This is a genomic window from Streptomyces sp. NPDC088747 (genome assembly GCF_044751025.1).
Classification (GTDB): Bacteria; Actinomycetota; Actinomycetes; order Streptomycetales; family Streptomycetaceae; genus Streptomyces.
In genome coordinates this window covers 56,633-113,605 of record NZ_JBIVKZ010000003.1, presented here as the reverse complement: position 1 = coordinate 113,605, position 56,973 = coordinate 56,633, and the positions used below count along the sequence as shown (strand labels likewise).

Here is a 56,973-nt window from a genome sequence, read left to right as displayed (position 1 = left end):
GCAGTCGCCGGGCGCACCGAGTCCAGTCGCCCCGCCACCAGGTCGACGTACTCGCGCGAACCGCCCGTGACCGTGCGCCAGGCCGGGGAGCCGGTCACGGAGAGCATTCCGTGGTGGTCGAGAAAGCGGAACAGGTAGGCGGCGGGGTAGCGCTGGGCGGTCCCGGCGTCGCAGGACCACACGGCCGAGACGAGCGGGGTCATGAAGTGGGTGCGGAAGTAGGGGGAGAAGCCCTCGCGGAACAGGAACTCGCCCAGCGTGACGGTGCTCGCGCCCTCCCGGGCGAGCAGCCGACGGGCCGCGCGATGGAAGGCGGGCACCTCCGCGAGCATCCGCAGAAAGGCACCGCGCAGCACGTTGCGCGGCTGCGCGAACAGCCCGCCCAGGCCACGCGCCCCGGCGTACTCGAGACCGCACCCCTCGCACCGCACCGACATGCTCATCTCCGACTCCCGCGTGGCGACGCCGAGTTCGTCGAAGAGCCGCAGCAGGTTCGGGTACGTACGCCGGTTGTGCACGATGAAGCCCGAGTCGACGCGGCGGGTCCGGCCGTCCGACGAGGTGAGCTCGTGGGTGTGGGCGTGTCCGCCGAGCCGTTCGTCGGCCTCGTAGAGGGTGACGTGGTGCGCGCGGCCGAGCACGTACGCCGCGGTCAGCCCCGCCACCCCGCTGCCCACGACGGCCGTACGCCGCCCGCGGTGACCGCCGGCGGCCGGCTCCTCCCGCTCCGGTGACGTACTCCCTGGCGCGCGTGACATCGCTGCTCCTCCCACTCGCCCGCGGACACGGGCCTCATGGGTATTCCGGAGCCGGCGGTGGAAGCGGATTGGCCGAGAGGGGATCTTCCTGGCGATGGGGGCGACGGGTTCGTCGCAGGCCGCACGGCCCCTGCCACCGACGCGGGCCTCGTCGGTCCTGGCTCCGGCCGGGCGCTGTCGATTCGGGTAATCCGTTGCGCGGACAGGTGCGGATTGGTCCGAGAAAAAACTTCATCAGACCGGGTGATCGACCAATCCGCCGACCGTTCTGGATCGGATTCCCCACGTGACCGAAGACAAGAAGGAACGGCGAAATCCCCGCAGCTGGACGCGGCCCGCGCTCGGCGCTTTCAGTGGTGTTCTGGCGGGATTCGCCGCGCTGGCTGTCGCGGAACTCGTATCTGCCTGGGTACGTCCGCAAGCAGGCCCTGTCATCGCGGTCGGGGGCGCGGCGATCGACCGCACGCCCGCCGCGATGAAGGACTGGGCGATCCGGAATTTCGGCACCAACGACAAACTCGTACTGCAACTCGGAATTCTCGCCGTATTGACTCTCTTCGCCCTCTCCCTGGGAATTGTCGCACTGCGATACCGGCGTACCGGGGCCGTCGGCGTACTGCTTTTCGGAGTCGTCGGCGCGGCCGCCGCGATCAGCCGGCCGGACTCGACGGGACTCTCAGACGCGCTGCCCTCCGTGGTGGGCGCGTTGGTCGGAGCGGTGACCCTGTTCCTCCTCGTCGGGCCGCTGCGGGGCCGGGCGGACCCGGTGGACGTCGAATCGCCGCAGGGGCCCGTATGGGACCGGCGCGGGTTCGTGATCGCGGCGAGCGCGGCGGCCGTCGCGTCCGCGGGCGCCGGGGTGCTGGGCCGGGCCCTGAACGGATCAAGCGGCCGGGACGCCGTCGCCTCACGCCAGGACCTGGTCCTGCCGACGCCAACCTCCCGCGCGCCGGCCGTGCCCAAGGGCGCGCAGCTGCGGATCCCCGGAGTCAGTTCCTTCACCACCCCGAACAAGGACTTCTACCGCGTGGACACTGCCTTGGTGGTGCCCAAGGTCGACGCGACCGACTGGCGGCTGCGCATCCACGGCAGCGGCGTCACCCGACCGCTCACCCTCTCCTTCGACGACCTCCTGCGGCGTGACCTGGTCGAACGGGACATCACCCTGACCTGTGTGTCGAACGAGGTCGGCGGCCCGTACGTGGGCAACGCCCGCTGGATCGGCGTACGACTGGCCGACGTGCTGGCCGAGTGCGGGGTGAAGCCGCCGTCCCGGGGCGGCCCTGCCGACCAGCTGGTGGCCCGCTCGGTGGACGGCATGACCATCGGCAGCCCGGTCGAGGACGTGATGGACGGCCGCGACGCCCTGCTCGCGGTGGGGATGAACGGCGAGCCGCTGCCCTTCGACCACGGCTTCCCGGTCCGCATGGTGGTGCCCGGCCTCTACGGCTATGTCTCCGCCTGCAAATGGATCAAGGACATCGAGCTCACCACGTTCGACTCCTACGACCCCTACTGGGTGAAGCGCGACTGGGCCCGCCAGGCGCCGATCAAGACCCAGTCCCGTATCGACACCCCCAAGCCGTTTGCCCGCCCCGGCGCCGGCACCGTCATGGTCGCCGGTGTCGCCTGGGCGCAGCACCGCGGCATCGACAAGGTCGAGGTCCGCGTCGACGACGGCCCGTGGCAGGAGGCCCGGCTCGCCGCCGAGGACTCCCGCGACACCTGGCGCCAGTGGTCCTACCCCTGGAAGGCCACCAAGGGCGGCCACACCCTCACCGTCCGCGCCACCGACCGCACCGGCGCGGTGCAGACCGAGAAGCGGGCCCGCACGATCCCCGACGGTGCGAGCGGCCGGCACTCGGTGGTCGTGACCGTGGACTGACCCCACCCCAAAAGCCACCTTTACCACCCCCATATGAGCGCGGCCGCGGCCGCATCAATCCATCAGGAGAAGCACCATGAACACTCGTATCCGTCGTGTCGCCATGACCGTGGCCGCCGCCGCCGTGCTGCCGCTGGCCCTCAGCGCCTGTTCCGACGACAGCAGCGACACCGCGTCGTCGGACTCCTCCAGCGAGGCGTCGGCGTCGGCCCCCGCGTCGGACGACAGCATGTCGGGCAGCGCCTCCGGGGCGGACGCGCCGTTCGGCTCGGCGTGCGCGTCGGTGCCCACGGAGGGCGCGGGCTCCTTCGACGGCATGGCCAAGGACCCGGTGGCCACCGCCGCCTCGAACAACCCGGCCCTCTCCACGCTGGTGACCGCGGTCAAGAAGGCGGGCCTGGTCGACACCCTCAACAACGCCCAGAACATCACCGTGTTCGCGCCCACCAACGACGCCTTCGCCAAGATCCCGAAGGCCACCCTGGACAAGGTCCTCGCCGACAAGGCCCAGCTGACCAAGATCCTCACCTACCACGTCGTCGGCCAGAAGCTTGCCCCGACCGACCTGGACAACGGCTCCTTCGCCACCCTCGAGAAGTCCAAGCTCACCACCTCCGGCTCGGACGAGTCCTACATGGTCAACGACTCCGCCAGCGTGGTCTGCGGCAACGTGAAGACCGCCAACGCGAACGTCTACATCATCGACACGGTCCTCATGCCGACCAGCTGACGGCGGTCGGCTGAGGGCTCGCGCACCGGCCACCCGGGACAGGGATACGGCGGCGTCCGGGGGTGGCCGGCTGCGACGGGGGGAGGGGGTGGCCGGGGATTCTCCCGGGCGCCCCCTCTTTATGTCTTTTGTGATCCGAGGCCGGGGTGTCGGCGACCGGTGATTCGGTGTCCGGCGATGTCGGTGAAGTCGTCGCACACGGCTTAATCGGTCGCGTCTCCGCGGGGTGAGCCGCTAGCTTCGCCGGAGCGTGCGCCCGGTCACGGGCGGCGACCGTGAGGGGGCCACACATGGATTCCGGGGACACGCGGACGGACCGTTTCGGTCTGTTGCTCGACCAGTTCGACCGCGCCAGGGAGATGGCCGAGGTGCGGCTGACGGGGCTGAGTGACGAGGAGTACCTGTGGGAGCCGGTACCCGGTTGCTGGTCGATCCGGCGCCGGGGTGAGGCGACGACCCCGAGGGCGTTCGGGCCGGGGGAGTGGGTTCTCGACCTGGGCGCCGCGGACATCCCGGCGAACGAGTACGCCGAGGTCGCCCGACAGGCCGCCGGTGGCATGAGCGTCGACAAGATCGCCGAGGACTGGAGCGTCGGGGTCGAGCGGGTCGAGCAGATCCTCGCCCACACCGGAGAGCCGGAGCCCGACGAGACGCCGGTGACGACCATCGCGTGGCGCCTTGCCCACCTGCACTTCCACTTCGAGGGCGGCTGGGAGTGGACCTTCGGCGAACGCAGCCGGGAGCCGAAACTGCTGGTCGACTTCAGCCCCTCCGCGTCGGTGGCCCTCGACCGGTTCTGGACCCTGATCGACCGCTGGCGCGCGAGCGTCGCGACCGTCACCGAGGAACAACTCGACACCGTTGGCTTCTCCCAGTACCCGTACGGCTCCGACCCCGACGACCCCTACATCGCCGTCCTGTCCGGGGCCAACCTGGAGTTCATCCACCACATGGCGGAGATCGCTCTGCTACGCGACCTGTGGCGGAGCCGCGTCATCCGTTCGTTCGCGTAACCCGTTCGTGCGCACGAACGGGTTATGCGCGTAACTCGTTCGCCCGCGTTATCCGTACGTCCGCTTATCCGTACGTCCGCGGCCTCGCGGGGCAGATCAAGCAGCGGGCAAGATGGCCTCATGACAAAGGTCTCCGTACGGTCGTTCCGTGGTGCCTCCTCCGGTTCGGCGCTGTCCTTGTGGTCCCAGGACTCCGTGCTGTCGATCGGCTCGGTGGGTTCGGTCCTGTCCGTGGGGTCCGTGGGCTCGGCGCTGTCGATCGGCTCGATCGGAAGTGCCCTGTCGGTGGGCTCGATCGGCTCTTCCCTGTCCCTGATCTCGACCGGCTCGTGGCTCAGCACGGGTTCGCTGTTCTCCGCCCACTCGCGATGGTCGGTACTGTCCTGGCGCTCCTCCGGCGGCTTCCTCGCCGCGGGAGCGGTGGCGGCCGGAGGCGCGGTACTGCTGACCCAACTTCTTCACAGGGCCGGGGCGGGCAGCGACTGATCCGCCGACAGGGCCCTAGGCCCAGGGGACAGGGGACAGGGGTAGGGGGAGAGGACGGCCTACTTCTTACGGCGCCGCCCAGCCCTCTTCTTCAACTCGGCCTGACCGCGCTTCGTCCACGCACCTTGATGAAGATGGCAGCGCGAGGTGCCCTTCATCGTCTTGTTCTGGCAACGACTACCCGTAGCGGTCGGCCACCCGCACTTACCTTGCTTCCACTCGCCCACCGTCCACCTCCGGCAGTCCACGTCTCGTGTCAGCTCCAGCGTGAGGGACGGTGCGGAAGCCGGGGAGGGCGCATGCCGTACGACGTCGGAGCCGCGCCGCGTACGCGGGCGGTGAACTCAGCGCATGCTCCTGGCAGCCGCTCCCGAGCCGCACGCTCGTTTCTGCCTAGGTGAGCGTGCCGAACGGCTCCGCACGGAGGTCCAAGCCGCCGCGGGGGCCGGAAGGACCGCCCGTCTCACAGGCACCTCACGGACCTCACGCGCCCGACGCACCCCGGCACCAGGTTCTGCCCACCACAAACTCTGTGCTCGCGATCTCGCGATCTCGCGATCTCGCGATCTCGCGATCTCGCGATCTCGCGATCTCGCGTGCTCGCAGGCGAGGCTGGCGCATTAAATCGAACACATGCTTGAATTTAGCCATGCCATCGTTCCCGGAGGACCTCGCCCAGGCGCAGCAGGAGTGGAGAGCCACCTACCACCAGCTGGCCCAACGCCCCGGCCGCACCGAACTGCGCCGGCGCCTGTACCGCCTCTCGGCGCACCTGTTCTTCCACCCCCAGTGGCAGCAACGCCGCCCAACTGCCGCCGCGTGGTGGGAACTACGCACCCTGGCCCGCCCCGCCGACGACGTACGCGAACGGCACCCCCAATGACGCACGACAACGCGGACCGGCGACTCCCGGACGACGCTCATGACCCCGAAGACATACCGGATGACCCTCAGGACCCCGAGGACACCGAAGGCATGATGGGCCGGATCCGCGTGACAGTCCTCCCACCGTCCCCCACAGGCGCCCGACGCGTACGAGTGGACGGCGAGATCCTCGGCCTCGCCCACAACCTGGCCGACATAGCCGAATTCCTCCGCCGAGCCGGCCTGGACCTAGACCCAACAGAAGTAGCCCAGTCCCCCCGGATCGACTGGCAAGGCACCCCACCCAACCCCTGGACGTCAGAATCAAACCCCTGACACCCGCACCGTGAAAACAGACGCGCAAGCTGGCGCTCCGCCCCAAACAGGCCGACTCGGCCCTTGCCTTCCGGCCATACGCCCTGCGGCTCGCACAGAAATAACCCGGCACCGACCCAACCGGTCCGGCCACCTATTTCTGTGGAATTTCCAGCGGTTTCTGTGGCGGCCCGCACTGTGCGGCATCGTCGCAGGTCAGCCCGTCAATCCAGGGTTTCTGTGTTTCGTGGTTTCTGTGGCGGCTCTCGGCTGGTCCCACCACCTTCCCTTGCACTCTTGCCCAAGGAGGAGTCGTGGCCAAGCCTCGCGACAAGATGCTCACCATCCCCGAAGTGATCGAAGAGATAGGCGTACCGCGAGCGACGTTCTACCGCTAACGCCTCCGCTGGTACTGCTGCTCCGCGAGCACCTGAAGGAGTTCGGCACGGCGGAGGACGGCCGGCTCTTCGCGAGCGAGCGGGGCAACGTCGTGGCCGCGTCGTCGTACTCGCGCGTGTGGAAGCAGACGCGCGAGTTGGCGCTCGTACCGGGACAGGTTTCCTCCGTGCTGGCCTTCCGTCCGTACGACCTCCGCCATGCGGGCGTCTCGCAGTGGCTCAACTCCGGTGTGCCCGCTCCGGAGGTGGCGGCTCGCGCCGGCCGCTCGGTGGACGTCCTGCTGAAGATCAGGAGCAGGAGATGAACGACCGGATCCTGAAGGGGCTGGGAGAGGAGGGCAACCCCGAAAGCTGAATGCGGCCCACACGCCACTCACACGCACGGAGAAGCCCCGGAGTGATCCGGGGCTTCTGGCCGTGTCGGACGTGCGTAGGAAAGCTACGCCGAAGGCGTGGAGAAACGGTCGGTGAACCCTGAGTTCTCCCGAGCGCTGGAGGCCGCCATGCTGCCTCAGTTCCCGGCATGGCTCCGGCGCCGCAATGTCTACGTGGGTGGCATCGTGGGGTCGCCGGGCTCGGGCGGCCGAGCTCGGCGGTTGAGGTCCACCATGTCGTCTGTGTGTGCCCATGTCCGATATTGGGCGACGGATTCGACGTTGCTATCCCACCCACGCACAAACTGCTCCGGTTCTGCTGCCGAAAAGTCGCGGGGTTCAGCCCGAGCAGCGCCGAAGAGGTCGACAAGCATCCGGCGACTCAAACTGTCGTCAAGATGGTCGGCAGCATTCTCCGACCCCCAGAGGAGCACAGCCTCCGCGGCCCGGGTGAGGCCGTCTGTGCTTGCAGTAGGCATGGCCAGTGCCAGGGAAGCCCTGACGATCTCCAGCGCGTCTTCTCCAGGCATGTCAGCGCCTCCTCTCGCAGACAAGGCACTGACCAGTCAGGGCCGCGAACCGAAGGGCCATCTTCGCTGTGTTCTGGGCTTGTCGCAGACATTCGTGTCTGTCCAGGAGGGCGTACTGCTCCGTTGACATGACGTACTTGACGAAGAGTTCCCAGTGATCTTGCGCCCGGTCCCAGTCGTTGCGATGGGCGATGCGTACCCAGGCGTCAACGAAGCCCTGTTGTGCGTGCGTCCCATGAAAGTACGGCCGGAGATCTTCGATGAGCCTTGGAGGCGACAGTCGCTGGGCCAAGCGCCGTTGTGTGAAGGCGGTGTTGCTGGCCACTGCCTTTGAACGATCGATTCGCTTCGCGATCACATGGCCAGCGATGCCACCAATGATGGCGGGGACGAGGAGCCAGCCAATGACCGATGCGATCCACAGCAGGACATGATTGGGGAGGGCTCAATAGGGCGAAGGCGTGGTAGACCTCGCTAGGGCTTTCAGCGCGTGCGGCAAAAACGTATAGAACCCCCACCAGGGTGCCGATGGGGAGTCCGACATCGAGGACCCATTGGCTTACACCCTTCAGCGCCTTGGTCGAGCGCCAAGTACGTCGTAGTCGTCTGGCTAGTGGCGTGCGCGCGGATGGCAGCTTTAAGTGACCCGGGATCGGGACGGGCCCAACGGGCAAGGCTCCCCCTGTGTGCCAGCGTGCACCCCGTGGTGGCGCGCATTCTCGAAGGTGCAGATTCTGCCGGAGGTGGTGGGCGAGTCGGCAAGCGCAGTCGTCAACTTGGGACGGAACCGTGTACTCGCTCAGCTATCCCTTGGCAGTGCACTCGCAGACTATAGGCATGTGCCGCCCAGGCTTGAGTAGGTTGACCTACCGGAAGGCTCGCCAGCATCATTACGTCACCATTACGTGATCACTGGCAAACAGTTGCTTCCGGCGGCATCCGCCTGCACAAACGCCAAGACCCCGTCCTCAGCTAAAGCGCTGATGGCGGGGTCTTAGGCCACCTTATACAGGGTGCCCCCGGCAGGATTCGAACCTGCGCACACGGCTCCGGAGGCCGTTGCTCTATCCCCTGAGCTACGGGGGCGTATCGGCGCTTTGTGTGCGGCGACGGGTAGAACCCTACCAGCTCTTTTGGGAGGGACCGGCATGGGTTTCGGTGAGGGTGGGGCCGGGTTCTGGTGGGGTGGAGGCTGGGCGTCCGGAGGGGGTGGAAGTGGGGAAAACCCGGACGCGGCGGTGGGTGCGGACCTACTCTCAAGTTGTGCCAGGCGCGTCGGGCCGGGTGCTTGTTGTGGACGACAACAAGGTCATCCGGCAGCTGATCAGGGTCAACCTTGAGCTGGAGGGTCTCGAGGTCGTGACCGCGGCTGATGGTGTCGAGTGTCTGGACGTCGTGCACCAAGTACGGCCCGATGTCGTGACCCTCGACGTGGTCATGCCCCGCCTGGACGGACTGCGCACCGCCGCTCGCCTTCGGGCCGATCCGCGCACCCGCAACCTTCCCCTTGCCATCGTCAGCGCCTGCACTCAGTACGAGGTCGAGAGCGGGCTCGACGTCGGCGTCGACGCCTTCCTCGCCAAGCCCTTCGAACCTGCCGAACTCGTCCGGCTCGTCATGCAGTTGATGGAGCGTCGGGGGAGTGGGGGCACCCCTGGTGGCACCCCCGACGGCGGCAGGGGCGCGAGCCACGGCAGCAGCGGCAGCCACGGCAACGACGGTGGTGGTAGCGGCAGCGCCGGTAGTAGTGACAGCGGCGCGGGGGACGGTGGTGGCACCGTATTGCCGCTCCAGGGCGTCTTCGGCGTCGAGGACGCCGAACTCGCCGCGCGTGCGGCCCTCGCCGAGCGCGCCGAGCGGGCCGGCCGCACCGGGCACTGACCTCGCCTCGCCTGCCACGTCCGCGGGCCGCCGAGCCCATTGGCTCTGCCGACTTCACCGGCCTGTCGGCTCCCATTAGCCCTGCCGGGTCCACGGGCCCTGCCGGGTCCCCCGGCCAAACCGTCAGCGGGCCCCCACCCCCCTCCCCGGCCACTCACCCGCAGGTAACCCCCCGCGCACCCGCCCCCCCACCCCCACCCCGTCCAAATCCCGGACCCACCCCCAATCCGACTCGCCCACCCACCCCCCTCCTCCCCTAGGCTTGTCCCGTGACCCCCGTCGAGCTCTCCCGTACCGTGCTGCGCGCGGTGCGTCGTGCTGTGGAGGCGGGGGAGCTGAGCGTGGTGGTGCCGGAGCGGGTGCAGGTGACGGTGCCGGGGGCCGGGGGATGCGGGGACTACGCCACGAACGTCGCGTTGCGGCTGGCCCGGCCGGCCGGGCGGACGGCCGGGCAGGTCGCCGGGATCATCCGGCCGTACCTCCGGGCCGCGCCCGGCATCGCGGACGTCGCGGTCACCGGACCCGGGTTCCTGAACATCAGCCTCGACCGGGCCGCCGCAACGGGGGCGCTCGTCTCCGAGATCCTGCGGCGCGGCAGCCGGTACGGGCACGGTGACGCACTCGCCGGGCAGGTCATCGAGCTGCGCGTGCCCTACGACACCCGCGCCGAGGTCGTCGCGGACACGCTCGTACGGATCGTCGGCAGCCAGGGCGGCCGTGCCGAGGTGCGGCACGCCGAGCCCGTCAATCTCCGTCCCGTCCCCGCCCCCGAGGACCCCGCCCTCCTCGGGCCGGACGCCGCCCGCTGGGCCCTGCTCCACCCCGCGCCCCACGACCGGCCCCGGATCACCGCGGACCACCTCGTGCAGCGTGCGAGCAACCCGCTGTTCCGCGTCCGGTACGCCCACGCCCGCACCCGGGCCCTCAGCCGCAACGCCGCGGCACTCGGCTACACCGGCGCGCCGGGAGACCTCCCTGAAGCGCGGGACCTGCCGAACGCCACGTCGGCCTCCCCGGCCCCCCTGGCCGATCTGTCCGACCTGGCCGAATACCCCCGCGTCCTCACCGCCGCCGCGACCCACCGCAGCCCCGACCGGCTCGCCCGGCATCTCGTCACCGTCGCCGACGCCTTTCTCGGTTACCAGCACACCGTGCTGCCGCTCGGCGACGAGAAACCCTCGGCCGCCCACCGTGCCCGGCTCGCGCTCGCCGAAGCCGCCGGGGCGGTGCTGGCCGGTGGCCTGTCCCTGCTCGGCATCAGCGCACCCGAATACCTCTGACACAGCAGAAAGCGCACAGACATGAGCCGTTCCGCACACCCCGCCGGGCCCCGTCACGCCGATGTCCTGACCGAGGGGCACTACACCGCCCCGCCCGCGGATCTCAACGCCCTGGACCCGAAGGTCTGGGCGCACACCGTCAGCCGTGACGAGGACGGCGTCGTCACCGTCGGCGGGCGCGATGTGACCGCGCTGGCCGAGGAGTTCGGTACTCCGGCGTACATCGTCGACGAGGCCGACTTCCGGGCGCGGGCGCGGGCCTGGCGTACCGCCTTCGGGCAGGACGCCGACGTCTTCTACGCCGGGAAGGCCTTCCTGTCCCGGGCCGTGGTGCGATGGCTGCACGAGGAGGGGCTCAACCTCGACGTGTGCTCCGGGGGTGAGCTCACCACCGCGCTCTCCGCGGGGATGCCCGCCGAGCGCATCGCCTTCCACGGCAACAACAAGTCCACGGCGGAGATCGAGCAGGCCGTGTCGGAGGGGGTCGGACGCATCGTCCTCGACTCCTTCCAGGAGATCGTCCGGGTCGCGCACGTCGCGCAGTCCCTGGGCAAGCGGCAGCGGGTGCAGATCCGGGTGACGGTGGGCGTCGAGGCGCACACCCACGAATTCATCGCCACCGCGCACGAGGACCAGAAGTTCGGGATCCCGCTGGCCGGCGGTCAGGCGGCGGAGGCCGCGCGCCGTGCCCTCCAGCTCGACGGGCTCGAACTCATCGGCATCCACAGCCACATCGGCTCGCAGATCTTCGACACCTCCGGGTTCGAGGTGGCCGCCCACCGGGTCATCGGGCTGCTCAAGCAGATCCGTGACGAGCACGGGGTCGAGCTGCCCGAGATCGACCTCGGCGGCGGCCTCGGCATCGCGTACACCAGCGAGGACGACCCGCGCGAGCCGCACGAGATCGCCAAGGCGCTGCACGAGATCGTCGCCCAGGGGTGCGAGGCCGCCAAGCTGCGGACGCCCAGGATCTCCGTGGAGCCCGGCCGCGCCATCGTGGGCCCGACCGCCTTCACGCTCTACGAGGTCGGCACCATCAAGCCGCTCGACGGGCTCCGGACGTACGTCTCCGTGGACGGCGGCATGTCCGACAACATCCGCACCGCTCTGTACGACGCCGAATACAGCGTCGCCCTCGTCTCCCGCACGAGTACCGCGGAACCCATGCTGGTCCGTGTCGTCGGCAAGCACTGTGAGAGCGGTGACATCGTCGTGCGGGACGCGTTCCTGCCCGCCGACCTGGCGCCCGGCGACCTCATCGCCGTACCGGCCACCGGCGCCTACTGCCGGTCCATGGCCAGCAACTACAACCACGCGCTCCGCCCGCCGGTCGTCGCCGTACGCGACGGCGAGGCCCGGGTGATCGTCCGCCGCGAGACGGAGGAGGACCTGCTCCGCCTCGACGTCGGCTGAGGGCGCGAATCGAACGCCGGGGGGGGCGATCCTGAAGTGCCGGAAACGCAAGATCTCCTGACTCGCACCCCGGTGAAAATGAAATAGTCGTCTCACAATCCGGACGAAGGGCAGAAACCCCCGTCCGGTGAGTGAGACTGGTCCAATCGTGACGTAGAAGGAAACGAGGTCGGATGATGCGTACGCGTCCGCTGAAGGTGGCGCTGCTGGGCTGTGGGGTAGTCGGCTCAGAGGTGGCGCGCATCATGACGACGCACGCCGACGATCTCGCCGCCAGGATCGGCGCCCCGGTGGAGCTGGCGGGAGTGGCCGTACGCCGCCCCGGCAAGGTCCGTGAGGGCATCGACCCGGCCCTCGTCACCACCGACGCGACCGCGCTGGTGAAGCGGGGCGACATCGACGTCGTCGTCGAGGTCATCGGCGGTATCGAGCCCGCTCGTACGCTCATCACGACCGCGTTCGAGCACGGCGCCTCCGTCGTCTCCGCCAACAAGGCGCTGCTCGCCCAGGACGGTGCCGCGTTGCACGCCGCCGCCCAGGAGCAGGGCAGGGACCTCTACTACGAGGCCGCCGTCGCCGGTGCCATCCCGCTCATCCGGCCGCTGCGCGAGTCCCTCGCCGGCGACAAGATCAATCGCGTGATGGGCATCGTCAACGGCACCACCAACTTCATCCTCGACAAGATGGACTCGACCGGCGCCGGCTACCAGGAGGCACTCGACGAGGCCACCGCGCTCGGGTACGCCGAGGCCGACCCCACCGCCGACGTCGAGGGCTTCGACGCCGCGGCCAAGGCCGCGATCCTCGCCGGGATCGCCTTCCACACGCGGGTGCGCCTCGACGACGTGTACCGCGAGGGCATGACCGAGGTCACCGCCTCCGACTTCGCCACGGCGCAGAAGATGGGCTGCACCATCAAGCTGCTCGCCATCTGCGAGCGGGCCGCGGACGGCGGCTCCGTCACCGCGCGCGTGCACCCGGCCATGATCCCGCTCAGCCATCCCCTCGCCTCCGTGCGCGGCGCGTACAACGCCGTCTTCGTCGAGGCGGACGCCGCCGGGCAGCTGATGTTCTACGGCCCCGGTGCCGGCGGCGCGCCGACCGCGTCCGCCGTGCTCGGCGACCTCGTGGCGGTGTGCCGCAACAAGCTGAACGGCTCGACCGGCCCCGGCGACTCCGCGTACACCCAGCTGCCCGTCTCGCCCATGGGCGAGGTCGTGACGCGCTACCACATCAGCCTCGACGTGGCCGACAAACCTGGTGTCCTCGCCCAGGTGGCCACCGTCTTCGCCGAGCACGGGGTCTCCATCGACACCGTGCGCCAGCAAGGCCGTCAGGACGGAGGCGGCGAGGCGTCCCTCGTCGTCGTCACCCATCGAGCGTCCGACGCGTCCCTCAACGGGACCGTCGAGGCGCTGCGCAGCCTCGACACCGTGCGGGGTGTCGCCAGCATCATGCGGGTTGAAGGAGAGTAACCAGCAATGACCCACCAGTGGCGCGGAATCATCGAGGAGTACCGGGACCGGCTGCCGGTCTCCGACAGCACGCCGGTCGTGTCGCTCCGTGAGGGCGGCACGCCGCTCGTACCCGCGCAGGTGCTCTCCGAGCGCACCGGGTGCGAGGTCCACCTGAAGGTGGAGGGCGCCAACCCGACCGGGTCCTTCAAGGACCGCGGTATGACCATGGCCATCTCCAGGGCCAAGGAGGAGGGCGCGAAGGCGGTCATCTGCGCCTCCACCGGCAACACGTCGGCGTCCGCCGCGGCCTACGCCGTACGGGCCGGGATGGTCTGCGCCGTGCTCGTCCCGCAGGGCAAGATCGCGCTCGGCAAGATGGGCCAGGCCCTCATCCACGGCGCGAAGATCCTCCAGGTCGACGGCAACTTCGACGACTGCCTCACCCTCGCGCGCTCGCTGTCCGACAACTACCCGGTGGCGCTGGTCAATTCGGTCAACCCGGTGCGCATCGAGGGCCAGAAGACCGCCGCGTTCGAGATCGTGGACATGCTCGGCGACGCGCCCGACATCCACGTCCTGCCGGTTGGCAACGCGGGCAACATCACCGCGTACTGGAAGGGCTACAAGGAGTACGCCGCCGACGGCATCGCCGGACGGACCCCGCGCATGTGGGGTTTCCAGGCCTCCGGGTCCGCGCCTATCGTGCGCGGCGAGATCGTCAAGGACCCCTCCACCGTGGCCACCGCGATCCGGATCGGCAACCCGGCGTCCTGGCAGTTCGCGCTGACCGCCAGGGACGAGTCGGGCGGCCTCATCGACGAGGTGACGGACCGTGAGATCCTGCGCGCCTACCGGCTGTTGGCCGCGCAGGAGGGTGTCTTCGTCGAGCCCGCCTCCGCCGCGTCCGTCGCCGGTCTGCTGAAGGCCGCGGAGCAGGGCAAGGTCGACCCCGGGCAGCGGATCGTCTGCACGGTCACCGGGAACGGGCTCAAGGATCCGGACTGGGCCGTCGCCGGCGCACCGCGGCCGGTGACCGTTCCCGTGGATGCGGTCAGGGCCGCTGAGCAGCTCGGACTCGCGTAAAAGGCGGACATCCGCCGGGACGTCCGGCAGGGGGTGCACGGGGCGCTCACGACACGCATCGTGCGCCTCCTGTGCGCCCTATGTCGCCACAGAACCTGTCTTCGATAGGCTGTACTGAACCCGCCCGCCGCATATGCCGCGGTGCCGCCCTCGTTGCGGCCTTCGGGTGTTGGCGTACGCGTCAGGTTCGCAGCGCAGGCTTTCCCACATCCGCATCCCAAGTCGCCCCACCCGCACTCGTACCGCACGTTTTTCGAGAACCTCGTACATCACGCAGCTCAAGGAGAGTCATCGAGCGATGGCCGGTCCCGCCTTCCGCGCCGCCGCCGTCCGGGTGCGCGTCCCCGCCACCAGCGCCAACCTCGGGCCGGGCTTCGACGCCTTCGGCCTGTCCCTGGGGCTGTTCGACGACGTGGTCGTCCGGGTGGCCGACGCCGGGCTGCACATCGACATCGCGGGTGAGGGCAGTGAGACGCTGCCGCGCGACGAGAGTCATCTCCTCGTACGTTCCCTGCGCACCGCCTTCGATCTGCTGGGCGGTCAGCCGCGCGGCCTCGAGATCGTCTGCGCCAACCGCATTCCGCACGGCCGGGGCCTCGGTTCCTCGTCGGCCGCCATCTGCGCCGGCATCGTCGCCGCGCGGGCGGTGACGATAGGCGGGGACGCCAGGCTCGACGACACCGCCCTCCTCGAACTCGCCACCGAGATCGAGGGACACCCCGACAATGTCGCGGCCTGTCTGCTCGGCGGATTCACGCTCTCCTGGATGGAGACCGGCGCGGCGCGGGCGATCAGGATGGACCCGGCCGATTCCATCGTTCCGGTGGTTTTCGTCCCCGGAAAGCCGGTCCTCACGGAGACCGCGCGCGGTCTGCTGCCGCGCACCGTGCCGCATGTCGACGCCGCGACCAACGCGGGCCGCGCCGCACTGCTCGTCGAGGCGCTCACCCGCCGGCCCGAGTTGCTGCTGCCCGCCACCGAGGACCGGCTGCACCAGGACTACCGCGCCCCGGCGATGCCCGAGAGCATCGCGCTGGTGGAGCGGCTGCGGGGGGACGGCATTCCCGCCGTGATCTCCGGCGCTGGACCCACGGTGCTGGCCCTCGCGGACGGGGCTTCGGCCGACAAAATCGCTGATCTCGCAGGTCAGGGCTGGGCAGCGAACCGACTGGACCTCGACGCCACCGGGGCGAGCGTGTTGCCGCTCGCACCGTCCGGTGTCAATTAGAAGCGCGCGGTTGCCGGATTTCGAGAGGGGGAATGTTTGTTGGATCCGGTAGTGTTAATCTCAAGTCTGCACCCGACCTCTCCATGGCGAGGTGCTTCGCGTCCCCGTCCGGGACACCCATTCTTCCGGGAGCCTCCCAAACTGCTTTGTATGCATTGGGTGCTATGTGCTGAGCAGTGTTGAGCACGCTCCGGAACCGGCGTGACCGAGCCGATGACACCGCAATTCAGTGCCGCGGCTCCGGAATCGTCATCACCAGTCATTTCTTCCGCCGCGTTGGCGGACCACCGCCCCGGCACGGTCCAGGCAAAACGGACCAAACCCGGACAGCAAAACCGGTCGCCGTGCCAGACAGGCCGACGTCCGCTCCAGGGAAGGACCCTTCGTGAGCGACACCACCGATCTGATGGGCGCACGTGTCGAGGAGACCGCTGCCGCGCCCGCCACGGACGCCTCTGCCGCGCCTGCCTCCGGTGCAGGCTCCCGGCGGCGCCGCGGTACCGGCCTCGACGGCATGGTGCTGGCCGAGCTTCAGCAGGTCGCGTCCGGCCTCGGGATCAGGGGCACCGCGCGGATGCGCAAGAGCCAGCTGATCGAGGTCATCAAGGAGGCGCAGGCCGGCGGAGGCGGCGCCCCGAAGGCCGAGGCCGCCTCCGAGACCAAGCCGAAGCGCCGGGCCACCTCGAAGGCCCGTACGGGCGACGAGGTCGCCGAGGCCAAGGCCGAGAAGTCCGCCGCCGCCGCCGAGAAGGCCGTGGCGCAGCAGATCGAGATTCCCGGCCAGCCCGCCGGCGGCCCCTCCCGCGCCGGCGAGACCGAGCGTGCCGGGGACGACGCCCCCGCGGGCGAGCGTCGCCGCCGCCGTGCCGTCTCCGAGGCCGGCAGCCCCGAGACGATCACCGCCGAGGCCAAGAGCGAGCCGAAGACGGAGACGCTGGTCGAGGCCAAGGCCGACACCGGTGACGCCGACGGCCGGCAGGGCCGTCGTGACCGTCGCGACCGCGACCGTGGTGGCCGTGACCGCGACCGCCGTGGTGGCAAGGCCGACGAGCAGCAGGGCCAGGGCGGGCAGGGCGGCCAGGGTGGCGGTCAGCAGCGCCAGGACCGTCAGCAGCAGGGCCAGAGCGGTGGTCGTCAGGACCGGCAGGACCGCCAGGACCGTCAGCAGCGCGACAACGGCCCGCAGGACGACGACGAGTTCGGCGATGGCCGGCGCGGCCGTCGTGGCCGTTACCGGGACCGTCGTGGCCGTCGTGGCCGCGAGGACTTCGGTCCGGGCGAGCCGCAGGTCGCCGACGACGACGTCCTGATCCCCGTCGCGGGCATCCTGGACATCCTCGACAACTACGCGTTCATCCGTACGTCCGGCTACCTCCCGGGCCCGAACGACGTGTACGTCTCGCTGGCCCAGGTCCGTAAGAACGGCCTGCGCAAGGGTGACCACGTCACGGGCGCGGTCCGTCAGCCCAAGGACGGCGAGCGCCGCGAGAAGTTCAACGCGCTGGTCCGCCTCGACTCCGCGAACGGCATGGCCGCCGAATCCGGCCGTGGCCGCCCGGAGTTCAACAAGCTGACGCCCCTTTACCCGCAGGACCGGCTCCGTCTGGAGACCGACCCGGGTGTGCTGACGACCCGCATCATCGACCTCGTCGCGCCGATCGGTAAGGGCCAGCGAGGTCTGATCGTGGCCCCGCCGAAGACCGGCAAGACCATGATCCTGCAGGCGGTCGCCAACGCGATCACCGTCAACAACCCCGAGTGCCACCTGATGGTCGTCCTGGTCGACGAGCGTCCGGAAGAGGTCACCGACATGCAGCGGTCGGTGAAGGGCGAGGTCATCTCCTCGACCTTCGACCGTCCGGCCGAGGACCACACCACGGTCGCCGAGCTCGCCATCGAGCGCGCCAAGCGTCTGGTGGAGCTGGGTCACGACGTCGTCGTACTGCTGGACTCGATCACGCGTCTGGGCCGTGCGTACAACCTCGCCGCGCCCGCCTCCGGCCGCATCCTGTCCGGTGGTGTCGACTCGACCGCGCTCTACCCGCCGAAGCGGTTCTTCGGTGCGGCGCGCAACATCGAGGACGGCGGCTCGCTGACCATCCTGGCCACCGCGCTCGTCGACACCGGCTCGCGCATGGACGAGGTGATCTTCGAGGAGTTCAAGGGCACCGGCAACATGGAGCTCAAGCTCGACCGGAAGCTCGCCGACAAGCGCATCTTCCCGGCGGTCGACGTCGACCCGTCGGGTACGCGCAAGGAGGAGATCCTCCTCAACCCGGAGGAGCTCGCCATCGTCTGGAAGCTGCGCCGGGTGCTGCACGCGCTCGACTCGCAGCAGGCCATCGAGCTCCTGCTGGACAAGATGAAGCAGACGAAGTCCAACGCCGAGTTCCTGATGCAGATCGCGAAGACGACGCCGGGCAACGGCAACGGCAACGACTGATCCGGTCTCCGCGGAACGAAAGGGCCGCCCCCGTCACGGCTGTGACGGGGGCGGCCCTTTTCGCGTGGCACGGCCCGGGTGAGCAGCGAGAGCTTCGCCACAGGGGCGGTGACCGGTGCCGGTTTCGAGCGGTACGGCGCCTTCGGCCGAAATCGCAGGTGAGCGGTGTTTCGCCGGGTTCGGAGGTGACGCTCGGTGATCGTCGGTCCACAGGGTGGCCACAGCGCTTTGTGCAACCCTGTCCCGGGTTTCCCCGTCTGACCTTGCGGAGCGACCATGGAGCGGTACCCGTTCACGTCGGACCGGGCCTGAGCCTGGAAGCAGGGGGTAACCGAGCCGTACCGAGAACCGAGGAGCACATGCCTGCCGAGAGCACGCCGGAACCCGCCATACCCGGGGAACCCGGCATACCCGGAGAACCCGGCACCAGCGCCCCGCGCCACCGCGCGAAGGGCCGCCGCCGCAAGACCCGCAGCAAGCGCCGCAAGGGCCTGCTGATCACGGCCTGGGTCGCGGCCGGGATCGTCGTGCTGGGCGGCACCGGCGCCGGGTACCTGTACTTCAAGCTCAACGGCAACATCAAGAGCGTCGACATCAACCAGGCCCTCGGCACCGACCGGCCGACGAAGGTCGACAACGGCAGCGAGAACATCCTGGTCCTGGGCTCCGACACCCGCTCCGGCTCCAACGAGAAGCTGGGCGGCGGCGCCGACGACGGCAGCGCCCGCTCGGACACGGCGATGGTCGTGCACATCTACGAGGGCCACAAGAAGGCCAGCGTGGTCTCCATACCCCGCGACACCCTCGTCGAGCGCCCCTCCTGCACCGACGCCGAGGGCGTCACGCACGACGCGGCCTCCGAGGTCATGTTCAACTCCGCGTACTCCACCGGCGGCGCGGCCTGCGCGGTGAAGACCGTCGAGTCCATGAGCGGGATCCGCATGGACCACTACATCGAGGTCGACTTCAGCGGCTTCCAGAAGCTCATCGACGACCTGGGCGGCGTGAAGATCACCACCACCCAGGACATCGACGACCCCGACAGCCACCTGAAGTTGAAGGCCGGCACCCACACCCTCGACGGCGAGCAGGCGCTCGGCCTCGTCCGTACCCGGCACGGCGTCGGCGACGGCTCCGACCTCGGCCGGATCCAGCTCCAACAGGCCTTCATCAAGGCCCTGATGAACCAGGTCAGGGGCATCGGCCTGCTCAGCAACCCGGCCAAGCTGGTCGAGCTCGCCGACACCGCGACCAACGCCGTCACCACCGACTCCGACCTGGACTCGGTGAAGGACCTCACGTCGTTCGCGAGCGGCCTCAAGGGCATCAGCTCCTCGAAGATGACGATGGTCACGATGCCGGTCCAGTACGACCCCGCGGACGCCAACCGCGTGCTGGTCGACGAGGCCAAGGACAAGCTGGTCTGGAACGCCCTGAAGGACGACAGGGCCATCCCCGTGGCGGCCACCGAGGGCACGGCCACCGGTACCGCGAAGGACGTCGTCAGCGCCGGCTGAGCCCCGCCCCGGCCCCCAGGGAATAGATCACCGCGCCCCCCGGTTTTGGGGGATGCGGCCAGTCCTGGCAGACTGGTACGTCGGCTCCGGTTCACGCACCCGCAATCCGCGGCGGCGACCCGGCGCCCTCCCGAAACTAGGAGACACCTTGAAGCGCGACATCCACCCCGAGTACGTCGAGACGCAGGTCAGCTGCACCTGTGGCGCGTCGTTCACCACCCGTAGCACCATCTCCAGCGGCACCGTCCGCGCGGAGGTCTGCTCCGAGTGCCACCCGTTCTACACGGGCAAGCAGAAGATCCTCGACACCGGTGGCCGTGTGGCCCGCTTCGAGGCCCGCTTCGGCAAGGCCAAGGCTGCCGCTGACAACAAGTAGCGACCTCACAGCGCCGGTCTTCGGTGCCCCCTGCACGGGGGCGCCGGGACCGGCGCTTTGCGGTGCAGCCCCTCCCCGCCTTTCGACTTGACTCGAACCGGGGGGACCCCCATGTCGTACCTACGTCCCCGAGCCCATGACGGAGCTGAGGGGACAGCCCATTGGAGCCGGAGATGTTCGAGGCGGTCGAGGAACTCATCGGCGAGCACGCCGATCTTGAGAAGAAGCTCGCTGACCCGTCGGTCCACGCCGACCAGGCCAACGCGCGCAAGCTCAACAAGCGCTACGCCGAGCTGACCCCGATCATCGCGACGTACCGCTCCTGGAAGCAGACCGGGGAAGACATCGAGACGGCGAAGGAGTTCGTCGCCGACGATCCCGACTTCGCGGCCGAGGTCAAGGAGCTGGAGAAGCAGCGCGAGGAGCTGACGGAGAAACTCCGTCTGCTGCTGGTCCCGCGCGACCCCAGCGACGACAAGGACGTCATCCTGGAGATCAAGGCGGGCGCGGGCGGCGACGAGTCGGCGCTCTTCGCCGGCGACCTGCTGCGCATGTACCTGCGCTACGCCGAGCGCGTCGGCTGGAAGACCGAGATCATCGACGCCACCGAGTCCGAGCTCGGCGGCTACAAGGACGTCCAGGTCGCCGTGAAGACCAAGGGCGGCAACGGCGCCACCGAGCCCGGCCAGGGTGTCTGGGCCCGCCTGAAGTACGAGGGCGGGGTGCACCGCGTCCAGCGGGTGCCCTCCACCGAGTCGCAGGGCCGGATCCACACCTCCGCCGCCGGTGTGCTGGTCACGCCCGAGGCCGAGGAGGTCGACGTCGAGATCGTCGCGAACGACCTGCGCATCGACGTCTACCGTTCCTCCGGACCCGGCGGCCAGTCCGTCAACACCACCGACTCCGCGGTGCGCATCACGCACATTCCCACCGGAGTCGTCGCTTCCTGCCAGAACGAGAAGAGCCAGCTCCAGAACAAGGAGCAGGCGATGCGTATCCTGCGCTCCAGGCTCCTCGCCGCGGCCCAGGAGGAGGCGGAGCGCAACGCGGCCGACGCCCGCCGCAGCCAGGTCCGCACGGTCGACCGCTCCGAGAAGATCCGTACGTACAACTTCCCGGAGAATCGCATCTCGGACCACCGCGTCGGCTTCAAGGCGTACAACTTGGACCAGGTCCTCGACGGTGACCTGGACGCGATGATCCAGGCGTGCGTCGACGCGGACTCGGCCGCGAAGCTCGCCGCCGCGTAAGAGCCCCCACCCGCCCTCACGACAACAGCTCAGCCCGGAGGACCAGCGTGAACCTGCTGCTCGCGGAAGTGGCCCAGGCCACCCAGCGGCTGGCCGACGCCGGCGTGCCCTCGCCGCGCAACGACGCGGAGGAGCTCGCGGCCTTCGTGCACGGCGTGAAGCGGGGCGAGCTGCACACCGTCAAGGACACCGACTTCGACGCCCGTTACTGGGAGGTGACCGCGCGCCGCGAGGCACGCGAGCCGCTCCAGCACATCACCGGACGCGCCTACTTCCGCTACCTGGAACTCCAGGTCGGACCAGGGGTGTTCGTGCCGCGTCCGGAGACGGAGTCCGTCGTCGGCTGGGCCATAGACGCCGTACGCGCCATGGACGTCGTGGAGCCCCTGATCGTCGACCTGTGCACGGGCTCGGGCGCCATCGCGCTCGCCCTCGCGCAGGAGGTCCCGCGCTCCCGTGTGCACGCCGTGGAGCTGTCCGAGGACGCCCTCCAGTGGACCCGCAAGAACGTCCAGGGCTCCAGGGTCGACCTGCGCCAGGGAGACGCCCTGGAGGCCTTCCCGGACCTCGACGGCCATGTCGACCTGGTCATCTCCAACCCGCCGTACATCCCGCTCACGGAATGGGAGTACGTCCAGCCGGAGGCCCGGGACTACGATCCCGAACTCGCCCTGTTCTCCGGGGAGGACGGCCTCGACCTGATCCGCGGCATCGAGCGCACCGCGCACCGGCTGCTGCGTCCCGGCGGTGTCGTCGTCGTCGAGCACGCCGACACCCAGGGCGGGCAGGTGCCGTGGATCTTCACCGAGGAGCGGGGCTGGGCCGACGCGGCCGACCACCCGGACCTCAACAAGCGGCCGCGGTTCGCGACCGCCCGCAAGGCGATGCCGTGAGCACGCGCATCGATGTCCCCAGACAGCAGTACGTGTACGAGGAGGCCCGCTAAATGGCACGGCGATACGACACCAACGACGCGACCGACCGCACCACCGGTCTGCGTGAAGCCGCGTCCGCCGTCCGCCGTGGCGAGCTGGTCGTCCTGCCGACCGACACGGTGTACGGCGTGGGCGCCGACGCGTTCTCCTCGGAGGCGGTCGCCGATCTCCTCGACGCCAAGGGCCGGGGCCGCAACATGCCCACCCCTGTCCTCATCGGCTCCCCGAACACGCTGCACGGCCTGGTCACGGACTTCTCCGAGATGGCCTGGGAACTGGTCGACGCGTTCTGGCCGGGCGCGCTCACCCTGGTCGCCAAGCACCAGCCGTCCCTCCAGTGGGACCTCGGGGACACCCGTGGCACCGTCGCCGTGCGCATGCCGCTGCACCCCGTGGCCATCGAACTGCTCACCGAGGTCGGCCCGATGGCCGTCTCCTCCGCCAACCTCACGGGTCACCCCTCGCCCGAGGACTGTGACGCCGCGCAGGAGATGCTCGGCGACTCCATCTCCGTCTACCTGGACGGCGGCCCGACCCCCGGTATCGTCCCGTCCTCGATCGTCGACGTGACCGGCAAGGTGCCCGTGCTGCTGCGCGAGGGGGCACTGTCGGCCGAGGAGCTGCGGAAGGTCGTACCCGACCTCGAGGTGGCGAATTGACAGCCCCTGACGCGGGGCGTGGCATAGGCACGGGGATCACGGGGGCCAACGGTTCCCCCAGGGGGTCCTTCCGCATCCTCCACGTCAGCACCGGCAACGTGTGCCGCTCGCCGATCACCGAGCGGCTGACCCGGCATGCCCTCGCGGACCGGCTCGGCGACCCCCTGTGGGGCGGCCTGATCGTGGAGAGCGCGGGCACCTGGGGGCACGAGGGCGCGCCCATGGAGACCAACGCGGCCACCGTCCTCACCGACTACGGCGCCGACCCCTCAGGCTTCGTGGGCCGCGAACTCCTCGACGACCACGTCATCCGCGCCGACCTGGTCCTCACCGCCACCCGCGACCACCGCGCCCAGGTCATCTCCATGGGCCACTCCGCGGGCCTGCGCACCTTCACCCTGAAGGAGTTCACCCGGCTGGTCCGGGCGATAGACCCCGCGACGCTCCCGCCCCTTGAGGAGGGAGTGGTCGAGCGCGCCCGCGCCCTGGTACGGGCCGCCGCCGCGCTGCGCGGGTGGCTCCTGGCCCCCACCGCCGAGGCGGACGAGGTCTTCGACCCCTACGGCGCCCCGCTCCCCTTCTTCCGGTCGATCGGGGACGAGATCAACGAAGCGCTGGAACCGGTGGTGACCGCGTTGACAGGTGTACCCACCCGGACGTGACGCCGGGCGTCCCACCGGTCCCGGTTCTACATTGGACTTAGCGCACCCCCACGCCGAGGTCCGGAGTCCACCATGCCGGTCACAGAAACACTGGAAGCGGATGTCCTGCGCCGCCAGGACCCGGAGCTCGCCGAGATCCTCATCGGGGAGCTGGTGCGGCAGTCGACGACCCTCCAGCTGATCGCGGCCGAGAACTTCACCTCGCCCGCCGTGCTGGCCGCCCTGGGGTCGCCGCTGGCGAACAAGTACGCCGAGGGCTACCCCGGCGCCCGGCACCACGGCGGCTGCGAGATCGTGGACGTCGCCGAGCGGGTCGCGGTGGACCGGGCGAAGGCACTCTTCGGCTCCGAGCACGCCAACGTGCAGTCCCACTCCGGGAGTTCGGCGGTCCTCGCCGCGTACGCCGCGCTGCTGCGCCCCGGTGACACCGTCCTGGCGATGGGGCTGCCCTTCGGCGGCCACCTCACGCACGGGTCGCCCGCGAACTTCTCGGGAAGATGGTTCGACTTCGTCGGGTACGGCGTCGAGGCCGACACCGGGCTCATCGACCACGAGCAGGTGCGCGCGCTGGCCCGCACCCACCGCCCCAAGGCGATCGTCTGCGGATCCATCTCGTACCCCCGGCACATCGACTACGCCCTGTTCAGGGAGATCGCCGACGAGGTGGGCGCCTACCTCATCGCGGACGCCGCCCACCCCATCGGGCTCGTCGCGGGGGGAGCGGCGCCCAGTCCGGTGCCGTACGCCGACGTGGTCTGCGCCACCACCCACAAGGTGCTGCGCGGCCCGCGCGGCGGCATGATCCTGTGCGGCGGCGAGCTGGCCGAGCGGGTGGACCGGGCGGTGTTCCCCTTCACGCAGGGCGGCGCCCAGATGCACACGATCGCCGCCAAGGCCGTCGCGTTCGGCGAGGCGGCGACACCGGCCTACACGGCGTACGCCCATCAGGTCGTCGCCAACGCCCGGGTGCTCGCCGCGGCGCTGGACGCGGAGGGGCTCGCCGTCACCACCGGCGGCACCGACACCCACCTGATCACCGTCGGCACGGCGCCCCTCGGCGTCGACGGGCGCACGGCACGCGGGCGGCTGGCCGCCGCCGGGATGGTCCTCGACACCTGCGCGCTGCCGTACGGGGACGCCCGGGGCCTGCGGCTGGGCACGGCGGCGCTGACCACGCAGGGGATGGGGGAGGCGGAGATGGCGCGGGTGGCCGTACTCCTCGCGGACGTGCTCCGGGACGAGGTCGAGGCGAAAACGGCTCGTGAAGAAGTGAGGGAGCTGACCAGCGGATTTCCCCCGTATCCCGGGTGAAACGGGGGAGACGCGGGCTGGTGCACAGCCGCTCGTGCAACCATCGTCGCTACCCGGAAGTCCTCAACCATATGCGTGCATCGCTAAGGTGTGGGGCCTAGATGGCCAGCGAGACCTGTGGGGAAGCCCGTGCGTGAATACCTGCTGACGCTCTGCGTGACGGCCGCGGTGACGTATCTGCTGACAGGGCCGGTGCGGAAGTTCGCGATCGTGGCCGGAGCCATGCCGGAGATCCGTGCGCGCGACGTGCACAGGGAACCGACCCCGCGGCTCGGCGGCATCGCGATGTTCTTCGGGCTGTGCGCGGGCCTGCTGGTCGCCGACCACCTGGAGAACCTCAGCGACGTCTTCGCGAACTCCAACGAGCCGCGGGCCCTGCTCTCCGGAGCGGCGCTGATCTGGCTGATCGGTGTGCTGGACGACAAGTTCGAGATCGACGCCCTGATCAAGCTGGGCGGCCAGATGATCGCGGCCGGCGTGATGGTGGTGCAGGGTCTGACCATCCTGTGGCTGCCCATCCCCGGTGTCGGACTGGTCGCGCTCACCCAGTGGCAGGGCACGTTGCTCACCGTCGCCCTCGTGGTCATCACCATCAACGCGGTGAACTTCGTGGACGGCCTGGACGGTCTCGCCGCCGGTGTGGTCTGCATCGCGTCCGCCGCGTTCTTCCTGTACGCCTACCGCATCTGGTACAGCTACGGCATCGAGGCCGCCGCCCCGGCCACGCTCTTCGCGGCGATCCTGATGGGCATGTGCCTGGGCTTCCTGCCGCACAACATGCACCCGGCGCGGATCTTCATGGGCGACTCCGGGTCGATGCTCATCGGGCTCGTGCTGGCCGGCGGCGCCATCTCCATCACCGGGCAGATCGACCCCGACGTGATGAACCTGTTCTCCGGTTCGGAGCGCAACACCGTGCACCAGACGGTGCCCGTCTTCATCCCGCTGCTGCTGCCGCTGACGATCATCGCGATCCCGGCCGCCGACCTGGTGCTGGCCATCGTGCGGCGCACCTGGCGCGGCCAGTCGCCGTTCGCCGCCGACCGCGGGCACCTGCACCACCGGCTCCTTGAGGTCGGGCACTCGCACAGCCGCGCGGTCATGATCATGTACTTCTGGTCGGCGCTGATCTCCTTCGGCGCCCTCGCGTACTCGGTCAACTCCGGTGCCATGTGGAGTGTGCTCGGGATCATGGGGCTCAGCGCGGTCGGTCTCGTGCTGCTCCTGCTGCCGCGCTTCACCCCGCGCACACCGCGTTGGGCCGAGAACTTCGTACCGCCCCGCTACCGCCGCAGGAGGGGCTCGCTGGCGCTGTCCGAGGGCGCGGAGGCCGAGCCCGCCGTGGCGCACGAGCCGGGGACCTTCACCGACGAGGACGGCGCCCGCGAGCACCGCGCCCCGGTCGCTGCCGGAGTGTCAGGAGTCAATGGGGCAACGGCGATCGGTGGCCGTTCGCGCCACCTGGATCGAGGTAAGGCCGGCTCGTCGCGCTGACGCCAAAGTAAGAATCCTGCAAGAGACCTGAACCTTCGCGCGTCGGCAAACTGCCCCAATACCAGACAACTTGGCCGCTGGAATGCACAGACGCGCACCTTCACTCTCATGTGTGACAGCGAGCACACCAACCAGGTAAAGACCTCATCAAATAGTTTGTGATACGGTTCACGAGAACCCGAGCCGGAAGCCGAAGGACCCCAGAGAGACGGTCCCTTGGCGTGAGGTTCTCTCTCAGCCCGGGATTACGCTCGTCCATGACGACACCCTGCCCCCCTTAGCAAGCGGAGTTGCCGCCATGCCGTCCAATGACGCCCGGATTCTCCTTCAGGCCGCTGTGCCCACAGCTGCCGTCGGCGCGATTGCCGCCGTCGTCAGTGGCGTGGTCGCCGGAGGCAAGGGAGCGATCGGGGCGATCGTCGCGACGCTGGTCGTGATCCTCTTCATGGGCATCGGGCTCTACGTCCTGCAGCGCACTGCCAAATCGCTTCCGCACTTGTTCCAGGCGATGGGTCTGATGCTCTATACGGCACAGATTCTTCTGCTGTTCATCTTCGTCGCCGCGTTCAAGAACACGTCGCTGTTCAATCCCAAGGCCTTCGCGGTCGCCATCGTCGCCACCACGCTCGCGTGGATCGGCGCACAGGCGCGCGCCCAGATGAAAGCCAAGATCCTCTACGTCGAACCCGAGTCCTCGAAGGGCGACAAGCCCGAAAAGACGGGGCACTCGTCGTGAGGGGTAGGGCCGGGATAAGTGCGTGTCGGAGACCCTGCTATCGTCCGGTGCCAACTGCGGCATCGCGGGCGCGGGCATCTGAGCTGACGCCTGCTCGAACGCGAGGCTTGATGCCCCACAGCCGCCCCCACATCCGTAACACCAGTCCAGTGCCGAACCGCGGCCGCGCGCCGCGCCGACACAACGAGGTTGCCGTACCTATGCGCCACGCTGAAGGAGCCCGCGGTGAGTGCTGACCCGACGCAGGTGCTCGCCTTTGAGACCGACTGCCACATCTTCGACGGCTGTGGCTTCCCGGCTCCCGGCCTGCACTCGTTCCTGTTCGAGCCCCTGGTGGGCGATGCGGACAGCAGCGTCTATTTCAACAAGACGATGCTCCTGGCGCTGCTCGGCTCCGTCGTCATCATCGGCTTCTTCTGGGCCGCCTTCCGTAAGCCGAAGGTGGTCCCGGGCAAGCTCCAGATGGTCGCCGAGGCCGGATACGACTTCGTCCGGCGCGGGGTCGTCTACGAGACGATCGGCAAGAAGGAAGGCGAGAAGTACGTACCGCTGGTCGTCTCGCTCTTCTTCTTCATCTGGATGATGAACCTCTGGTCGATCATTCCGGTCGCCCAGTTCCCCGTCACGGCGATCATCGCGTACCCCGCGGTACTCGCCGGGATCGTCTACATCCTGTGGGTCGCGCTGACCTTCAAGCGACACGGATTCGTCGGCGCGTTCAAGAACTTCTCCGGCTACGACAAGTCGCTGGGCCCGGTTCTCCCGCTGGCCATGGGCATCGAGCTGCTCTCGAACCTGATCGTCCGGCCGTTCACGCACGCGGTGCGACTGTTCGCCAACATGTTCGCGGGTCACACCCTGCTGCTGCTCTTCACGATCGCCAGCTGGTACCTGCTCAACGGACTCGGCATCGCCTACGCGGGTGTCTCGTTCGTGATGGTGATCGTCATGACGGCGTTCGAGCTGTTCATCCAGGCCCTGCAGGCTTACGTCTTCGTGCTTCTGACCTGCACCTTCATCCAGGGCGCGCTCGCCGAGCACCACTGAGCGCACCCCCCTGTAGAACCCCCTAAGCGTCCGGTGGCCAACCTCCGCCGGTCCGTACAGAGAAGGAAGAATCAGCATGGCTGCCACTGAGACCCTCGCCGCCGTCTCCGGCTCCCTCGGCTCCATCGGCTACGGCCTCGCCGCCATCGGTCCTGGCGTCGGCGTCGGCATCATCTTCGGTAACGGCACCCAGGCCCTCGCCCGTCAGCCCGAGGCTGCCGGCCTGATCCGCGCCAACCAGATCCTCGGCTTCGCCTTCTGTGAGGCGCTCGCCCTCATCGGTCTGGTCATGCCGTTCGTCTACGGCGTCTGATCCAGTCGATCAGCGACAGCCCACTAGACGAAAGGCACTGATATGAGCCAGATGCTCAATATCGCGGCTGAGGAACTGGAAAACCCCCTCATTCCGCCGATCCCCGAGCTCGTCATCGGCCTGATCGCCTTCGTCATCGTCTTCGGCTTCCTCGCCAAGAAGCTCCTCCCGAACATCAACAAGGTTCTGGAGCAGCGCCGCGAGGCCATCGAGGGCGGTATCGAGAAGGCCGAGGCCGCTCAGACCGAGGCCCAGAGCGTGCTGGAGCAGTACAAGGCCCAGCTCGCCGAAGCCCGGCACGAGGCCGCGCGGCTGCGCCAGGAGGCGCAGGAGCAGGGCGCCACGCTCATCGCCGAGATGCGCGCGGAAGGCCAGCGGCAGCGTGAGGAAATCGTCGCCGCCGGTCACACGCAGATCGAGGCGGACCGCAAGTCCGCGGCTCAGGCGCTGCGCCAGGACGTCGGCCAGCTGGCCACCGCCCTGGCCGGCAAGCTGGTCGGCGAGTCCCTCGAGGACAGCGCCCGGCAGAGCCGCACCATCGACCGCTTCCTCGACGAGCTTGAGGAGAAGGCCGAGGCGGCTCGATGACAGCGCACGGAGCGAGCCGCGAGGCAACCGCAGCCGCACGTGAGCGTCTCGACGCGCTGACGGACAGCACGTCCGTGGACGCGGCGCGTCTCGCGGACGAGCTGGCCGCGGTCACCGCGCTGCTGCACCGCGAGGTGTCGCTGCGTCGGGTCCTCACCGACCCGGCGCAGCCCGGAGAGGCGAAGGCCGAGCTGGCCGGGCGCCTGTTCGGCGGCCAGGTCAGCGGCGAGACCGCCGATCTGGTGGCCGGTCTGGTGCGCTCGCGCTGGTCGCGGTCGCGTGACCTCGTCGACGCCATCGAAGAGCTGGCTGACCTCGCCGACCTCACGTCGGCGCACCAGGCCGGCAAGCTCGACAACGTCGAGGACGAGCTGTTCCGGTTCGGCCGGATCGTCTCCTCCGACACCGGGCTGCGCGCCGCGCTGACCGACCGGGCCGCCACGAACGCGGCCAAGACCGAGCTGCTGCACAGCCTGCTCGGCGGCCGGGCGGACGCGACGACCGAACGACTGGTGACGCGCCTTGTGACCGCGCCGCGTGGACGTAGCCTGGAAGCGGGACTCGAGTCCCTGTCCAAGCTCGCCGCCGAGCGCCGGGACCGCTGGGTCGCCGTCGTCACCTCCGCGGTCCCGCTGAGCGACGGACAGAAGCAGCGCCTCGGCGCCGCTCTGGCGAAGCTCTACGGCCGTCAGATGCACCTCAACCTCGACGTGGACCCCGCGGTCCTCGGCGGGATCCAGGTGCAGGTCGGCGACGAGATCATCAACGGCTCCATCGCGGACCGTCTCGCGGACGCCAGCCGCCGTATGGCCGGCTGACCAACTTCATAAGCAGTACGTACCTACGGCCCTCGTTGGGCCGTGCAGAGGATTCACCTCTTTACAGGGGGGAGTCCCCATCCCCCCAAGTGAAACTTCGGGCCCAACAAGGAGAGCAGGGAACCCAGATGGCGGAGCTCACGATCCGGCCGGAGGAGATCCGGGACGCACTGGAGAACTTTGTCCAGTCGTACCAGCCGGACGCGGCCTCGCGCGAGGAGGTCGGTACGGTCACCGTCGCCGGCGACGGTATCGCCAAGATCGAGGGCCTTCCCTCGGCGATGGCGAACGAACTGCTGAAGTTCGAGGACGGAACCCTCGGCCTCGCGCTGAACCTGGAAGAGCGCGAGATCGGTGCGGTCGTCCTCGGCGAGTTCAGCGGCATCGAGGAGGGCCAGCCGGTGCAGCGCACCGGTGAGGTGCTCTCCGTCGCGGTGGGCGAGGGCTACCTCGGCCGCGTCGTCGACCCGCTCGGCAACCCGATCGACGGCCTCGGCGAGATCGAGACCACCGGACGCCGCGCCCTGGAGCTGCAGGCCCCGGGCGTCATGGTCCGCAAGTCGGTGCACGAGCCGATGGAGACGGGCTACAAGGCCGTCGACGCGATGACCCCGGTCGGTCGCGGCCAGCGTCAGCTCATCATCGGCGACCGTCAGACCGGCAAGACCGCGCTGGCCGTCGACACGATCATCAACCAGCGCGACAACTGGCGCTCGGGCGACACCAAGAAGCAGGTCCGCTGCATCTACGTCGCCATCGGTCAGAAGGGTTCGACCATCGCCTCCGTGCGTGGCGCCCTCGAAGAGGCCGGCGCGCTGGAGTACACGACCATCGTCGCCGCCCCGGCGTCCGACCCGGCCGGCTTCAAGTACCTGGCGCCGTACACCGGTTCGGCCATCGGCCAGCAGTGGATGTACGAGGGCAAGCACGTCCTCATCATCTTCGACGACCTCTCGAAGCAGGCCGACGCCTACCGCGCCGTGTCCCTGCTGCTCCGCCGTCCGCCGGGGCGCGAGGCCTACCCCGGTGACGTCTTCTACCTGCACTCCCGTCTGCTGGAGCGCTGCGCGAAGCTCTCGGACGAGATGGGCGCCGGTTCGATGACGGGTCTGCCGATCGTCGAGACCAAGGCGAACGACGTGTCGGCGTTCATCCCGACCAACGTCATCTCCATCACCGACGGCCAGTGCTTCCTGGAGTCCGACCTGTTCAACGCCGGCCAGCGTCCGGCCCTGAACGTCGGTATCTCGGTCTCCCGCGTCGGTGGCTCCGCCCAGCACAAGGCGATGAAGCAGGTCTCCGGCCGGCTCCGTCTCGACCTGGCCCAGTACCGCGAGCTGGAGGCGTTCGCCGCCTTCGGTTCCGACCTGGACGCCGCGTCGAAGTCGCAGCTGGAGCGCGGTATGCGTCTGGTCGAGCTGCTCAAGCAGCCGCAGTACCAGCCGATGCCGACCGAGGACCAGGTCGTCTCCGTGTGGGCCGGTACCACGGGCCGCATGGACGACGTGCCGGTCGAAGACGTCCGCCGCTTCGAGAAGGAGCTCCTGGAGTACCTGCACCGCAAGGAGCAGGGCCTCATGACCTCCATCAAGGAGGGCGGCAAGATGTCGGACGACACGCTCACCGCCGTCGGCGACGCGATCGCGGACTTCAAGAAGCAGTTCGAGACCTCGGACGGGAAGCTTCTCGGCGAGGACGCTCCGGCCGCCGCGGCCAAGTGACGACGGAAGGGACCTGACTCATGGGAGCCCAGCTCCGGGTCTACAAGCGTCGCATCCGATCCGTCACCGCGACCAAGAAGATCACCAAGGCGATGGAGATGATCGCCGCCTCGCGTGTCGTCAAGGCGCAGCGCAAGGTGGCGGCCTCCGCGCCGTACGCGACCGAGCTCACCCGCGCGGTCACGGCGGTCGGTACCGGTTCGAACACCAAGCACCCGCTGACCACGGAGGCGGAGACGGCGACCCGTTCCGCGGTGCTGCTCCTCACGAGCGACCGCGGACTGGCCGGCGCCTTCAACTCCAACGCCATCAAGGCCGCCGAGAAGCTGACGGCGCGCCTTGAGGCCGAGGGCAAGGAGGTCGACACGTACATCGTCGGCCGCCGCGGTCTGGCCCACTACAACTTCCGCGAGCGCAAGGTCGTGGAGTCGTGGTCGGGATTCACCGACGAGCCCAGCTACGCGGACGCGAAGAAGGTCGCGGGTCCGCTGATCGAGGCGATCGAGACGGAGACGGCGGAGGGCGGCGTGGACGAACTCCACATCGTCTACACCGAGTTCGTCTCGATGATGACGCAGACGGCGGTCGACGGCCGCCTGCTGCCGCTGCGCCTCGAAGAGGTTGCGGAGGAGGCGCCCAAGGGCGAGATCCTTCCGCTGTACGAGTTCGAACCGTCGGCCGAGGACGTCCTTGACGCCCTGTTGCCGCGGTACGTCGAGAGCCGTATCTACAACGCGCTGCTCCAGTCGGCTGCCTCCAAGCACGCCGCCACGCGCCGCGCGATGAAGTCGGCGACCGACAACGCGGGAGACCTGATCACCATGCTCTCCCGTCTTGCCAACGCGGCCCGCCAGGCCGAAATCACCCAGGAAATCAGCGAGATCGTCGGTGGCTCCGCAGCTCTGGCCGACGCGACCGCGGGGAGTGACAAGTAATGACGACGACAGTTGAGACGGCCGTTGCCACGGGCCGCGTCGCCCGGGTCATCGGCCCGGTCGTCGACGTGGAGTTCCCCGTCGACGCGATGCCGGAGATCTACAACGCCCTTCACGTCGAGGTGGCCGACCCGGCCAACGCCGGCGAGAAGAAGATCCTGACCCTGGAGGTCGCCCAGCACCTGGGTGACGGCCTGGTCCGCACGATCTCGATGCAGCCCACCGACGGTCTGGTCCGCCAGGCCGGCGTCACCGACACCGGCAACGGCATCACCGTGCCCGTCGGTGACTTCACCAAGGGCAAGGTCTTCAACACCCTCGGTGAGGTGCTGAACTCCGACGAGAGCTACGACGGCGAGCGGTGGTCCATCCACCGCAAGGCCCCGCGCTTCGACGAGCTCGAGTCGAAGACCGAGATGTTCGAGACCGGCGTCAAGGTCATCGACCTTCTCACCCCGTACGTCAAGGGTGGAAAGATCGGTCTGTTCGGCGGTGCCGGTGTCGGCAAGACGGTGCTCATCCAGGAGATGATCTACCGCGTCGCCAACAACCACGACGGTGTCTCCGTGTTCGCCGGTGTCGGCGAGCGCACCCGTGAGGGCAACGACCTCATCGAGGAGATGTCCGAGTCCGGCGTCATCGACAAGACGGCGCTTGTCTTCGGCCAGATGGACGAGCCCCCGGGCACCCGTCTGCGGGTCGCGCTGGCCGGTCTGACCATGGCGGAGTACTTCCGCGATGTGCAGAAGCAGGACGTGCTGTTCTTCATCGACAACATCTTCCGCTTCACGCAGGCCGGTTCCGAGGTCTCGACCCTGCTCGGCCGTATGCCCTCCGCGGTGGGCTACCAGCCGAACCTGGCCGACGAGATGGGTCTCCTCCAGGAGCGCATCACCTCGACCCGTGGTCACTCGATCACCTCGATGCAGGCGATCTACGTCCCCGCGGACGACCTGACCGACCCGGCCCCGGCCACCACCTTCGCCCACCTCGACGCGACGACGGTTCTCTCCCGTCCGATCTCCGAGAAGGGCATCTACCCGGCCGTGGACCCGCTGGACTCCACGTCCCGCATCCTGGACCCCCGCTACATCGCGGCGGACCACTACGCCACGGCGATGCGCGTCAAGTCGGTCCTGCAGAAGTACAAGGACCTTCAGGACATCATCGCGATCCTCGGTATCGACGAGCTGGGCGAGGAGGACAAGCTCACCGTCCACCGCGCCCGTCGCGTGGAGCGCTTCCTGTCCCAGAACACCCACGTCGCCAAGCAGTTCACCGGCGTCGACGGGTCGGACGTTCCGCTCGAGGAGTCGATCACGGCCTTCAACTCGATCATCGACGGCGAGTACGACCACTTCCCGGAGCAGGCGTTCTTCCTCTGCGGTGGCATTGAGGACCTCAAGAAGAACGCCAAGGAGCTCGGCGTCTCCTGACCGGTCTCCTGACCGAGTACTGCTTCTTGGTGAGGGGGCGGGGTCGCACCTCGCGGGGTGCGTCCCGTCCCCTCACGTACGCCTACTAGACTTTGACCCAACACCCGGCGGCAAGGCCGGGTGGTGACCCGAGGAGCCCACCTTGGCTGCTGAGCTGCATGTCGAGCTCGTCGCCGCGGACCGCAGTGTCTGGTCCGGCGAGGCCACCCTGGTCGTCGCGCGCACCACGTCCGGCGACATCGGCGTCATGCCCGGTCACCAGCCGCTGCTCGGTGTGCTGGAGTCGGGCCCGGTGACCATCCGTACGAGTGATGGTGGAACGGTCGTCGCCGCGGTGCACGGCGGTTTCATCTCGTTCGCGGACAACAAGCTGTCGCTGCTGGCCGAGATCGCCGAGCTGTCGGACGAGATCGATGTGCAGCGTGCGGAGCGGGAGCTCGAGCGCGCGAAGGCGGACGGCGATGCCACCGCCGAGCGTCGTGCGGACGTCCGCCTGCGAGCGGTGTCGGCGCACTGACAACAGCGCGCCCGAAGGGAAGTGACTCAGCCGCGGCCAGGACCGGAGCTTGCTCCGGACCGGGTCGCGGCTGAGGCGATGCGGGTGCTTTTTTGCCGTTTCATTACTTGCTTTACCTAGGAGACGAGGAGGTCGGTGTCGATGGTCCTCGCTCTGACTGTGTGCGGCTTGGTAGTGGCGTTCGTAGTGATCGGCCTCTTCGTCTTCGGCCTCCGCCGCCGGCTGATCCAGCGCTCGGGGGGAACCTTCGACTGCAGCCTGCGCTGGGACGTGGCGGAGAAGCCCGACACGAACGGCAAGGGCTGGGGCTACGGCGTCGCCCGCTACAACAGCGACCGCATCGAGTGGTACCGCGTCTTCTCCTACGCCCCCCGCCCGCGCCGTGTCCTTGAGCGCTCGGCGATCGAGGTGGCGGGCCGCCGTGCCCCGGAGGGCGAGGAGGAACTCGCGCTGCTCTCCGACGCGATCATCCTCGCCTGTCTGCACAGGGGTACGCGTCTCGAACTGGCGATGAGCGAAGACGCGCTGACCGGATTTCTCGCGTGGCTGGAAGCAGCCCCGCCCGGTCAGCGCGTCAATGTCGCCTAGCTGTTCTTACCGATCTGTCTAGCCGAGGCCGCTGTTGATGGCGCTCACGAGTTCACCGTTCGTGGTGTCACCGCTGAACTCCCAGAAGAAGGCGCCGCCCAGGCCCTGGGACTTGGCCCACGCCATCTTCGTACCGATGGTGGCCGGGGTGTCGTAGCTCCACCAGTTGTTGCCGCAGTACGCGTAGGCCGTGCCGGCGATGGTGCCGGTGGCCGGGCAGGTGTTCTTGAGGACCTTGTAGTCCTCGATGCCGGGCTCGTAGGTGCCCGGTGCCGCGCCGGTCGCCGTGCCGCCGGGGGCGGCCTGGGTGACGCCGGTCCAGCCGCGGCCGTAGAAGCCGATGCCGAGCAGGAGCTTGTTGGCCGGTACGCCCTTCGACTTCAGCTTGGCGATCGCGTCGGCCGAGTTGAAGCCGGCCGCCGGGATGCCGTTGTACGAGGTCAGCGGGGAGTGCGGGGCCGTCGGGCCGGTGGGGGCGAAGGCGCCGAAGTAGTCGTACGTCATCACGTTGTACCAGTTGAGGTACTGCGCGGCGCCGCCGTAGTCGGCGGCGTCTATCTTGCCGCCGGAGGAGCCGTCGGCGGTGATCGCCGCGGTGACCAGGTAGTTGCTGCCGAACTCGGTGCGCAGCGCCGAGGACAGCGTCTTGAAGGCGCTGAAGCCGGACGCGTCACAGGACAGGCCGCAGGCGTTGGGGTACTCCCAGTCGATGTCGATGCCGTCGAAGACATCGGCCCAGCGCGGGTCCTCGACCAGGGCCTTGCAGGACTGTGCGAAGGCGGTCGGGTTGGCCGCGGCCTGGGTGAAGCCGCCCGAGTACGTCCAGCCGCCGAAGGACCAGAGGACCTTGATGTTGGGGTACTTGGCCTTCAGCTGACGCAGCTGGTTGAAGTTGCCGCGCAGCGGCTGGTCCCAGGTGTCGGCCGCGCCGCTGACCGACTGGTCGGCGGTGTACGCCTTGTCGATGGCGGCGTAGGAGTCGTCCATCACGCACTGCCCGTTCTTGACGTTCCCGAACGAGTAGTTGATGTGCGTGATCTTCGACGCGGAGCCGGAGGTGACCAGGTTCTTGACGTGGTAGTTGCGCCCGTAGACGCCCCACTCGGTGAAGTAGCCGAGCTTCACGGCGTTGCCGGTCGGCGGCGGGTCGGTGGTCCCGCCGGTGGTGCGCACCGCCACCGAGCCGCTCGCCGGACCGGTCTGGTCGGCGGTGTCACGGGCCTTGACGGTGTACGAGTAACTGGTGCCGGCGGTCAGGCCGGTGTTCGTGTACGAGGTGCCCGTCACCGTGGCGACGGTGGCGCCGTCCCGGATGACGTCGTAGTTCTTGATGCCCTTGTCGTCGGTCGCCGCCGACCAGGCCAGGTTCACCGAGGTGTTGGTGATGGCGGAGGCGGTCGGGGTGCCGGGCGCGGTGGGGACCGTGTCGCCGGGGACCGTGGGGCCGCCGTCACAGGAGCCGCCGTTGAGGGAGCAGTTGGAGGGGGCGCCGGGGCCCGTGCCGTTGAAGCCGAAGGAGACGGAGGCGCCGGCGGCGAGGGTGCCGTTCCAGGACTTGTTCTTGGCGGTCCAGCGGGTGCCGGAGGACGTGACGTCCGCGTCCCAGGCCGAGCTGACGGACGTACCGGACGGGAAGTCCCAGCCGATCGTCCAGGAACTGATGCTCGTGGTCCCGGTGTTCTTGACGGTCCACTTGCCCTCGAAGCCGGTTCCCCAGTCCTGGGTCTTGGCGAACGTGGCGGTGGCCGAGGTGGCTGCCTGGGCGGGGCTCGCGAGGCCGACCATGGCGGCGAACGGGAGCAGCAGGGTGGTGAGTCCTGCCACGGCTCTCTGTCTGGCTCGGTGTCTGAAGCGCATCCGCGGTCCTCCGGGGGATTTTGATGAGGTGCGCAGGACAATAGAAAGGTCTGGACCATAGGTCAATAGGTCCAGACCACTGAGGGGGGTGCTCGCGACTACTTGTTACACGCCCAACTCCTGCGCGAGCACCGCCGCTTGGACCCGGCTGCGCAGTTCGAGCTTGCCCAGCAGGCGGCTGACGTGGGTCTTCACCGTCGCCTCCGCCATGTCGAGGCGGATCGCCACCTCCGCGTTGGACATTCCCTCGCCGAGGCAGGAGAGCACCTCGCGTTCCCGCCGGGTGAGCGCTTCCAGGATCGCCGGATCAGACCCTTCCCGTACGGGCTTCGCCGCGAACTCGGCGATCAGCCGGCGGGTGACCGTGGGCGAGATGAGCCCCTCGCCGCGGGCGACCGTGCGGACCGCCTCCAGGAGGTCGCGGGCCTCGGTGTTCTTCAGCAGGAACCCCGACGCGCCCGCGCGCAGCGCCCCGAAGACGTACTCGTCGAGGTCGAAGGTGGTCAGCACGAGCACGTCGGCCAACTGCTCGTCGACGACCTGACGGGTCGCCGAGACGCCGTCGAGGCGAGGCATCTGAATGTCCATCAGGACGAGGTCCGGCCGGAGTTCGCGGGCGAGTTCGACCGCGCGCTCGCCGTCCTCGGCCTCGCCGACCACCTCGATGTCGGGCGCGCTGCGCAGGATGAGGACGAGCCCGGCCCGTACGGCGGACTGGTCCTCGGCGACGAGCACGCGGATCATTCGGTCTCTCCAACGGTTCTGTGAGTGATCGGCAGGGTGGCGCGCACGGTCCAGACCTTGGCACGGCCCGAGACCTCGGGGCCCGCCTCGAACGTGCCGTTCAGCAGGGCGACCCGCTCCCGCATCCCGACCAGACCGGCCCCGGAGCCCGGCGCGCGCGGCCCGTCGCGGTCACCGTACGGGCTGGTGACGCGCACGGTGAGGGAGCCGTCGAGCTGGGCCAGGGTGACGGTGACGCGGCCGGGGGAGGCGTGCTTGAGGGCGTTGGTCAGGGACTCCTGGACGATGCGGTAGGCGGCGAGTTCGACCGGGGCGGGCAGCCGGGAGTCGTGGACGGCGTCGAGGGCGACGTCGAGCCCGTTGGTGCGGGCGCTCTCCGCCAGCGTGTCGAGGCCGCCGAGGGTGGGAGCCGCCGCGGGCTCCCTGTCGCCGCTGTCGTCGCGCAGGATGCCGATGAGCCGCCGCATCTCGGCGAGGCCCTCGACGCTGTTCTCGCGGATCACGGTGAGCGCGTCCTTCGAGGTGGCGGGGTCGTCGAGGGAGAGCGCGGCGGTGGAGTGGATGGCGATCGCCGAGAGGTGGTTGGCGACCATGTCGTGCAACTCCCTTGCCATCCGGGCGCGTTCGGCCGTGACCGCCTGGGTGCGGTCGATCTCGGCGAGCAGCGCGGTCTGTTCGGCGCGCAGGCGTTCGGCGACGGCGATGTCCCGGTGGTTGCGCACGACCCAGCCGGTGGCCGCGGGCGTGAACACCACGATGCCGATGACCACGCCGACCAGCAGGGTCTCCGGTACCCGCCACACCGCGAACGGCACCACCGCGCCGACCACGGTGGACAGCCCGCTGATCCACAGGACCCGGCGGGCGGTGGCGGGCGGCCCGTACACCACCGTGGCGTACACGAGGTCGGTGAACATCACGACGGTCACCAGGTTGCCCTGCGTGAGCGTGTCGAGGGCCAGCGCGGCGGTGCCGATCAGCAGCGCCGAGCGCGGCCGGGTCCGCCGCAGCAGCTCGCAGCCGGTCATCACCGCGAGCGGGAGGAGGATCGGCCACTGTCCGGGCCAGAGTACGACCGGTTCGTCGGCCGGCCGGCTGCCGAGACCCGCGCCCCACACGAGGAGGCCGCCGAGCAGTCCCGCGAGCGCGATACGCGCGTCGTCCCGGTGCGGGCGGGGGAGTGTCACGGCCATGACTCCATCCAACACGGAACGCCACCGCGTCGCCTGATCCCGTGGGACGGTCCGCGGCTACATCGAAGGATGCAGTGCGGCTTCGTCATCGCCGACGACGATTCGCGCCGCCGCGCACGCGAGCCTTGAGAGGTGACCGAAAGGAGCGAACCGTGATCGTCGCACTGATCATCGCCTGTGAGGTCGGCTTCTGGGTGCTGCTGGCCGCGGGTCTGGCCGTCCGTTACCTGCTGGGGATGCGCCGCACCAGTGTGGTCCTGCTGCTGTGCGAGCCCGTGCTGGAACTCGTGCTGTTCGTCGTGACGGCGATCGATCTCAGGAACGGCGCGGATCCGAGCTGGGAGCACGGGCTCGCCGCGCTCTACATCGGCTTCACCGTCGCCTACGGGCACTACACGATCCGCTGGCTGGACGGCCACGCGGCCCACCGCCTCACGGGCGCCCCGCCGCCGCCGAAGCCGCCCCGCTACGGCATGGCCCGCGCCCGCCACGAGGGCGCCCTCTGGCTCCGTACGGTCCTGATGGCCGCCGTGGCCTGCGCCCTCCTCCAGGCCGCGGTCTGGTACGTCGGCGACGGCGACACCGAGTCCTTGCGGTCCTTCCAGTGGGTGGCCCTGCGGGTGGCGGGAATCCACGGCCTGGTGGCCCTGACCTACACGGTCTGGCCCAAGAAGGACCCGGGCCAACTCAAGGAGGAGACCGGCTCAGCGCTCCCCGCCCGGGACCCAGAGCACGTCCCCGACGTCCTTGTTCGCCGTACGGGCAAGGATGAAGAGCAGGTCCGATAGCCGGTTGAGGTAGGTCGCGGTGAGCGGGTTCATGACCTCGCCGTGCGCCTCCAGGGCCGCCCACGTCGACCGCTCGGCCCGCCGTACGACCGTGCACGCCTGGTGCAGCAGAGCCGCGCCGGGCGTGCCGCCGGGCAGGATGAAGGAGCGGAGCTTCTCCAGCCGTTCGTTGAAGCGGTCGCAGTCCGCCTCCAGCCGGTCGACGTAGAACTGCTCGACCCGCAGCGGCGGGTACGCCGGGTCCTCGGCCACCGGCGTCGACAGGTCGGCGCCCACGTCGAACAGGTCGTTCTGCACCCGGGTGAGCACGGCGACGACCTCCTCGTCGAGTCCGCCGAGCGCGATCGCCGTCCCGAGCACCGCGTTCGCCTCGTTGGCGTCCGCGTACGCGGAGATCCGCAGGTCGGTCTTGGCGACCCGGCTCATGTCGCCGAGAGCGGTGGTGCCCTGGTCGCCGGTCCTGGTGTAGATGCGCGTCAGATTGACCATGGGGCCAGCGTAGTTAGGCCCCGGCCCTCCGGCGGGCACGTGTGCCCACCGTCACGGCGGCGCGGTGCGGACGGGGGCGGCTCACGACGGCGCCGAGCGAGGTCCCGGGGGCACTCAACTGGGGGCCGCGGGAGGCTGGGTGAGCCATCCGGTGTGATGTCCGTCTGTTGAGACGTGACGCGCATTACTAAGCGGACACACGGGCCCTCACGAGCGCTATGGTCCGCCGGAGAGGCCAATTTGAACAGCGTGTTAAGGGGAGTCGGAGTGGCACGGAAGCTCGCCGTCATCGGAGCCGGACTCATGGGGTCCGGCATCGCCCAAGTATCCGCTCAGGCGGGCTGGGACGTCGTCCTGCGCGATGTCACCGACGAGGCGCTGAAGCGTGGCATCGACGGCATCAGGACCTCTTACGACAAGTTCGTGAGCAAGGGCAAGCTGGACGCCGCGGACGCGGACGCCGCGCTCGGGCGCATCACGGCCACCACGGATCTGGACGCCGCCGCCGACGCGGACGTCGTCGTCGAAGCGGTCTTCGAGAAGCTCGAGGTCAAGCACGAGATCTTCCGGACGCTCGACGGCATCGTCCGCGAGGACACCGTGCTCGCCTCCAACACCTCCGCGATCCCCATCACCAAGATCGCGGCGGCCACCGCACATCCGGAGCGGGTCGTCGGCGTGCACTTCTTCTCGCCGGTGCCGATGATGCAGCTCGTCGAGCTGGTCCGCGGCTACAAGACGAGCGACGAAACCCTCGCCACCGCGCGGGAGTTCGCCGAGTCCGTCGGCAAGACCTGCATCGTCGTCAACCGTGACGTCGCCGGCTTCGTGACGACCCGTCTCATCTCGGCGCTGGTCGTCGAGGCGACGAAGCTGTACGAGTCGGGCGTCGCCAGCGCCGAGGACATCGACCTCGCCTGCCGGCTGGGCTTCGGCCACGCCATGGGACCCCTGGCCACCGCCGACCTCACGGGCGTCGACATCCTGCTGCACGCCACCGGCAACATCTACACCGAGACCCAGGACGAGAAGTTCGCGCCGCCCGAGCTGATGCGCCGGATGGTTGACGCCGGTGACATCGGACGCAAGAGCGGGCAGGGCTTCTACAAGCACTGAACCGAGCACCACCCGCCACTGGCGGTCACGGAAACCGCACACGCCTCTGGGGTATCACCCGTTGAGGTGAATTCGGTATCGGTTCGCTCACAAGCAGCAACCACACTGCCCTTCGGGCAGTCAGACGGTGCACAGACAGACGCGGAGCACGAGAAGCACTCTCGGGGAGCGCATATGTACATCAGGGGCGACCACACCGAGCTGGTCGTCGGGGGCCGCCTCGACGTACGCAGCGCGGCGGACGCCCGCACGGTCCTGCACTCGGCCGTCGACGACGGAGCCGGCGACCTGGTGCTCGACCTGTCCGAGCTGGACTCCTGGGACGCCACCGGCCTCGGCGTCATCATGGGAGCCCACCGACGTGCCGGGCGGTGCGGCCGGCGACTTGTGCTGCGTGACGTACCGCCGCAGATGCAACGCCTGCTGGTGGCCACCCGGCTGCACCGGATCCTGGCGATCGAGGGCGGCATCGGCGTGGAGTCACTGCCCCGGGTATGACCGGCACAACGGCGTACGAACGGCATCACGCGCACAATCCTCACGAAGCTGTGACGTCTCGGACCGCGCGGTACCCCGGCTGTTCGTAGATACTGTGCGAAGGTTTAGGGTTCGGCTGCCCGCCGACTGAAACCCTGTAGCGGGCACCGGACCAGAAGCGACAGCGCGGTGTGCAGCAAGGCCGGGAGGGGCCGGGGTGCTGACGCCGGACTCCCGTCCGCCGCGCGACGTCTGGCACGCAGCTCGCCGCGTCGCCGAAACGTCCTGGTGGCCCCACCGCCAGGACACGCCGACGCTTTGCGATCGCACGCACCCGACGCCGCGCGGCCCGCCCCCCGGGCGGACGCCGGGAGTCCGACGACAACACCCGCACACGACGCTTTTGGGGGGCTTGGAACATGGACCCGAACAACCGGGGACCCGAAGAGTACGGCCATGACGACGACGGCCAGGCGCCTCGCTCGCGCCCGCCGCGCGAACCGCTCACGACCGACTTCGGGCAGCACTCACCGACACTCGCGCGCACCGTCCAGCTCGTCTCGGGCGACCTCCTGCTCACGGTCAACCCCGTGGACGGCAGTGAGATAGAGATCTGCCCGCCGGGGGAGCGGCCGCCGCGCCCGGTGAAGCACAGCGCCGCGGAACGCGCCGAACTGAGCCGCGCGACCCAGGCACCCGTCCCGCCCGGCCCCGCCCAGGCCCGACTGCCGCTCCTGGAGCGCCAGGAGGAACGCGAGCGGCTCGTACGCCTCCTCGCGCGCGGCCGCTCGGTCCGGCTCACCGGAGCCCCCGGCTCGGGCCGCACCAGCCTGCTGGACGCCGTCGCGGACGACTGCGCGGACCTCGCCCCCGACGGCGTCGTACGCCTCTCCGGATACCGGCGCACGGCGAGCGACGTGCTGTACGAGCTCTTCGCCGCCGTCTACGACGCTCCCCTGTACCGCCCCGAACGGGACGAACTGCTCCGGCACCTCAACGAGATCGGCGCGGTCGTCGTCCTCGACGACGTGGAGTTCGGCGGCGCCTCGCTCGACGAACTGCTCGACGCCACCCCCGAGTGCGCCTTCGTGATCGCCACGACACCCGAGGTCCCCGCGCCGACCGCCGACTCCCTCCTCGAAGAGGTGTTCCTCAGCGGCCTCGACCGCAGCGGCGGCCTCGAACTCCTTGAGCGGGCCGTCGGACGCGTCCTCACCGAGGAGGAGTCGAACTGGGCGGGCGACCTCTGGTTCGAGTCCGAAGGACTGCCGCTGCGCTTCGTGCAGGCCGGCGCGCTGCTGCGACAGCGCGACCAGCTGAGTGCCGCCGCGGGCGCCGTCGACGAGTTCGGCGTCTTCCAGTCCGTGCCGGCCGACGCTCCCTTCGACGTGCCGTTCGACGCCGCCGACAACCCCGAGATCCCGCTGCCCTCGCTCGCCGAGGGCGCCGCGCCCGCCTCCCTGCTCGCCTCCCGGCTGAGCGAGTCGGCCCGCGCCACCCTGCGGTTCGCGATCGCGCTGGGCGGCGAGGTGCCCCACCAGGCGCATCTGCCCGCGCTCGTGGGCGACACCCACGCGGACGCCGCCCTCGCCGAACTCGCGAGCTGCGCCCTCGTCTCCCCGGTCGGCTCCCGCTACCGGCTCGCCGCCGGTGTGCAGGCCCAGCTGGAGGCCGCCGGATACGCCGACGACGCCGATACACAGGCGCTCGCCGCGGCCCAGCACTACACCTGGTGGGCCGGGCACCCGTCGGTGACCCCGGAGCGGGTCTGCGCCGAGGCCGACGCCCTGCTCGCCGCGCTCGCCGTCCTGGTCCCGCTCGCCACGGCCCCGCGGGACGAGGAGGAGGAGAGCGCCGCCGTACTGCTGGCTCGTACGGCCGCGCCCGCGTTCGCCGGCGGCCTGAACTGGAGCGCCTGGGAGCGCGCGCTGCGGTCCGGCGCCGAGGCCTCGCAGCTCTCCGGCGAGGTGTCCGAACAGGCCTACTTCCACCACGAGTTGGGGATCCTCGCGCTCTGCGGCGGGCAGCTGGACCGGGCCCGCGTCGAGCTGGAGGCCTCCATCGGGCTGCGCGGCGCCCTCGCCGACAAGCGCGGCACGACCGCGGGCCGCCGCGCCCTCACCCTCGTCTCCGACCGCTCCGGAGCCGTCCTGTCCGGCGTCGGCGCGACGGCCGGCGAGGAGGTCTCGGAGTCGCGGTCCGAGGAGTCGGCGTCGCCTCCGGGTGGCGTACCGGCCGCCTTCCTGGCCGAACGGTCCGGCGAGTCCTCGACGTTGGTCACCCACCGCTCCGAGCCCGGTCACGCCGCCAAGCGGGTGGGCGTCGCGAGCCGTCTGGTGAGCGGCACCCGCCGCAACCTGGTGGCCGCGGGCGCGGGCGCGCTGCTCGTCGCCGTGCTCGGCACCGTGGTGACGCTCGGCGCGACCTCGGACCCCAACAACAACACCCCCGCCGAGGAGGTCGGCGTCAACCCGTCGGCCACTCAGGGCGCGGGGGACGACAGCCTGGGCGCGGACAAGGCGAAGAAGGGCGGGGGCGACTCCGCCACGGGCGCGGTGAGTACGCCGACGGATCCGGGGCCCGACGGCACGTACGGGACCTCGGACGATCCGACGCCCACGGAGGTCGGTCGGCCTTCGGCCGATCCGAGCGGGACGAAGGGGTCGAGCGGGCCGTCCACGTCGCCGTCCAAGTCGCCCTCGACTTCGCCGTCGGGGAAGCCGTCTACGAGCCAGCCCCCGAGCAGCGAGCCGCCGACAAGTGAGCCCCCGAGCAGTGAGCCGCCGACAAGTCAGCCGCCGACCTCGGCTTCGCCGAGCACGGAGCCGAGCACCCCTGACTCCGCCGGCGGCCCCATCTCCAGCGCCCCGGAGACGGTCATCTCCAGCGCCCCCGCGAGCAGCGCCGAGGCCGGTTCGCCCAGCGGCCCGGTGATCTGAGGCACCGTACGAAACGATGAGGGCCGGGTCCGTTGTCGGACCCGGCCCTTTTCCGTCTGTCGCGCGGCGGAACGGCCGCGGCGCGCCTCCCGCGGTCAGAACAGCCGCAGCTTGTCGTCCTCGATCCCGCGCAGCGCGTTGTAGTCCAGGACGGTGCAGCCGATGCCGCGGTCGGTGGCGAGGACGCGGGCCTGCGGCTTGATCTCCTGGGCGGCGAAGACACCGCGGACCGGCGCGAGGTGCGGGTCGCGGTTCAACAGCTCCAGATAGCGGGTGAGTTGCTCCACGCCGTCGATCTCGCCGCGCCGCTTGATCTCGATGGCGACGGTCTGGCCCTCGGCGTCCCGGCAGAGGATGTCGACGGGGCCGATGGCCGTCATGTACTCGCGGCGGATGAGGGAGTAGCCCTCGCCGAGAGTCTCGATGCGGTCCGCGAGGAGTTCCTGAAGGTGTGCTTCCACGCCGTCCTTGATCAGGCCGGGGTCCACGCCGAGTTCGTGCGAGGAGTCGTGGAGGATCTCCTCCATCGTGATGATGAGCTTCTCTCCCGCCTTGTTGATGACGGTCCAGACGCCCTCCTCGTCCCCCGCGCCCTCCCTCAGGGTGCAGGGCGGCGACATCCAGTTGAGGGGCTTGTAGGCCCGGTCGTCCGCGTGGATCGAGACGCTGCCGTCCGCCTTCACGAGGATGAGGCGAGGGGCTGACGGGAGATGGGCGGTGAGCCGGCCCGCGTAGTCGACGGAGCAGCGGGCAATGACGAGACGCATGGTGGGCAACGCTACTCGACGGGCAGTGGTACACGCGATTCGCCCTGGAAGACGACTGTTCGGTCGTGGCTGATTGTGGGCCTAGTGAGAGTTCGCTATGTGCCCATTCTCCTGGTGCCGTCACCGCCCGTTGCTTACCGTATAAACAGGAGGTCGCGGTGCGTGTACCCAGCGTGCTCGATTTCGCGAACTCCCTTCCCTGTCCGGCAACCCCCGAGATCTGGGGGTGCGAGAGGAGAACCCATGTCGCTCGACGTCTCACCGGCCCTACTCGAAAAGGCCGAGCGAGGCGAGGTCGACGAAGCTGAATTCGTCGACTGCGTCCGGACCTCCCTGCCCTACGCATGGGAGATGATCAGCTCTTTGGTGGCCCAGCTGAAGGTGGACGGCGGCAACTTCGCCGACAACCAGACGCCCCCGCCGGACGAGCAGGCGCGTGGCCAGCTGCTGCGCGCGCTCGCGAGTGACGCGATACGCGGCGCGTTGCAGCGGCACTTCGGAGTGCGGCTCGCCTTCCAGAACTGCCACCGGGTGGCGGTGTTCCCGCTGGACACCTCAGTGGACGACACGCTGGTGCGTTTCACCTCGGTTCGCAGTCAACTGCTGAACCAGTCCCCCGAGTTCAGGGACTGCTGACGCGGTAACGCCGCACTGCTTGCCGCTCCGTACGCGGGAGGTGCATCTGTACGGGGCGGCAAGCTCCCCGCGAATCCGGGCCGTCGAACGGCACGCGGGCGGGCCCTCGACGGGCTGCGCCGGGCGCTCGTCGGCATCCGGGTCCGGGGCGGTCACCGGAGCTGGGGGAGTACCTCGGAGCCGAGCCTGCGGACGTTCTCCTCGGTGGCCGCCAGATCGCCCGACCCCTCCACGAGCAGGGCGAAGCGGGAGATGCCGGTGCGTTCCGAGGTCGCGGCCAGCCGGTCCGCGCACAACTGGGGAGTGCCCACCGGGTGCAGCCCGCAGAGGAGTTCGGTGTACGCCAGCGGGTCGCGCATCGCACGGGCACGGCCGTCGACCGTCACATGGGCCTCGAGCCCCTGCTTGAGCCAGCCGGGCATCGACTTGAGGAGCGTCTCGACGGCGTCGGTGCGACGGTCCGCGACCTGGCAGACGCCGGCCGACACGTGCGCCGCCGCGAGGATCTCGTCGCCCGGCCGCCCGGCCACACGCGCGTACTGCCGCCACAGGGACACCATTTCGGCCTTCTCCTCGTCCCCGACATGCATCCCGAGGAGCATCGGCAGCCCGCGCTCCGCCGCGAGCCGCACGCTCGCCGGTGAGGTGCAGGCGACCACCACCTCGGGGCCCGGCGCACTGCTCAGCGACTCCGACGGCCGTGGTACGACGGCGACTTCGCGGAAACCGAACCGCTCTCCGGTGCCCGCCACGGACGGTTCGCGCAGCCAGCGCATCAACAGGTCGAGCGATTCCGGGAACCCCTCCTCGTAGGCCGCGAGACCCGAACCGAAGACCTCCAGGTCGACCCAGGGGCCGCCGCGCCCCACACCCAGGGAGAACCGCCCGCCGGACGCCACATGCAGCAGCGCCGCCTGTTCGCCGAGGGCCACCGGGTGCACGGTGGGCAGGACGCTCACCGCGGTGCCGACGCGGATCCGCCGGGTACGGCCGAGCAGCAGGGCCGCGAGAGTGATCGCCGACGGGCAGGTGCCGTACGGGACGAAGTGGTGCTCGGCCAGCCAGACCGAGTCGAGACCGGCCTCCTCGGCGACCTCGGCCGACCGCACCGCGCGGTGCAGGGCCTCCCCCTGGCCCTGACCCGGGAACTGGGCGGCCAGTACAAAACTTCCAACGTGCATCGTGCTTTCCTGCTTCCTTGGCTCCGACGCGGAGCTCCCCCACCGGCATAACCACCCGACACGTGCCGAGGACACGGCCTCACGGAGAGATTTGCGGATTGTCTGCAAAACCGGCCGGCGGAAGGGCGATCTGGTGGATTTGGCGGGGTACGCGTACCCCTGTGTGTGCCGCGTAGGCTGGACTTGGCCCCTGCTCCCTGTATAGCTCCGTGAGGTGTCCTGTGTCCCCGCGTCGCAACCGTCCGAAGGGCGCCGGCACGTCCGGCCCGAGCCCCGCCCCGGACGACGGCGGCCGCTACGGCGGCTTTCAGTCCACGGAGAGCTGGCAGGGCGAGCAGTGGAGCGTGCGCCATGTCGCGGGCGCGAGCGCCGAGGGCAAGACCTATCGCTGCCCGGGCTGCGACCAGATGATCCCCTCCGGCGTCCCGCACGTGGTCGCCTGGCCCGAGCACTCGGGCGTCGACGACCGCCGCCACTGGCACAAGGCCTGCTGGAACGCGAAGGACCGCCGCACCTCGCGGGTGCAGCGGTCCCGTAACGCGCCCAGGTTCTAGGCGACTTCACCGGCCCGGCGCCGTCAGACGTCCCGGCGCTCCAGCAGGACGAAGGCTCCGGCGATCGCCGCCGCCGTCAGCACGGCGAGCAGACCGAGCTGCGAGCCGCCCGTGCCGTTCTCGTCGTCCAGGTGGAAGATCTTGGCGAGGGCGTTGGGGGCGTTGTACTCCAGCATCTTGTCGCCGATCGAGCGCAGGCTCTCGGACATCAGCAGGAACGCGGGCATGATCGCGGGCACCAGCACCAGGCCGAGCATCGCGGTGATCGCGCCCGCCGAGTGACGCAGCATCGAACCCACCGCGAGGGCGAGCGCGCCGAGCAGCGACACGTACAGCGCGCCCATCACCACCGTGCCGCCCCAGGAGACCTCCGAGGCGCCGTCGTGAACCCCCGAGGTGAACAGGCCGACGATGCCGATCGCGAAGGCCGACACGACGAAGGCCACCGCGAAGAAGATGATCAGCTTCGCGGCGAGCACCCGGTGGCGCTGCGGCGAGGCCGTGAACGTCGTACGGATCATGCCCGTGCCGTACTCGGACGAGACCACCAGGACGCCCAGGGTGATCAGGCAGATCTGCCCGAGGATCAGCCCGAAGAACGCCGGGATCGTGTACGGGACGTCGCCGAAGTCCTCGTCGGTGGTCTGGACGGCGACCAGGAAGCCGATGCCGACGACCAGGACCAGGAAGACCCCGAGCGTCCACATCGTGGAGCGAACCGACTTGATCTTCGTCCACTCGGAGGCGAGCGCGTGGCCCAGGTGGGTGCGCACGACCGGGATCGGCGAGGTGTACGAAGTTCCGGGCGCCGCCTGCCAGTCGGGTGCGGCCTGCTGCTGCATCGGGGGCTGGGGCGTACTCATCGGGCGTCCTCGGGCTTGGTCAGGTCGGGGGCGGCCGGCGCGGGGGCCGGGGGTGCGGACTGGGCGTACGGGTTGGCTGCCGGGGCCTGCGGCGCCCCGCCGGGCGGCGCGCTGTACGGGCCCGGCTGAGCCGCGCCGGGAGCACCCGGCGCGCCGTAGGGACCCGGCGGCGGCCCGCCCTGCGGCATCGCGAACGCCTGCCCGCCCTGCTGGGGCGGCGGCGGCGCGTACCAGCCCGGCTGGCCCTGCCCAGGCACCGGCATCTGCGGCGGCGGCATCACGCCCGGCGGCAACTGCTGCTGGAGCCCGGCCTTCTGGTCGGTGGTCGAGCGGTAGTCGACGGCGCCCTGCGTCATCCGCATGTACGCCTCCTCCAACGAGGCCTGGTGCGGCGACAGCTCCCACAGCCGTACGTCGGCGGAGTGCGCGAGGTCGCTGATCTGCGGCAGCCGCAGCCCCATGACGCGCAGCGCGCCGTCCTGCTCGGGCAGCACCTGACCGCCGGCCTCGGTCAGCGCGGACGTCAGCTTCTCGCGCTGCTGCGGCTCGGTGTCCGGGGTGCGGACCCGGGCGAAGTCGGCCGAGTTGTGCGAGATGAAGTCCTTGATGTTGCTGTCCGCGAGCAGCTGGCCGCGGCCGATCACGATCAGGTGGTCGGCGGTCACCGCCATCTCGCTCATCAGGTGCGAGGAGACGAAGACCGTACGGCCCTCCGCCGCGAGGGACTTCATCAGGTTGCGGACCCAGAGGATGCCCTCGGGGTCGAGGCCGTTGACCGGTTCGTCGAAGAGCAGCACCTGCGGGTCGCCGAGCAGCGCGGCGGCGATGCCGAGCCGCTGGCCCATGCCGAGCGAGAAGCCCTTGGAGCGCTTTCTGGCCACGTCCTGGAGGCCGACCACGCCGAGCACCTCGTCCACGCGGCGGGCCGGGATGCCGGACAGCTGGGCGAGGCAGAGGAGGTGGTTGCGGGCGTGCCGGCCGCCGTGCACGGCCTTGGCGTCGAGGAGCGCGCCGACCTGACGGGGCGCGTTCGGCAGCTTGCGGTAGGGGAAGCCGCCGATCGTCACCTGCCCGGAGCTGGGGTTGTCGAGGCCGAGGATCATCCGCATCGTCGTCGACTTGCCCGAGCCGTTGGGCCCGAGGAAGCCGGTGACGGCACCCGGCCTCACCTGGAAGGAAAGGTTGTACACGGCTGTCTTGGCGCCATAGCGCTTCGTCAGGCCGACTGCCTCGATCATGCTCCGCACCCATCGAAAGGTTCTGGACGTCTCGGACGTCGGGGCACGCGCCCCCGTAAGGGTTAGGAGGATATCGGTGCGCTGACGGTTCCACTCAAAAGAAAGTAAAACAGCGCAGGTCAAGCGGCTGGCTTGGCAGGTACGCGTCTGGCCTGGTCAGAGGTGGAAGCGGAGGCGGGAACCCCTCAGAACCGGGTCGGGAGCGAGTCGTCCAACGGCGGCAGGTCGTCGTACAGCCGGAGCTCGGCCGCCTCGTCGACGTACGGCAGGAAGTCGGTCTGCGGCAGCACCCAGCCCTCCTCGCCGAAGATCAGCGTGCCCCGCTCGCGCAGCGAGGAGTCGCCCCCCGCGCGGCGCACCCAGGTCGCCGGGTCGGGGCCGAGCAGATCGCGCAGCCGGGCGGAGCCCGCCAGCAGCGCGGCGAGCAGCGCGGACTGGTCGCCGCCGCCGGGGCGCGGCTGCCCGGTCGCCGGGTCGGCGAGTACGCCGTGCGCGCTGAAGTAGATGTACGCGGCGCCGAGCCGCTCACCCGACGGCATGGTCATCTCGAACGCGTCGCCGGGGAGTATCGCCCGCCGGTAGTCGGGGAACTCGGTGTCGTCGACCGCCTTGAGCTGCGTCGAGTCCAGCCAGGTGACGACGAGCGTGGTCCGCGCGTCCCGGTCGACGTACGGCGTCCCCGCCACGTACCCGGCGGGGCTGATGTGCCCCGAGCAGCCGACGCCGATGCCGCGCACCCGCACCGGCACCATCGGCACGGTCGCCGGGATGCCGAGCCGGGTGAGCTTGTGGGCGACCTGGCCGGGGGAGGCGTTCGAGCCGACGGCGATCACCGGGTGGCGGCGCCCGGCGGTGACCTGGCCGAGGCCCGCGAGGGTCTCGTCGAGGCGCTGTGACTCCTCCCGCTCCTCCACGAACCACTCGCCGAGCCGCAGCGGCCGGACACCGAGGTGCAGCAGCTCGCCCCCGGTCAGCAGGGACGGCTCGGTGGTGGGGCGGCCCGGATACGTGAGCGGCTGCTTGGCCGGCACGTCGTCCAGGCCAAGCGCTTGGAGGCTTCGGTCCTTCGTCGTCACGGTGACGCCCTTCGGGGGTGGTCGCGCGATACGGGCACAGCGTTCCACGCGATGTCTACCCGGGACGGGCCCCGATCTCCCCGCCGAAGCGGGGTTGGCCGGAACGAACACCGGGAATCATGCCGTGCCATTGTACGAGTGGTGGCGAAATCGGTTACGGGAGTTGTGAGTTGAGCTTACTGAGAAGTGGACCCGGCCGCTGGCGGCAGCGCGCGGGGCGTCGGCCGCATCCACGCTTTCGTACCTCCGTTCGCTGGTGGATCGCCGGTCGCAGCGTCCACGCCCTGATGCTGATGACCCTCGGCGCGCTGGCCGGGCTCTCCGTCGTCGTCGCGGTGCTGTGGACGCTGACGGAACACTCGCCGCGCTCGGTCGAACAGCGTTTCTCCAGCGTGGAGAGGCTCTTCGACCTCAGTCTCACGGTGCTGCGCGCCTGCGTCGGGACCGACAACCTGGAACCGGAGCCGGACAGCACGGCGCACCAGCTGCTTGCCACCTTCGCCTCGGTCACCGGCGCGCTGGCGCCCGCGGTGCTGCTGGGAATCGTGCTGATCAAGCTGTTCGCGCTGCGGCCGTTCGTCTGGCGGAAGCGGGCCAGTGTCTCGCACGCCTGGACCGCGGACTTCCCCGGCTATTCGCGGGACCACGCGGACAGCGAGGACGCGATCATCGCCGTCCGCTTCTACAACCGCTTCGACAACCTCTCGGTCGTCGACCTGCGGGCCCGCGCCCATCTGCGCTATCTGGAGCACTCGCCGCACGACGGCAGCATGGTGATCTACAAGCAGTGGCTGAGGGTGCTGGACGCCAAGGGGGAGCCCGCGGAGGAGCGGTCCTGGCTCGCGGTCGAGCGCGGGGCGCCCTTCACCGTGTGGATACCGGTGGAAGCGCCGGTGACCGAGCTGCCCTTCCGGCACATCCAGGGCAAGGACCTGGCCGGGTCGCACGGCGTGAAGCTGCTCGTGCGGCTCACGGCGCGAACTGTGGGCCTGGGCACCGAGGTCGCCGACGAGCGCTGGTTCGACCTGGAGGCCGGTGACTTCGAACTCGGCCGCTTCGTACCGCTCCAGCCGGACCTGGACAGGGACGTGTGGCACTGGGAGGGCTGGTCGCACTTCGACGGAGTGCTGGAGTCCCTGCCGGACGGCGACGATCCCGCGCCCGCTCCATCCCCGGGCCCGGACGGCGAGGATCCCGCGCCCGCACCGGGGCCGAACGGCGACGACCCGACGGCCCCGGCCCGCCCCGGCGGTGGCGCTCCTACGCGTCCCGCCTCTTGAGCAGGGCGTAACCGCCGAGGACGGCCAGCGCCACCCACGCCACCATGATCGCGAGGCCGCCCCAGGGCCCGTACGGAGTGTCGTCGTCGATGGGGGTGACGACCTGCATGATCCTGCTGCCGGCCTGGTCGGGGAGGTACTGGCCGATCTTCTTGGTGGCGGAGACGTTGCCCAGGATGTTGGAGATCAGGAAGAAGAACGGCATCAGGATGCCGAGGGAGAGCATCGGGCTGCGCAGCATCGTCGCGACGCCCATCGAGAAGACGGCGATGAGCGTCATGTAGAGGCCGCCGCCGATCACCGCGCGCAGCACTCCGGGGTCGCCGATCGACGCCTTGTGCGAGCCGAGCATCGCCTGCCCCAGGAAGAAGGCGACGAAGCTGGTGATGATGCCGACGACGAAGGCGAGGACCGTCGCCACCGCGATCTTGCTGAAGAGGAACGTGCCGCGCTGCGGGACGGCCGCGAGCGAGGTGCGGATCATGCCGGTGCTGTACTCGTTCGAGACGACGAGCACCCCGAACACGATCATCGCGAGCTGACCGAGGCTCATGCCCGCGAAGCTGATGAACGTCGGGTCGAAGGACAGCTTGTCGTTCTCGCTCAGGTTGTCGAAGTCGTTCTTGGACAGGAGCGAGATCAGGATGCCGAGCGCGATCGTGACGACCGCGGCGAGACCGAGCGTCCAGATAGTGGACGCTACGGAGCGGATCTTGGTCCACTCGGACTGGAGGACCTGTGTCGCCGCCATGGTCAGCCCCTCTTCCAGTCGTCGCCCCGCTGCTGCGGGGGTGGTGCCGGGGTCCCCGGGGGCGGGGTGCCCAGGAGCCCGGCGTCCGGGGTGCCGGAGTGCGCGTGGTACTCCACCGACTCCGCGGTGAGCTGCATGAACGCTTCCTCCAGAGAGGCCTGTTGGGGACTGAGCTCGTGCAGCACGATCTGGTGCCGGGCGGCCAGCTCCCCGATGTCCTCCGCCTTGGAGCCGTCCACCTCCAGCGTGCCGTTGCCCGCCTCGACGACGGTGGTCCCGGCACTGTGCAGCACGTCGAGGAAGCGCTCGCGCTGGGGGGTGCGGATCCGGACGTAGGACCGCGAGTTCTGCCGGATGAAGTCCGCCATGGAGGTGTCGGCGAGCAGCCGGCCCTGGCCGATGACGACGAGGTGGTCGGCGGTCAGCGCCATCTCGCTCATCAGGTGCGAGGAGACGAAGACCGTGCGGCCCTGGGACGCCAGGGACTTCATGAGATTGCGGATCCAGTGGATGCCCTCGGGGTCGAGCCCGTTGACCGGTTCGTCGAACATCAGGATCCGCGGATCGCCGAGCAGCGCCCCCGCGATGCCGAGCCGCTGGCCCATGCCGAGCGAGAACCCCTTGGCCTTCTTCTTCGCGACCGCCGTCAGCCCGACCGTGTCCAGGACCTCGTGCACCCGCGCCTTGGAGATGCCGTTGCTCTGCGCGAGGCAGAGCAGGTGGTTGAAGGCGCTGCGTCCGCCGTGCATGGCCTTGGCGTCGAGCAGGGCGCCGATGTACTTCAGCGGGTCCTTGAGGCCGTCGTAGTGCTGACCGTCGATCCGCACGTCGCCCGCGGTGGGCCGGTCGAGGCCGAGCATCATCCGCATGGTCGTGGACTTGCCGGCGCCGTTGGGGCCGAGGAAGCCCGTCACGATCCCCGGTCTGACGGCGAACGTGAGGTTGTTGACCGCCACCTTGTCGCCGTACCGCTTGGTCAGCCCCTCGAGCTCGATCATGCGGCCACGCTAAGACGGCCGTTGCGCCGGTGCCACTTGGGCGCGGGTGTTTTTGCCGCCTGTTCACCGTGTCCGGACCGACGCGTCATCATGCGTACGACCGCCGCGCTCTCACGCGTACGACCGTCCCGTCATCGTGCGTACGGCGACACCTGCTTCCCCGGGAACGGCGCCGGCCCGCGCCCTCCGGGAACGGCGACGGCCCGCCTCCCCGGGAAGGGGTGCGGGCCGTCGTCGATACGCGCGACTGGCGAGGTGTCAGGAACTACCGGGACTGCTGAGCCGGTACCCCGCGCGAGATCGGCTCGTCCTCGGCCGGCGTGGTGGCGGCCGCCACCGCGGCGCCCGTGAGCGTCGCGAGCATCTCGCGGACGTTCGTGAGCTGGGCGTTGATCGAGTCGCGACGGTTCGTCAGAGCCGCCAGCTCGCGCTCGGACTCCGAGCGGATGCGGTCGGCCTTGGCGTTCGCGTCCGCCACGATGTCCTCGGACTGGCGCTGAGCCGTCTCCACCGTCTGGCGGGCGCGGCGCTCGGCGTCCGTGCGCAGCTTCTCCGCCTCCAGGCGGAGCTGCTCCGCGCGGTGCTCGATCTCCGCGAGACGCTTCTCCGCCTTGGCCTGGCGGGAAGCCAGGTCACGCTCGGACTGCTCACGCCGCTTGGCGAGGTTCGTCTCGAAGTCGGCGGCGGCCTGCGCGGCCTTGGCGCGGGTCTCCTCGAAGAGGGCGTCCGCCTCCTCGCGCTTGGACTGCGCGTCCTTCGTCGCCTCCTGTCGCAACTGCGAGGCGTCGCCCTTGGCCTTCTCAAGGATCCGGACGCCCTCGTCCTCCGCCTTGGCCTTGCGGTCCGCAGCGAACGATTCTGCGTCGTTGCGCACCTGCTGGGCCGCCGACTCGGCGAGCTCGCGGTGCTGCTCGGACGCGCGACGGGCCTCCTCGCGCAGGTCCTTGGCCTCCTCCTCGGCGAGGCGGAGGATCTTCTCGACGCGCGCGCCGAGCCCGGCGTACGACGGCTCAGCGTCGCTTACCTGGGCCTGGGCGTTCTGCGTCTCGAGGTGGAGTTCCTCAATGCGCTTTTCGAGAGCAGTGATACGGGCCAGAGCGCTGTCACGGTCGGAGACGAGCTTCGAAATGCGTTCGTCCACCTGAGCGCGGTCGTACCCACGCCGCACAAGCTCGAAGCCGTAGGGGGAAGTGTCGCTCATGGGGTTCCTGTCGAATGAGACCGGTGAGGTGATAGGTGGAATCCTAGGGGTCAAAGCGGTGTGTCATCGAGCGGATACGTGTTTGATCTGGAGAATGACACTCCTTTTGGGTGGCTACCTGTCGGAGTGCTTGCCAGAGCCTGTGTCAAAGGTCCCCACAAAGCACGGAATCGGTGCTTATGGCTAGCCCTCGGACGCCTTGCCACCCGAACGGGTCGCCCCCGCGGCGGCGCCGGCCTTGACTCCGGCGTCCTTGCCGCCCGACGGGGCCTCAAAGGACTCCAACGCTTCCAGCACGTCCTGGACACGGGAGATCTCCGCATTGATGTCCTCACGCCGCCGGACCAGGACATCCAGCTCGCGCTTGCCGTCCTCGACCGTGCGACGTGCCTCCTGCTCGGCGTCCGCCTTGATCTTCTCCGCCTCGGCGACCAGCGAGTTCTTCTTCTGCTCGGCCTCCTTGAGGAGCCCCTCCGCCTTGCGTACGGCGGCGATCCGCACCTTGCTCGCCTCGGAGTTGGCCTCGGACACCAGGTCCTTGGCCTTCGCCTCGGCCTTGGCCAGCGACTCCTCGGCGGCCTTGATGAGCGCGTCGCACCGGTCGCCCGCCGCCCGCATCGTCTCGGCGGACTCGCGGCGGGCCCGCGCGTGCAGCGCCTCGATCTCGGAGGTGATCCGGTCGCGCAGCTCCTCCGCCCGTTCCCTTATCGCGGTCGCGTCCCGGCGCGCGCCGACCAGCAGCTCGTCGGCGTCGGTACGGGCCCGCTCCACCCGGGAGTTGCCCTCCACCGTCGCCTCGGAGACCAGCCGCTCCGCTTCGTTGCGCGCGGCACCGACCATGCTGTCGGCCTGCGCCTCGGCGTCCGCCGTGGTCTTCTGCGCGGCCTGCTGGGACTCCGAGAGCAGCTTGTCGGCCTCCGACGCCGTCTCCGTGATGAGGGTGTCGACCTGCTCGGCCGCCTCGGAGCGCCGCTTGTTGGCCTCCTTGCGCGCCTCGTCCGTCGTCCGCTCGGCCTCCTCGCGCGCGGCCGACGTGACCCGCTCCGCCTCCGCCTCCGCCTCGGCCTTGATCCGCTGCGCCTCGGTGCGGATCCGCTCGGCGTGCTGCTGCGCGGACCCGACCGTCGCCGCGGCCTCGGCACGCAGCCGCTCCGCGTCCCCGGTCGCGTCCGAGATGAGCTGCTCGGCCTTGGTCACGGACTCCGTCCGCACCCGCTCGGCCTCCGCGTTCGTCTCCAGCGTGAGCCGCTCGGCCTCGGAGCGCGACTCGTTGATGAGGGTGTCCGCCTGCGTCGCGGCGTCCGAACGGATCCGGTTCGCGTCCTCGCGGGCCTCGCCGCGCGTACGTGAGGCGTCCTGCTCGGCGTTGGCGATGGTGTCGGACGCCTCGGTGCGGACGCGCTGGGCGTACTCGGACGCCTCCGAACGCAGCCGCTCGGACTCCGAGATCGCCTCCGAAACCGTGCGCTCGGCAAGCGACTTGGCGGCCTCCGACTCCTCGGACGCCTCCCGCCGGATCCGGCCCGCGTCCTCGCTGGCCCGCTCCCGCTCCGCGTAGGCGTCGGCGCGGACCCGGTCGGCCTCCGCCTGCGCCTCGGTCTTGGTGCGGTCCGCCGCGTGCTCGGCCGCGGACCTGAGACCGGCGATCTCCTCCTGGGCCTGCTCGTGCAGCCCGGCCACCGAGTCGCGCACCTGCTGCGCGGTCTGCTCGGCGTTCGAGACCATCTCGGTCGCGCGCCGGTCGGCCTCCTCGACCAGGCGTACGGCCTCGGCCTGGGCCTCCT

At 69.7% G+C, this 56,973-nt stretch carries 51 protein-coding genes, 1 tRNA gene and 2 pseudogenes (2 of these 54 only partly in view); 38 read left to right on the top strand and 16 right to left on the bottom strand.

What is annotated here, in order from left to right:
* Window positions 1-758 carry the 5' portion of an NAD(P)/FAD-dependent oxidoreductase gene (locus tag ACIP79_RS08865; RefSeq protein WP_401221198.1) on the bottom strand. 562 nt of this gene lie to the left of the window's left edge, so the window shows 758 of its 1,320 coding nt (coding positions 1-758); its start codon is at window positions 756-758; the stop codon falls past the left edge of the window.
* 286 nt (window positions 759-1,044) lie between these two features.
* On the opposite strand from ACIP79_RS08865, the gene ACIP79_RS08860 reads away from it, so the two are divergent.
* From ACIP79_RS08860 to ACIP79_RS08835, 6 genes and pseudogenes are all read left to right on the top strand, one after another.
* Window positions 1,045-2,643, top strand: coding sequence for a sulfite oxidase (locus ACIP79_RS08860; RefSeq protein ID WP_401221195.1), 1,599 nt, complete (start codon window positions 1,045-1,047; stop codon window positions 2,641-2,643).
* Between the two features lie 76 nt (window positions 2,644-2,719).
* Window positions 2,720-3,373, top strand: coding sequence for a fasciclin domain-containing protein (locus ACIP79_RS08855; RefSeq protein WP_383684101.1), 654 nt, complete (start codon window positions 2,720-2,722; stop codon window positions 3,371-3,373).
* A 290-nt stretch (window positions 3,374-3,663) separates the two neighbouring features.
* The gene (locus ACIP79_RS08850) at window positions 3,664-4,386 is read left to right on the top strand and encodes a DinB family protein (protein ID WP_401221191.1); all 723 of its coding nucleotides are present in this window, start codon (window positions 3,664-3,666) and stop codon (window positions 4,384-4,386) included.
* Between the two features lie 120 nt (window positions 4,387-4,506).
* Window positions 4,507-4,872, top strand: a complete 366-nt coding sequence (locus tag ACIP79_RS08845; RefSeq protein ID WP_401221189.1) for a hypothetical protein — start codon at window positions 4,507-4,509, stop codon at window positions 4,870-4,872.
* Between the two features lie 649 nt (window positions 4,873-5,521).
* Window positions 5,522-5,755, top strand: a complete 234-nt coding sequence (locus ACIP79_RS08840; protein WP_401221186.1) for a hypothetical protein — start codon at window positions 5,522-5,524, stop codon at window positions 5,753-5,755.
* A 687-nt stretch (window positions 5,756-6,442) separates the two neighbouring features.
* A pseudogene (locus ACIP79_RS08835) lies at window positions 6,443-6,804 on the top strand (site-specific integrase); the annotation flags it as partial.
* Between the two features lie 550 nt (window positions 6,805-7,354).
* Here the strand turns inward: ACIP79_RS08835 and ACIP79_RS08830 are convergent.
* Window positions 7,355-7,732 (bottom strand): DUF6313 family protein, encoded by a 378-nt coding sequence (locus ACIP79_RS08830; protein WP_401222088.1) that lies wholly within the window; start codon window positions 7,730-7,732, stop codon window positions 7,355-7,357.
* A gap of 635 nt (window positions 7,733-8,367) precedes the next feature.
* Window positions 8,368-8,439, bottom strand: a tRNA-Arg gene (locus ACIP79_RS08825).
* A gap of 129 nt (window positions 8,440-8,568) precedes the next feature.
* On the opposite strand from ACIP79_RS08825, the pseudogene ACIP79_RS08820 reads away from it, so the two are divergent.
* From ACIP79_RS08820 to ACIP79_RS08700, 25 genes and pseudogenes are all read left to right on the top strand, one after another.
* Window positions 8,569-9,090, top strand: a pseudogene (locus tag ACIP79_RS08820) (response regulator); the annotation flags it as partial.
* A 413-nt stretch (window positions 9,091-9,503) separates the two neighbouring features.
* Window positions 9,504-10,514: an ArgS-related anticodon-binding protein NrtL gene (nrtL, locus tag ACIP79_RS08815; RefSeq protein ID WP_401221183.1), complete on the top strand. Its 1,011-nt coding sequence runs from the start codon at window positions 9,504-9,506 to the stop codon at window positions 10,512-10,514.
* A 21-nt stretch (window positions 10,515-10,535) separates the two neighbouring features.
* Entirely contained in the window at window positions 10,536-11,927 is a 1,392-nt protein-coding gene (gene lysA, locus ACIP79_RS08810) for a diaminopimelate decarboxylase (RefSeq protein ID WP_401221180.1), read from the top strand.
* A 176-nt stretch (window positions 11,928-12,103) separates the two neighbouring features.
* A complete protein-coding gene (locus ACIP79_RS08805; RefSeq protein ID WP_383681185.1) occupies window positions 12,104-13,402 on the top strand; it encodes a homoserine dehydrogenase in 1,299 nt (432 codons plus the stop codon).
* 6 nt (window positions 13,403-13,408) lie between these two features.
* Window positions 13,409-14,467: a threonine synthase gene (thrC, locus tag ACIP79_RS08800; protein WP_383681113.1), complete on the top strand. Its 1,059-nt coding sequence runs from the start codon at window positions 13,409-13,411 to the stop codon at window positions 14,465-14,467.
* 298 nt (window positions 14,468-14,765) lie between these two features.
* Window positions 14,766-15,695 carry a homoserine kinase gene (thrB, locus tag ACIP79_RS08795; RefSeq protein WP_383681115.1) on the top strand — a complete coding sequence of 310 codons (930 nt, stop codon included), beginning with the start codon at window positions 14,766-14,768 and terminating at the stop codon, window positions 15,693-15,695.
* A 385-nt stretch (window positions 15,696-16,080) separates the two neighbouring features.
* On the top strand, window positions 16,081-18,138 hold the full coding sequence (gene rho, locus ACIP79_RS08790) for a transcription termination factor Rho (RefSeq protein ID WP_401221176.1): 2,058 nt from the start codon (window positions 16,081-16,083) through the stop codon (window positions 18,136-18,138).
* A gap of 359 nt (window positions 18,139-18,497) precedes the next feature.
* Window positions 18,498-19,655 (top strand): LCP family protein, encoded by a 1,158-nt coding sequence (locus tag ACIP79_RS08785; RefSeq protein WP_401221173.1) that lies wholly within the window; start codon window positions 18,498-18,500, stop codon window positions 19,653-19,655.
* A 148-nt stretch (window positions 19,656-19,803) separates the two neighbouring features.
* Window positions 19,804-20,031, top strand: coding sequence for a 50S ribosomal protein L31 (gene rpmE / locus ACIP79_RS08780; protein ID WP_055614408.1), 228 nt, complete (start codon window positions 19,804-19,806; stop codon window positions 20,029-20,031).
* A 173-nt stretch (window positions 20,032-20,204) separates the two neighbouring features.
* Window positions 20,205-21,281, top strand: coding sequence for a peptide chain release factor 1 (gene prfA, locus ACIP79_RS08775; protein WP_401221170.1), 1,077 nt, complete (start codon window positions 20,205-20,207; stop codon window positions 21,279-21,281).
* A 47-nt stretch (window positions 21,282-21,328) separates the two neighbouring features.
* Window positions 21,329-22,174 carry a peptide chain release factor N(5)-glutamine methyltransferase gene (gene prmC, locus ACIP79_RS08770; RefSeq protein ID WP_401221167.1) on the top strand — a complete coding sequence of 282 codons (846 nt, stop codon included), beginning with the start codon at window positions 21,329-21,331 and terminating at the stop codon, window positions 22,172-22,174.
* A 53-nt stretch (window positions 22,175-22,227) separates the two neighbouring features.
* Complete coding sequence (locus ACIP79_RS08765; protein ID WP_383681121.1) at window positions 22,228-22,875, top strand: L-threonylcarbamoyladenylate synthase; 648 nt, start codon at window positions 22,228-22,230, stop codon at window positions 22,873-22,875.
* On the top strand, window positions 22,872-23,537 hold the full coding sequence (locus tag ACIP79_RS08760; RefSeq protein ID WP_383681122.1) for a protein-tyrosine-phosphatase: 666 nt from the start codon (window positions 22,872-22,874) through the stop codon (window positions 23,535-23,537). The genes ACIP79_RS08765 and ACIP79_RS08760 overlap by 4 nt, the downstream gene beginning before the upstream one ends.
* 72 nt (window positions 23,538-23,609) lie before the next feature.
* The gene (gene glyA / locus ACIP79_RS08755; RefSeq protein WP_401221164.1) at window positions 23,610-24,848 is read left to right on the top strand and encodes a serine hydroxymethyltransferase; all 1,239 of its coding nucleotides are present in this window, start codon (window positions 23,610-23,612) and stop codon (window positions 24,846-24,848) included.
* Window positions 24,849-24,977: 129 nt separating this feature from the next.
* The gene (locus ACIP79_RS08750; protein ID WP_401221162.1) at window positions 24,978-26,342 is read left to right on the top strand and encodes an MraY family glycosyltransferase; all 1,365 of its coding nucleotides are present in this window, start codon (window positions 24,978-24,980) and stop codon (window positions 26,340-26,342) included.
* Window positions 26,343-26,640: 298 nt separating this feature from the next.
* On the top strand, window positions 26,641-27,078 hold the full coding sequence (locus ACIP79_RS08745; protein ID WP_383681128.1) for a hypothetical protein: 438 nt from the start codon (window positions 26,641-26,643) through the stop codon (window positions 27,076-27,078).
* 225 nt (window positions 27,079-27,303) lie between these two features.
* A complete protein-coding gene (gene atpB / locus ACIP79_RS08740) occupies window positions 27,304-28,125 on the top strand; it encodes a F0F1 ATP synthase subunit A (protein WP_401221158.1) in 822 nt (273 codons plus the stop codon).
* Between the two features lie 76 nt (window positions 28,126-28,201).
* A complete protein-coding gene (locus tag ACIP79_RS08735; RefSeq protein WP_067273352.1) occupies window positions 28,202-28,438 on the top strand; it encodes a F0F1 ATP synthase subunit C in 237 nt (78 codons plus the stop codon).
* A 42-nt stretch (window positions 28,439-28,480) separates the two neighbouring features.
* Entirely contained in the window at window positions 28,481-29,026 is a 546-nt protein-coding gene (locus ACIP79_RS08730; protein ID WP_401221155.1) for a F0F1 ATP synthase subunit B, read from the top strand.
* A complete protein-coding gene (locus ACIP79_RS08725; RefSeq protein WP_401221153.1) occupies window positions 29,023-29,844 on the top strand; it encodes a F0F1 ATP synthase subunit delta in 822 nt (273 codons plus the stop codon). The genes ACIP79_RS08730 and ACIP79_RS08725 overlap by 4 nt, the downstream gene beginning before the upstream one ends.
* Window positions 29,845-29,972: 128 nt before the next feature.
* Complete coding sequence (gene atpA, locus ACIP79_RS08720; RefSeq protein ID WP_401221150.1) at window positions 29,973-31,565, top strand: F0F1 ATP synthase subunit alpha; 1,593 nt, start codon at window positions 29,973-29,975, stop codon at window positions 31,563-31,565.
* Window positions 31,566-31,585: 20 nt separating this feature from the next.
* A complete protein-coding gene (locus ACIP79_RS08715; protein ID WP_383681137.1) occupies window positions 31,586-32,500 on the top strand; it encodes a F0F1 ATP synthase subunit gamma in 915 nt (304 codons plus the stop codon).
* A complete protein-coding gene (gene atpD, locus ACIP79_RS08710; RefSeq protein ID WP_401221146.1) occupies window positions 32,500-33,936 on the top strand; it encodes a F0F1 ATP synthase subunit beta in 1,437 nt (478 codons plus the stop codon). Before ACIP79_RS08715 ends, atpD begins: the two co-directional genes overlap by 1 nt.
* Before the next feature lie 142 nt (window positions 33,937-34,078).
* Window positions 34,079-34,453: a F0F1 ATP synthase subunit epsilon gene (locus ACIP79_RS08705; protein ID WP_383681140.1), complete on the top strand. Its 375-nt coding sequence runs from the start codon at window positions 34,079-34,081 to the stop codon at window positions 34,451-34,453.
* Between the two features lie 141 nt (window positions 34,454-34,594).
* Window positions 34,595-35,041, top strand: coding sequence for a DUF2550 domain-containing protein (locus tag ACIP79_RS08700; protein WP_383681142.1), 447 nt, complete (start codon window positions 34,595-34,597; stop codon window positions 35,039-35,041).
* 18 nt (window positions 35,042-35,059) lie between these two features.
* Here the strand turns inward: ACIP79_RS08700 and ACIP79_RS08695 are convergent, their stop codons facing one another.
* The 3 genes from ACIP79_RS08695 to ACIP79_RS08685 form a co-directional block, all read right to left on the bottom strand.
* The gene (locus ACIP79_RS08695; RefSeq protein ID WP_401221141.1) at window positions 35,060-36,898 is read right to left on the bottom strand and encodes a glycosyl hydrolase family 18 protein; all 1,839 of its coding nucleotides are present in this window, start codon (window positions 36,896-36,898) and stop codon (window positions 35,060-35,062) included.
* A 105-nt stretch (window positions 36,899-37,003) separates the two neighbouring features.
* Window positions 37,004-37,642: a response regulator gene (locus tag ACIP79_RS08690; RefSeq protein ID WP_401221139.1), complete on the bottom strand. Its 639-nt coding sequence runs from the start codon at window positions 37,640-37,642 to the stop codon at window positions 37,004-37,006.
* Window positions 37,639-38,835, bottom strand: coding sequence for a sensor histidine kinase (locus tag ACIP79_RS08685; RefSeq protein WP_401221136.1), 1,197 nt, complete (start codon window positions 38,833-38,835; stop codon window positions 37,639-37,641). Before ACIP79_RS08685 ends, ACIP79_RS08690 begins: the two co-directional genes overlap by 4 nt.
* A 152-nt stretch (window positions 38,836-38,987) precedes the next feature.
* Between ACIP79_RS08685 and ACIP79_RS08680 the strand changes: the two genes are divergently transcribed.
* Window positions 38,988-39,623 (top strand): hypothetical protein, encoded by a 636-nt coding sequence (locus ACIP79_RS08680; RefSeq protein WP_401221133.1) that lies wholly within the window; start codon window positions 38,988-38,990, stop codon window positions 39,621-39,623.
* Here ACIP79_RS08680 and ACIP79_RS08675 read toward each other — a convergent pair.
* Window positions 39,540-40,112 carry a cob(I)yrinic acid a,c-diamide adenosyltransferase gene (locus ACIP79_RS08675; RefSeq protein WP_383681150.1) on the bottom strand — a complete coding sequence of 191 codons (573 nt, stop codon included), beginning with the start codon at window positions 40,110-40,112 and terminating at the stop codon, window positions 39,540-39,542. The genes ACIP79_RS08680 and ACIP79_RS08675 overlap by 84 nt on opposite strands.
* A gap of 267 nt (window positions 40,113-40,379) precedes the next feature.
* On the opposite strand from ACIP79_RS08675, the gene ACIP79_RS08670 reads away from it, so the two are divergent.
* From ACIP79_RS08670 to ACIP79_RS08660, 3 genes are all read left to right on the top strand, one after another.
* Window positions 40,380-41,228 (top strand): 3-hydroxyacyl-CoA dehydrogenase family protein, encoded by an 849-nt coding sequence (locus ACIP79_RS08670; protein WP_387183901.1) that lies wholly within the window; start codon window positions 40,380-40,382, stop codon window positions 41,226-41,228.
* A gap of 174 nt (window positions 41,229-41,402) precedes the next feature.
* Window positions 41,403-41,726: an STAS domain-containing protein gene (locus tag ACIP79_RS08665; protein WP_383681153.1), complete on the top strand. Its 324-nt coding sequence runs from the start codon at window positions 41,403-41,405 to the stop codon at window positions 41,724-41,726.
* 398 nt (window positions 41,727-42,124) lie between these two features.
* Entirely contained in the window at window positions 42,125-44,644 is a 2,520-nt protein-coding gene (locus ACIP79_RS08660) for an ATP-binding protein (RefSeq protein WP_401221129.1), read from the top strand.
* A 95-nt stretch (window positions 44,645-44,739) separates the two neighbouring features.
* Here ACIP79_RS08660 and nucS read toward each other — a convergent pair whose 3' ends face one another.
* Entirely contained in the window at window positions 44,740-45,411 is a 672-nt protein-coding gene (gene nucS, locus ACIP79_RS08655) for an endonuclease NucS (RefSeq protein ID WP_401221126.1), read from the bottom strand.
* 243 nt (window positions 45,412-45,654) lie between these two features.
* Between nucS and ACIP79_RS08650 the strand changes: the two genes are divergently transcribed.
* Window positions 45,655-46,047, top strand: a complete 393-nt coding sequence (locus tag ACIP79_RS08650; RefSeq protein ID WP_383681158.1) for an SCO5389 family protein — start codon at window positions 45,655-45,657, stop codon at window positions 46,045-46,047.
* A 152-nt stretch (window positions 46,048-46,199) separates the two neighbouring features.
* Here ACIP79_RS08650 and ACIP79_RS08645 read toward each other — a convergent pair whose 3' ends face one another.
* Window positions 46,200-47,228, bottom strand: coding sequence for an LLM class flavin-dependent oxidoreductase (locus ACIP79_RS08645; protein WP_401221122.1), 1,029 nt, complete (start codon window positions 47,226-47,228; stop codon window positions 46,200-46,202).
* 221 nt (window positions 47,229-47,449) lie between these two features.
* On the opposite strand from ACIP79_RS08645, the gene ACIP79_RS08640 reads away from it, so the two are divergent.
* Window positions 47,450-47,782, top strand: a complete 333-nt coding sequence (locus tag ACIP79_RS08640) for an ATP/GTP-binding protein (protein ID WP_383681162.1) — start codon at window positions 47,450-47,452, stop codon at window positions 47,780-47,782.
* A 23-nt stretch (window positions 47,783-47,805) separates the two neighbouring features.
* On the opposite strand, the gene ACIP79_RS08635 is transcribed toward ACIP79_RS08640, so the two are convergent.
* The 3 genes from ACIP79_RS08635 to ACIP79_RS08625 all read right to left on the bottom strand — a co-directional run bounded on the left by ACIP79_RS08635 (window position 47,806) and on the right by ACIP79_RS08625 (window position 50,959).
* Entirely contained in the window at window positions 47,806-48,645 is an 840-nt protein-coding gene (locus tag ACIP79_RS08635) for an ABC transporter permease (RefSeq protein ID WP_401221119.1), read from the bottom strand.
* A complete protein-coding gene (locus tag ACIP79_RS08630; protein ID WP_401221116.1) occupies window positions 48,642-49,883 on the bottom strand; it encodes an ABC transporter ATP-binding protein in 1,242 nt (413 codons plus the stop codon). Before ACIP79_RS08630 ends, ACIP79_RS08635 begins: the two co-directional genes overlap by 4 nt.
* 185 nt (window positions 49,884-50,068) lie before the next feature.
* Entirely contained in the window at window positions 50,069-50,959 is an 891-nt protein-coding gene (locus ACIP79_RS08625; protein ID WP_401221113.1) for a hypothetical protein, read from the bottom strand.
* A gap of 287 nt (window positions 50,960-51,246) precedes the next feature.
* Here ACIP79_RS08625 and ACIP79_RS08620 point away from each other — a divergent pair, with 287 nt between their 5' ends.
* Complete coding sequence (locus ACIP79_RS08620; protein ID WP_401221111.1) at window positions 51,247-52,239, top strand: hypothetical protein; 993 nt, start codon at window positions 51,247-51,249, stop codon at window positions 52,237-52,239.
* Here ACIP79_RS08620 and ACIP79_RS08615 read toward each other — a convergent pair.
* From ACIP79_RS08615 to scy, 4 genes are all read right to left on the bottom strand, one after another.
* Complete coding sequence (locus ACIP79_RS08615) at window positions 52,220-52,990, bottom strand: ABC transporter permease (protein ID WP_387183921.1); 771 nt, start codon at window positions 52,988-52,990, stop codon at window positions 52,220-52,222. The two genes, ACIP79_RS08620 and ACIP79_RS08615, sit on opposite strands and share 20 nt — an antisense overlap.
* A gap of 2 nt (window positions 52,991-52,992) precedes the next feature.
* The gene (locus ACIP79_RS08610) at window positions 52,993-53,988 is read right to left on the bottom strand and encodes an ABC transporter ATP-binding protein (RefSeq protein ID WP_401221107.1); all 996 of its coding nucleotides are present in this window, start codon (window positions 53,986-53,988) and stop codon (window positions 52,993-52,995) included.
* Window positions 53,989-54,253: 265 nt separating this feature from the next.
* Window positions 54,254-55,189, bottom strand: coding sequence for a cellulose-binding protein (locus tag ACIP79_RS08605; RefSeq protein WP_401221104.1), 936 nt, complete (start codon window positions 55,187-55,189; stop codon window positions 54,254-54,256).
* Window positions 55,190-55,372: 183 nt separating this feature from the next.
* Window positions 55,373-56,973, bottom strand: the final stretch of a protein-coding gene (scy, locus tag ACIP79_RS08600; RefSeq protein ID WP_401221101.1) for a polarized growth protein Scy. The gene runs 2,248 nt beyond the window's last position; the window shows 1,601 of its 3,849 coding nt (coding positions 2,249-3,849); the start codon falls outside the window, past its right edge; it ends in the stop codon at window positions 55,373-55,375.

Excerpts from the sequence above, each read along its gene's own strand:
- ACIP79_RS08845 (WP_401221189.1), top strand. The coding sequence starts at position 4,507 with ATGACAAAGGTCTCCGTACGGTCGTTCCGTGGTGCCTCCTCCGGTTCG.
- ACIP79_RS08645 (WP_401221122.1), bottom strand. The coding sequence starts at position 47,228 with ATGCACGTTGGAAGTTTTGTACTGGCCGCCCAGTTCCCGGGTCAGGGC.
- ACIP79_RS08650 (WP_383681158.1), top strand. The coding sequence starts at position 45,655 with ATGTCGCTCGACGTCTCACCGGCCCTACTCGAAAAGGCCGAGCGAGGC.
- ACIP79_RS08805 (WP_383681185.1), top strand. The coding sequence starts at position 12,104 with ATGCGTACGCGTCCGCTGAAGGTGGCGCTGCTGGGCTGTGGGGTAGTC.
- ACIP79_RS08690 (WP_401221139.1), bottom strand. The coding sequence starts at position 37,642 with ATGATCCGCGTGCTCGTCGCCGAGGACCAGTCCGCCGTACGGGCCGGG.
- ACIP79_RS08635 (WP_401221119.1), bottom strand. The coding sequence starts at position 48,645 with ATGAGTACGCCCCAGCCCCCGATGCAGCAGCAGGCCGCACCCGACTGG.
- ACIP79_RS08785 (WP_401221173.1), top strand. The coding sequence starts at position 18,498 with ATGCCTGCCGAGAGCACGCCGGAACCCGCCATACCCGGGGAACCCGGC.
- ACIP79_RS08630 (WP_401221116.1), bottom strand. The coding sequence starts at position 49,883 with ATGATCGAGGCAGTCGGCCTGACGAAGCGCTATGGCGCCAAGACAGCC.
- ACIP79_RS08730 (WP_401221155.1), top strand. The coding sequence starts at position 28,481 with ATGAGCCAGATGCTCAATATCGCGGCTGAGGAACTGGAAAACCCCCTC.
- ACIP79_RS08735 (WP_067273352.1), top strand. The coding sequence starts at position 28,202 with ATGGCTGCCACTGAGACCCTCGCCGCCGTCTCCGGCTCCCTCGGCTCC.
- ACIP79_RS08765 (WP_383681121.1), top strand. The coding sequence starts at position 22,228 with ATGGCACGGCGATACGACACCAACGACGCGACCGACCGCACCACCGGT.
- glyA (WP_401221164.1), top strand. The coding sequence starts at position 23,610 with ATGCCGGTCACAGAAACACTGGAAGCGGATGTCCTGCGCCGCCAGGAC.
- ACIP79_RS08855 (WP_383684101.1), top strand. The coding sequence starts at position 2,720 with ATGAACACTCGTATCCGTCGTGTCGCCATGACCGTGGCCGCCGCCGCC.
- ACIP79_RS08840 (WP_401221186.1), top strand. The coding sequence starts at position 5,522 with ATGCCATCGTTCCCGGAGGACCTCGCCCAGGCGCAGCAGGAGTGGAGA.
- ACIP79_RS08695 (WP_401221141.1), bottom strand. The coding sequence starts at position 36,898 with ATGCGCTTCAGACACCGAGCCAGACAGAGAGCCGTGGCAGGACTCACC.
- ACIP79_RS08725 (WP_401221153.1), top strand. The coding sequence starts at position 29,023 with ATGACAGCGCACGGAGCGAGCCGCGAGGCAACCGCAGCCGCACGTGAG.
- ACIP79_RS08605 (WP_401221104.1), bottom strand. The coding sequence starts at position 55,189 with ATGAGCGACACTTCCCCCTACGGCTTCGAGCTTGTGCGGCGTGGGTAC.
- thrC (WP_383681113.1), top strand. The coding sequence starts at position 13,409 with ATGACCCACCAGTGGCGCGGAATCATCGAGGAGTACCGGGACCGGCTG.
- ACIP79_RS08850 (WP_401221191.1), top strand. The coding sequence starts at position 3,664 with ATGGATTCCGGGGACACGCGGACGGACCGTTTCGGTCTGTTGCTCGAC.
- nucS (WP_401221126.1), bottom strand. The coding sequence starts at position 45,411 with ATGCGTCTCGTCATTGCCCGCTGCTCCGTCGACTACGCGGGCCGGCTC.
- ACIP79_RS08745 (WP_383681128.1), top strand. The coding sequence starts at position 26,641 with ATGCCGTCCAATGACGCCCGGATTCTCCTTCAGGCCGCTGTGCCCACA.
- ACIP79_RS08675 (WP_383681150.1), bottom strand. The coding sequence starts at position 40,112 with ATGGTCAATCTGACGCGCATCTACACCAGGACCGGCGACCAGGGCACC.
- atpD (WP_401221146.1), top strand. The coding sequence starts at position 32,500 with ATGACGACGACAGTTGAGACGGCCGTTGCCACGGGCCGCGTCGCCCGG.
- ACIP79_RS08620 (WP_401221111.1), top strand. The coding sequence starts at position 51,247 with ATGCTGATGACCCTCGGCGCGCTGGCCGGGCTCTCCGTCGTCGTCGCG.
- ACIP79_RS08615 (WP_387183921.1), bottom strand. The coding sequence starts at position 52,990 with ATGGCGGCGACACAGGTCCTCCAGTCCGAGTGGACCAAGATCCGCTCC.
- ACIP79_RS08660 (WP_401221129.1), top strand. The coding sequence starts at position 42,125 with ATGGACCCGAACAACCGGGGACCCGAAGAGTACGGCCATGACGACGAC.
- lysA (WP_401221180.1), top strand. The coding sequence starts at position 10,536 with ATGAGCCGTTCCGCACACCCCGCCGGGCCCCGTCACGCCGATGTCCTG.
- ACIP79_RS08610 (WP_401221107.1), bottom strand. The coding sequence starts at position 53,988 with ATGATCGAGCTCGAGGGGCTGACCAAGCGGTACGGCGACAAGGTGGCG.
- ACIP79_RS08715 (WP_383681137.1), top strand. The coding sequence starts at position 31,586 with ATGGGAGCCCAGCTCCGGGTCTACAAGCGTCGCATCCGATCCGTCACC.
- prfA (WP_401221170.1), top strand. The coding sequence starts at position 20,205 with ATGTTCGAGGCGGTCGAGGAACTCATCGGCGAGCACGCCGATCTTGAG.
- ACIP79_RS08700 (WP_383681142.1), top strand. The coding sequence starts at position 34,595 with ATGGTCCTCGCTCTGACTGTGTGCGGCTTGGTAGTGGCGTTCGTAGTG.
- atpA (WP_401221150.1), top strand. The coding sequence starts at position 29,973 with ATGGCGGAGCTCACGATCCGGCCGGAGGAGATCCGGGACGCACTGGAG.
- ACIP79_RS08685 (WP_401221136.1), bottom strand. The coding sequence starts at position 38,835 with ATGGCCGTGACACTCCCCCGCCCGCACCGGGACGACGCGCGTATCGCG.
- thrB (WP_383681115.1), top strand. The coding sequence starts at position 14,766 with ATGGCCGGTCCCGCCTTCCGCGCCGCCGCCGTCCGGGTGCGCGTCCCC.
- ACIP79_RS08665 (WP_383681153.1), top strand. The coding sequence starts at position 41,403 with ATGTACATCAGGGGCGACCACACCGAGCTGGTCGTCGGGGGCCGCCTC.